A 57021-nucleotide genomic window follows, 5' to 3' on the forward strand; every position below is an offset into this window, starting at 1 on the left:
TCAGAAAGAGCTGAAGCTAGTTACCGACGAACGGGGCATATTAAAAAAGCCGCGGCGTACTTCGCAAAACTGTCCGACTGAGGTACGCCTTTATCCGCGACCACACCTGTTTCTGGCCTGTTCGCCTGCTTTGTAGGGTGCTGGATGTTCATCCCAGTGGGTTTTACTCCTGGCTTCAGCAGCCGCATTCACAACGCCATCAGGTAGACCTGAGACTGACAGGACAGATTAAACAGTTCTGGCTGGAATCGGGATGTGTCTATGGTTATCGCAAGATCCATCTGGATCTGCGGGATAGCGAGCAACAGTGCGGAGTCAATAGAGTCTGGCGACTGATGAAACGTTTCGGGATAAAGGTTCAGGTCGGATACCGGAGCCCGCGGGCACGTAAAGGCGAGGCCAGTATCGTGTCGCCTAACAGGCTATCCGGATGCTCCGGATGAGCGTTGGGTAACGGACATAACCTACATCATGGCTCACGAAGGCTGGCTGTATCTTGCCGTGGTTATTGATCTGTTCTCACGCAAAATTATCTGCTGGTCAATGCAATCCCGGATGACAAAGGACATTGTCTTGAACGCACTGCTGATGGCTGTATGGCGGCGTAACCCCCAAAAACAGGTACTGGTTCACTCGGATCAGGGCAGTCAGTACGCAAGCCATGAGCGGCAGTCGTTCCTGAAAGCACACGGACTGAAGGGCCGCATGAGCCGTCGCGGTAACTGCCACGATAACGCAGTTGCAGAAAGCTTTTTCCAGTTACTGAAACGCGAGCGGATAAAGAAAAAGATCTACGGAACGCGGGAAGAAGCCCGCAGCGATATTTTTGATTACATCGAAATGTTTTATAACAGTAGGCGTCGGCATGGTTCTAGCGATCAGATGTCACCGACAGAATATGAAAACCAGTATTATCAACGGCTCGGAAGTGTCTAGATTATCTGTGGCGATTCACTACTTCAAATTTAATTATAACAACGAGAATTATACTAATCTAGTTAATTACTATCTTTCGTAACTAGATGAATGTAAAAATTTAATTGAGCACTATGTCATCTATTAGGTATAGTGGATTGTTATCTCCATCAAAGAGATCATCCATATGGATTTGAGTGTCCAAGGCTGGCCATATAAGGCTTACGGGAGTCATTTGGTATTGTTTACGTTCTAACCTATTTGCTTCTAGTAGTTTCGGAAACCATTTAAGTGGAGCCCCTACGATCCTTCCATCTGCTAGTTCAACCCAAACCATAGAACGTTCAAAAGATACATTAACCGGGAATTCTAACGTATACTGCGGTTCAGGTAATAGTGTCATTTTTATACGGTCTGACTGCTTAACTGAAGCAGTAAAAGCTGAATTACTTCTGTTACGTTCGACATTAGCACTTTCAAGCATATGCTGCATTACGGTAAGTTGCGGACTGAGGCAATACTCTTTCGTCGCACTGATAATGTTACGCTGGAAAGATCGCCAGTTAATTTCTTCACTAATCGGTTCTGTAATCATCTGGCGCTCTTCTCCTGTAGCGTTTCCTACCTGCTCAGAAAGTGCTTTAAGAGAGCCCATCGCAACGTCAGAATCAGCGTAAAGAGTTAGTATCTCGCCACAAGTTAACTTTCCCAACAACACCGCTCGTTCATATTCTTCTGCCAATCCCATGATTGTGCTATCAGAAACATGATTGTTCCTGATCCAACTAACAATATTTTGTAGCGCAGCGACACGCTGAATAATGGCCATAGCCTGGCGGTTACAGTTAGTTAAGCGTTGAACCCGAGTAGTTAGAACATCGTCAACATTTACGATAGCGGACTCATCAATGATCTCCCTCAGTAGTTTTGAACGCTGGCTAAGAGTTGCTTCAATTCCTGAGTAAATCTTGAAAGTTTCGTTATGTCCTTTAATGACATATTCAATAAGCTGTACGTATCGGTTACGGGTGACAACCACTTGATGAAGTGAGGTAAGGCGACTTTCCCAGTACCTTGTATAGGCAGTTTCGATACCGCTAGGGAAAACATCCAGCGGTGGTATTGCATCGCCTATTTTCCCGTGCTGGGCGGCAACCATCGTCTGAAGTTTGTCTGTCGAAAGAGAATATAGATGCCAATTCATCAAATAAATCGAACTCTTATGAAATACCGGTTAACTAATACTGCTACCAACCTTCAAGTTTTTCCAGTATCGATTCAGTCGGCATGTCCTCCCGTTCAAAAAAACACTATCCAGCGGGCTAAACAGATTGCTTCATATGCTGCATGCATATGTGAAAAGCATTGTTAAATGCTACTAATGAAGGAAATACTTGATCACTGTATAACGCCAGCGTTTTGGTTGGCGCAATACCGACCCCGACTCTTAGTCCGGTGATTTTATACACCCTATCCCGCATCTGATGTCCGAACGTCTCAAGCGGCATACAGCCAGCAATACCCGTCAGATTAACAAACGCCTCGTCAATGGAATAAATGTCAATCGCGGGGGCCATCTCTTCCAGCGTCGCCATCACGCGCTCACTCAGATCGGCATAAAGCGCGTAATTAGAACTAAAAACAGCCACTTGCTGACGGTGAAGATCGTCTTTGATCTTAAAGTATGGCGCACCCATTTTGATGCCCAGTCTTTTGGCCTCTTCTGACCGAGAGATTATGCAGCCATCGTTATTCGAGACCACGACCACCGGCTTGCCCAGAAGATCTGGGCGGAATACCGTTTCGCAGCTGGTGTAGAAGCTGTTGACATCAATTAGCGCGAACATATTTGTGCGATTTCAACGTGTGAGTCACTACGCCGAAGATTTGCAGCTCTTCTTCGGCGTCAAAAATGATGGGAGAAAAGCGCGGATTACGTGGCACAAGCTGCAAAATGGGGCGAACGCGTAGCTCTTTCACCGTAAATTCCCCGGCGACGGCGGCCACAACGATGTCGCCGTGCTCAGGCGTTAAAGCGCGATCTACCACCAGCAAGTCACCGTCAGTAATCCCTGCCCCGATCATGGACTCCCCGCTGACCCGGATAAAATACGTGGCGCTGGGGTGCTTAATCACCAGTTTATTGAGATCGATGCGATCTTCTACGTAGTCCTGAGCCGGACTGGGAAAGCCACACGACGCGCGCTCCAGGAAGAGAGGTAACTCAATGAGAGTGTTGAGGTCGCACGAAAAAAGATGACTCATAATTGCTTACCTGCAGATAGCTGTATATAAATACAGTATTATGAGTTTTAGGTAGGGATCAAGGCACTTTTGGGACGATCATCCAAACACGTTGAAGTTTGTGGGAATTTAGTTTGCAGGGTGAGCACAAACACGCGCCCGGATGGCGTATCTCTGTTGCTTAACAATGAATCCCCGCCGTTTTGGTAGGCGCGCTTTTGTAAGGTTCGCTCCTCGCTGATAGCAGACCTACCGCCTTTATTGTGACGGCAAAATGCGACATAGACATTTCTGGTACAAGACATTAAATCAACGGCGCGAGTCCGCTTGTTCGAATAGGTTTGATGAACTATATGGCGATAAAAAGGCCCCATAAGGGGCTTTATGAAACGCTTCAACACAATGAAATAAAAGGATTTATTTCAGGTCATGTCCACATGTTGACCACATTGAGACATATAGCCCCGCAAATGCGGGGCTTTTAAAGTTATCATGAAATATTTGGATTTTTTACAATCATATTAGCCAACTCTCTGTTTTTAATGATTAAATCATTTATCAATTTTACACTGAAATTCTCAATTGTTAGCTGTTGTCTTGCGTCCAAATAATCTTCTAAATAGTCTATTACCTCACCTTCGCTTTTCGAAAACGAAATATTTTTCAAGTTCATAGTTTGAGTTAATGATTCCTCATTTGAACCATATATAATCGTTCTGTTAATATCATAATCCAATGCAACAGAGTCTACAAGAATTAGCTCAGGTGATTTAAAATAATATGCTAAAATAGATTTAAAAAGTGTTTCTTTTGCTTTTTCGCTGAAATCATAATCCCCATAACCGTCTTCTGCACATTTTTCCATAATGCTTTGAGTGTCGATTGGGAATACGTTAACAACAGCTCTAACTATATATTCATAAAGATGAGATACTGGATCTCGCTTTACGAATCTGAATATATGTTTTGAAGGTGTAGCCTCTTTATTTATTGGATTCAATTTAAACCAAGAAAGAACATTCGTGAGTTCATCTCTTTTAGTTTTATCAATTTTTTTTAAAATTTTGAAAATATCGTTAAAATCAACGTTATCAATCCCATCATATTGTAATGCAGTCATGAAAAATGAAGCAAGATCATAATGGTTTTTGAATTCGTAATTATCAGTTTCCGTTCTTTTGATGCCAGCAAGTTGTAATCTTTCTAATGCCAAATTACCACTTAATACCAACCCATTTATCTCATCGAGGATCATAAGTTCTTCATGAGAAAGATTCCCTTGCAAGGGCTTATAGACTAGGTCATGTTCAACCTCTGACCACGCGTGCATGAGCACGGAAGCAACTTGTATTTCTACAGGGTAATAATTAGAGTAACGACCACCATTTTTAATTTTTACACGAAAATGTTTGGCGGCATATCCAGAAAAAATCTTCTCATAGGTGTTGTTTTTTCGCACCCTCTTTTTTTTCTCAGGAAAAGTCTTTGGTTCTCCCTCCATATCAAATTCAGCAGATATAATCTCTTCAACCTTAATCATATCACCAGGAAAGTAAATCGCCACTCTTACTCCAGCAAGATCTACTATATCCTTATATATTTCCTCTACACTTGAATATGAAAACTCGGAGTTTCTATCAATTATTTTATCACGTAATCGCTTGGGTGATTTTGCCCTCGATGAAACAATTGCGCGTACACCAAAAGAATGAAGCTTCCCTCTAATATTATTTTCTACTAGTTTGGATAGATTTAAATAAAAATCAAACTCCTTATTATATCTTTCCATAAAAGAATTTATCACATCACCCATAAGTCCTTCCCTAATAATATGAAATCAGCACGCAATTTTCGATTGAAAGAGTAAACATACTTTATTTTATACTTCTTTATAAGCTTGATTTCAATGTTCTTATGGTTCACATGTTGGATTTAAAAAAACAAAGCAGTATCAGTGAGCATCAACAGACTTAAGGCAAATCATCACTAACGGTTAAATTTTTTACCACTACTAATCTCATACTTACTTACCTCGGTACACCCAGTGGATCTGTTGCTGGCCTGACGTTGTAGGATGTGGTGGCGCTGGCACGACCTCGCCAGGCGAAACGATAAAACGCTCGACCGTCTCAGTGGTTACAAACGTACACCTGCAGTTGATATTTGTGCACTGATGATAACCGCCCCGTCAGGAAAGGCGACGTGGAGCGCATCAGGTGAGGCAGACGGCGCAGGATGGTCATCAGAGAAAATGGAGGGCAGCACAAAGGCGGTGTCGAGCTCACCGCCGATAGCCAGTAAAAGCACCTGCTCACCAACAGAGGGAGCCCACCACACCCGCGAGCGACCGGCGCACGAGGTCAGCCAGTTCAGCCAGGTGGTTTGCATACCGCCGGCCTAGACGCGACAGAGCCCCGCATCGTGATCGACGTCGGAGATATAGCCAAGACGTAGTATGTTGCGTACTTGCCGGAGAATTTCATTGAGTTGTGTATTCATAATTGCATAATGAATTGAACCCCATGGAAGTTAAACTTGGTCTTGTTGGGGAAGAAACCATACAACACACCACAAAAAAAGAGGAAAGGATGGCAAGGAATTTTTTTGATGACGAGACAATGAAAGAATCCTTTCAGGTATATATAAATAAGCTCGCCACTCTAAAGCTGGAGACCAACTTTGAAAAGCAAAGACACAAAGCACTTTCAAAACTGCTTAAAAGTTTTATTTCTCAGTGTACCGAATGGGATGCCAGAACAGAGCACTCAATTGAAAACAAAAGCAAACAGCTTGGATACCGCATAAGCGCTTGTGAAATGACAAACTACGAAATAGACGAGACGATTGCTCTTTGTTTTGAGTTTGTTCTCGAAGCCGAAATGTTTGACAGTTATCTTAATGACTACATGACAGCTGAGGTTAAAGACTTCTGCATAGATTACATAGACGAATTACATCCTTCAGCGAAGAAATCCATACAAAGAAGTTTATTGGTAATGCCAAGTAGAATAGTAAGGCGGTTATCAGTAGCTCAAGATGTTAAAACATGCCGTGATTTTATAGAAAACGTCAGCAAATCGGAACGAATGATATATAAATGGGAAAAAGATATAGAAGAAAAGGAAAAAAGAGTTCAGAAATTGAATGATGCCATTTTACGGCAAGAGGCAGACTTCAACTTCGTTGGGTTATACGATGGGTTCTTTAGGCTGGGAGAAGTTAAAAGAATCGAAATGCTCTGGGCAAAAAAAATATTAATTGGCATTAGCATACTGATGCCAATACCTTTGATGATAGAAATGGTATATATGTTATTTTCAAAAGACACTCCTACAGTCACTTCTCAATTATACAAGCTAATCCCTGTAGCCTCAATTACGTTTATATTTATCTATTATTTTAAAGTTGCCATAAGCAACTTTAATTCAATCAAGGCACAGTTAGTGCAAATTGAACTAAGAAAAAGCCTGTGTTGCTTCATACAAAGCTACGCAGAATACGCTAAAGAAATCAAAGATGAAAATAATTACCTTTTAAGAAAATTCGAGGACATTATATTTTCAAACATAATGGTATCCGAAGAAAAAATGCCATCCACCTTTGATGGAATAAATCAAATAGCATCACTTATAAATAGTTTCAAACAAACAACAACGGATAAAAACAGCAATAACTAACCATAAACCTTGTCCGCATTAAAGTGCGGACAAGGTTTATGCATTTGTGTTTTATTAATCTACTGACGTTCTAAAATTATAAGAGGTCTTTATAATATTTAATAGTTAAAGATTCTTCCATATCTTTATCCTGTTCATTGAATCCAAGCAACTGACGCTCCGGGTATCGCACATGCTGAGCACGCGCGTTAGGCATGTCTTTTAGGCCATACTGATGGACACGCGCGATGCGTTGTACTTTGCTAGAAAATTCCACCAAAGCACTGTTTTTACTGCCACTGGCTTTCATGTAGCGACTTGTGCGCTGTTTCTGAAACATTGCACGCTTGATACGCCCTTTTTTTGCCCTGGGCGGCTGACGCTTCCTCATCTGAAACGGCGTGCCATCGGGTGCTTTTTGCTGTTTGATGCGTTGCTTTGCGATTTACGCAGTTCCTTCGCTATCTCAGCGGCAAGCTTGCGCCGTCCCGCCGGGGACAGCGCCCCAATCAGCCCGGCCAGCTTATCGTCAAAAGGCTTAAATTCACTCATCCCACTTGCTCACCAGTTCGCCATTGATATACAGCTCGATCGGTCGCACCAACGGCTCGGGTAATGGCGGCTCAGGCGCATAGCTGACGTGTAGCGCGCCATTTTTCTCCCTGACGAGGGTTCGCTCGGTGAGCTGCAGGCTGATACTGATATCGACGTTGTTACCGTCGTTTAAATCCATCTGGAAGCGATAGTCCTTTTCCCGCCCCTCATCCGTGGTGCAGATAGCCGGCTGGTTCTCACGCAGCCACCGGCACGAAAATCAAATCAGGATCGCCGACAAAGTCGCACACGATCACATTGAGGGTGTAAATCTTTTCGTGTGACAACGATGCCGCCAGACGCGCATCGATATTCCCCTCGTCGGCAAAGATGCGCATCATTCCGGGGTTGGTTTTTAACTGCGGAACGGCGTCAGTGAGTGCTTTGCGCAGGCTTTTCATTTTCTGCATCGATTTTGTCCTGACAGTCTTTGATGGTCTCGACCTTGAGCGCGCAGGCCGTGAGCGCGAGCTCAAGCCTGCGGATAAGGAGCCTCACATGACTTTAAATATACGCGTTGCGCAGATTTAGAATCGATATTGCAGACCGGCTGTAACAGTGTAGTTACTGTTGGAAATACCGGCAGCATCTCCGCCAATCGATGCTGATTCGCCCGTGTTGGTATCAATAATTTGAGTACCGCCTTTGCCTTCTTCATAACGGCTATAGGTAAATTCAGCAAAAACTTTTGCGTGCGGCGTGACGTAATATCCGGCATCAACTGAGGTGCCGTAATAGCGTGAATTTGACGTTTTCTCGCGGAAAGTCAGATCGCGCATATAGTGCTCGTCGTTATCATGGGCACGTACCCAATCACTGAATTTAAACAGAGCGTTAAATTCAAAGTCATTAATACGATACTGGCCGACCAGACCAATATATGGCATAGAGAAACGCTGGCTATATCCGATACCACGTTCGCCTGCCGGGAATTCGCCGGTATTGGCACCATTATCGTAATTGTAAGTACCGCCTTTAGCCGTCCAGCTGAAACGTGTTTCCTGATAACCTGCCGTTAAACCTGCTTTATAATTCTCGTCCTGGAAAACCCAGCCTTTAACATTAAGATCGTATTCGTTGGCATAATTAACGTGCGTATCCGGATGGGATGAGTGGTCTGTCCAAGAGGATTGCGTGTCGTCCTGCCAGTCATAATCGTCCATATGACCAGAGCCCGATGCCAGAGATGTCCAGCCGCGAGCATTCAGTGTCAGAAAAGAGAATGCATCCCAGGAGATGTCGCCTTTCAGAATAGCGACATTTTTTAGTTTCCAGTCCAGTTGGCTGACTTTACGCCCTGTAACTTCGTCGTAAACCATCTCATGGGATTTCCCGCTCAACATCCCACCCGAGGCTGAAACCGTTAAACTCTCTGGGGAAAAATTCGGCGTAAATTGCGCCGATCCTGCATAAACCGTTCCTGAAAACACTGCCATCATCATCACTGCAACACTACTTTTTTTCATTTTTATATCCCTAAATCAAACTTTATCAATGAGTTGCGAAAAGATTTTAAAAGTCACACAAATAACTATCAACTGCCAATATTGGTAATTTTTTGAAAACTTACGTAAGGATCAAACTGCTGGCTGGGTTCATTTTTATACGGACGAAGTGCGGCACAGGGGTTGCTTGAGGGCAGGAACTGATATTGGCGCTCTACTCTGGCAAAGGTGGTGAGCAATACTTTTTATGAAAAAACGATTTGTGGAAGTCCTGAAAAGAAAAATAGTGCATGCTTTGCGCGATACGCTTCAAAGACAGGGCCCCTCATCCACATGGAATTATTACGTGATTGACTTCATCAGTTTTAACGACCGCTATAAACAGCTCAGTTCTTTATTACCCCCCGCTAAAGAGGTAGCTGAATATCAGATAGCCGGATTAAACATTCGCCTCTACGAACCGACAGGCTCAGTGGAAGAGGTTCTTCTCGTTTATCACGGTGGTGGAGTCAATTCTGATGCGGGTTACGATATCCTTGCCCGCCAAATCGGTCATCGCGGATCGGTTTGTACCTGCCTTATTGATATCCGTGGGCACGGGCGTTCATCAGGTTATAAGGGGCAAGTTTCTCATCCTCAGCAGATCTGGCTGGATGTCGACACGGTTATTGAACATATCCACGCAAAATTCCCCGCGGCCAGAATTCATCTGTTTGGTCATTCAAGCGGCGGAGGAATGCTGATTAATTATTTCACGCGTTATACCCCAATTCAAAAAAGTGACAGCTTGATTTTACTTGCGCCTGAGTTTGGGCCTTTTTCGCCGACAAAAATGCGCAGAAGCGTATCCGTTCCGTTTGCGTCGGTGGAACAGTGGCCATTTATATTGAATGCGCTCAGTGCGGGATTATTGTGCGGTAATTGCTTTGCCGTTACGCTTAATTTCCCCGATGAGGTGCTATTAATAAAACCTGAATTTGTTAAGCGATACAGCGTAAACATGGCGAATGCTCTGACGCCGCGTCAACCTGCGAGACAAGTTGCAGCATTGCCCCTTCCGGTAACAGTTCTTCTTGCAGAAAACGATGAATTATTTGATGCCAGGATCATGGCAGAATTTATTGAAGGCTGTGGCAACCCGAATTTACGTAGTCTGATTATTGAGCGCAGCCATCACCTGGACTGCATTTTTAATGTCAGTGAAGAAATACACCACCATTTGAAGCGGGTTGTTAAACCCGCCTGTGTGCATCCCGATTCTGGGCATTAATTTCAGGGTTATGGCAACGCCAGTTGAACTTGTATCTCATCAAACAGGGCAATTAAATGATCGGCGACCACCCTTACTCGCCGAGAGTTGGCTAAGTCGGAATGCATCACCAGCCATAGGGTTTGATCGACGCCGATCTGCGGATTCACACATTGCAGGCCGTTTTTCCGTGCCATAAAGTGCGGCAATACTCCAAGGCCTATTCCAGCTGACACAGCCGCTAACTGGGCCACCAGAGTGTTCGCTTCCATTCGGCACGCCCTGCCCCGAAGCATCCGCGTGACCCAGCGCGCAGCGGGCAGATGCTGATGAGATTCTGGCCACCCGACATACTGAGCGTGACTGAACGCTACGTCAGCGGGCCCTTCAGCGCACGTTTTTATATAGGCGGCAGCGCCGTATAAGCCGAACCCCACATTTCCGAGACGTTTCAGCGTCAGGTTTCCGCTATCAGGTTTGATCATCCGTATCGCTAAATCTGCGTCCCGTCGATGTAGATTGACGGATTGCACGCCGCTGAGTACTTCTACCCGCAGGTCGGGATGCTTATCCATCAACGCGTTGAGCGAAGGCAAAATATAATGCGCGGCCAGATTGTCCGACGTCGCCAGCCGGACATGCCCGGCAACGTGACCCTGTAGTCTCGCCATCTCACCAAATGCCAGTCCTGCATATTCAAGTGCCTCAGCGTGTTCCAGCAGAGCCTCGCCATCATCTGTTAACCGATAGCCGCTCTGATGTCGGCTGAAAAGGGGAACAGACAGCGACTTTTCAAGCCGGTCCAGCCTTCTTGACAGGGTGGCAATGCCCATATTCATGGCTTCTGCCGCGCCGCTCAGCGTACCCGCGCGGGCGATAGCCAAAAAAATACGCGTATCGTCCCAGTTAAAATCTGTTTTCATCTTTTTCCGTTTATGGAAAACGGCTCTCCATTTTCAGGGCTGTTTTGTCACTTATCTCACGATGATACTGCACGTCATGCAACGAGATGACAACGAGGAACGAACCAGAAACCCGACGGCATCGGGTAAATCAATCCTTTTCATTCAATTTTTTCAAGGATATACATCAAATGAACGACAGTGTCTTACAGGTAAACACGGTACCCATGCGTGCCTGGCTCGCAGTAACAGCGCTTGGGATCAGCGCATTTACGATTGTGACCAGCGAACTCGCTCCCGTTGGCATGCTCAGCGCGTTGGCGAAAGACTTACATCAGACGGAAGCGGGAGCGGGTCTTGCAGTTACCGCCTACGGCTGGGTGGCTGCGCTTGCCGCTTTGCTGGCCGGCGCGATCCCCACCCGGTTTTCCCGCAAGGCGCTGCTGATTGGGCTCATGTTGATTTTGGCACTCTCTTGCCTGGCGGCGACGCAGTCACACACCATGCAGATCTTCATGACGGCAAGAATGTCGGGTGCCGTGGCACACGGCGCTTTCTGGGCATTAATTGGTACCGTGGCCATACAGCTGGTTCCGGTCGATAGGTTGGGGTTGGCTACTGCAGTCATTTTTTCCGGTGTTTCAGCGGCCAGCGTGCTGGGTGTACCGCTATCGAGTTTGATTGCCGACATGGCCGGATGGCGACAGGCATTTACCGCGATAACCGTTCTGTCATTGGCAACCGCCGTGGCGTTACTTTGGACGCTGCCCACGCTGACGGCACCGCAACCGCTAGAGCTGAGGACATACGTCGGGATATTTAAAAATCCTCGCCTGCTTTCACTCTTCGGTGCCACGGCCTGCATTATTTCCGCCCACTTCGCCGCATTCACGTATCTCGAGCCGCTGCTGACTCAAACCCATGGGGTACCCGCGGCAACCATTTCAGTCCTGCTTCTTATTTCAGGACTCGCCGGTCTACTGGGAAATATCATTGCCGGTAAGCTTATCGATCGACATATCAAAATACTGGTGATGACGGCACTGCTGCTCAGCGCGGCCGCGCTGGGAATGCTGGGCGTGAAGAGCGGGTCATCGCTTCCGATTTGGTTCACCGGTGCGCTGCTTGCCATCTGGGGAGCAGGAATGGCCATCGTATTCGTTGGCTTACAAACCTGGTTGCTGCGTAGTGCGGGAAATGTGGCGCAGCCCGCTTCAGCCGTCTACGTCGCCATTTTCAATGCCGCGATCGGGACGGGCGCACTTGTCGGCGGCATGGTATCGACAAAAGTCGGTCTTCAGACAATGGCGTTACTGGCGGCGGTCGTCATGGTCTGCAGTTTGGCGCTGATTTGGATGCTGAAAAGCCCGGCGAGACTGAGGTAATGCAGAAGTGGCGCAGCCCATTTTAAAATCGGATAGTGCTGTGTCCGCTCCTCGCTCATGAGGGACAACCCTACTCAACTCGCTCACCTTGCAGGATCTTTTGAGTAGGGACCTGGCTCGGGACAGCAAGCAGAGCGGCGATTTGCAGCAGAGGATCGGTAGCCCTGTTCAGGGTGAGTAACTAAAGGGATAAGGAAAGTTGTTGCCACCTTGATAGAGCCTGGCAATCTGCACAGTAAAGACGATTTTTTCCAATCCCCTGTTGTTGCCAACACCTATCAGCCCTGCATTCTATGACATTAAAATCCCAGCAGAAATGACGCTTACACCCCTGATTATATTTTTGAAACAAAACAATAACACAATGTTATTATTCATAATGTAGGCTAATGTCAGTTTTCATCTAACTGAGCCGATTCATTATGCACTTTTTTGCCATCTTCCTTTCTTCACTGCTTATGTGCAGTACAGTTTTTGCCGGTTCAGTGACTTCCGTGTCGCTCGGGGAACTGTCATCCGCACTGAATGAACGCATGCTGTTGATGCCAGATGTGGCTGGCTATAAAGCGCTGCATCATCTGCCCGTTGAAGACCTGCCTCGAGAGAAAATCGTCATAGACGCTATGACAAAAAATGCACACGACGCCGGACTGGCTTCCGACACCGTTGTCCCTTTTGTCAACGCGCTGATGAATGCCGGGAAGGCAGTTCAGTACCGCTGTCTAGCCGACTGGCTGGCCACGCCGCAGGCCAGTGCTCCCGTTACCGACCTTGCAAATACCCGACAAAAGATACAGCAGACTGACACCCGGATAATGACGGCCATCAGCAAACGTCTGATGGTCGGCTCCTTTTCCGAAGCCGAGATGGCGTGGCTGGAATCGCAGATGACGCCCCCTGGACTTAGTGCTGCGGATAAAAAAAATATCCTTGTAGCCCTGTCGCACATTCAGCGAGCACGTTAACGGTAAATGGCGGTCAGCTGGCCGCCACACTAGCCGAGTGCTTCACCAATTAACTAAGAGCCTAAGCAGATACTGATGACAGCTTTACGGCATTCACGGCCGACGCGATTATTTTTTTAAGAGAACAGGCCCTGTCAAAACCGAAACTGGCGGCGGGTAATGGGTTATTTGGCGTTATTTCTCACGACCCGTCTTATATTGAAAAACGCCTGATGAAGAATGTCTGTGTCCATCTAACCAGGATAATAAAATTCAATTCTTATCCCACTCGGTTCATAGCACATCATATGCATTGATGGCCCTTCTTTGATAAGGGTTGGCTCAAATTCGATTTCAATCTGATTCGCCTTCAATACATCAAGAAGCTGATACAGCGCTTCTTTACTTTTAACCCGTAAAGCTAAGTGATGGAGCCCGATATTCATTTTACGATCAAATTTAACGGGCTCTTCTGTTTGTGTTTTCCAGAGCGTTATCGTAAGTGCGTCATCTTTCACAAAGATGGCTGGATAATCTTCGCGCCGTTTAACTTCTTCCCAGCCTAATAACTCAGTAAAGAACTTAGCGCTTTCTTCAAGATTCGAGACGGCTAAACCAATATGTTGCACACCGGCAGTCACTGACATGGTGAGTGTTCTCCTTTAGGGAATTGCTTTAGCCAACGTTTCATCGCTAGCGATATACGCGCTGGCTGGAGTTCATTTTTATATTCAGCGCAGACCGCCACTGTGTCCGCGCGGGGAGTTAATCTGACGGACGGATATGACGGTCCAGAAAGTTGCGAACGTCAAGACCAATCTCTTTTGCATGCGTTTCGAGTGCGAAGTGGCCAGTATCGTAGAAGTTAATGACGGCATCAGGAATATCGCGTTTCCAGGCTTCAGCACCCGCTGCCATGAAGAAAGGATCGTGTTTTCCCCAGACGGCTAACAGCGGGGGCTGATTATCACGAAAATAGTGCTGGAATTGGGGGTACATCATGACATTTGAGGCGTAGTCCAGTAACAGGTCGAGTTGGATTTCTGCATTGCCAGGGCGCAAAACCTGCATCCCTTCTAGCGAATAGCCATCAGGTGAAACAAGGCTCTGATCGCTAACCCCTTCCAGATACTGCCATTTTATGGAAGCCGGCGTTGGAAATTCACTTAAGGCACTCCGGTTCTCTGGCGTGGGATCGCGCCAGTATGTCTGAATAGGCGCCCAGGCTTTTCCCAGTCCCTCTTCATAGGCGTTGCCATTCTGGGAAATGATGGCGGTCACACGCTGCGGATGTGCTAATGCCAGTCGCCACCCGACCGGCGCGCCGTAGTCATGAACCATCAGCGCATAGGTATCGAGATTAAGTTCTTCAGTGAACTGATTAATTGTCTCGGCAAGCTGGTCAAAGGTATAAGCATATTCGCCCCTCTCTGGTGCTTCGGTATAACCAAAGCCCGGCAAATCTGGCGCAATCAAATGATAACGTTCGGCCAACTGGGCAATCAGGTCGCGAAACATAAATGAGGAACCCGCAAAGCCATGAAGCATCAGAAGCGTAGGGGATTTAGGGTCACCTGCTTCTCGGTAGAAAACCTTAACATCGCCTGCCTGTTTGTATCGGTAATGAGTTCTTATCGCGTGTAAGGCGGATGCGTTATCTGCAGCAGAAAGCCCGATTGTGGAAGATGCCATGACAAACCCTTTGTAACCTTTAAAGTGTGAATTTGAAGGTTACAGGTAAATTTGGTAACCTGTCAAAATCATTTTATGAGTTACGGACGAATATGGATTTCAAACAGCTCTCTTCCCCGCCTCTCTTTCTGGCCGATAACCTCGCTCTGGATTTCATCAACAGCGAATATGGGACAGGTGACGATCGACATGATTGCTTTGAGGACGATCTCAGCGTCATTGACTGGCTGATAACGGCTGGCCTGGTATCCAAGGGGACGGAGGCACCGGCTGGATTATTAACAGAAGCTCGCCAGCTGCGTGACGCCTCAAGGGCTATCGTGCACGCCGCGATGAACTCTGTTGCGGTTGATTTGGATATCGTTAACCGGATTCTTGAGAAAGGGAATCCTCTGACGAGACTGCAATGGGATGAAGATACGCAGCGCTATCACGTCGATTCTCATGCTGTCAGCCATAGCCCCGAAAGCCTTCTCTGGCCCATTGCTGATGCACTGGTGAAACTGGTCACAGGCGATAAATTTGAATTCGTGCGCCAGTGTGAAGCACATAACTGTATTTTACTTTTCCACGACTTGAGTAAATCGCATCGCCGCCGCTGGTGCAGTATGGCGACGTGTGGCAATCGCATGAAAGTGGCGGCCTTCAGAAACAGGAAGAATGCATAGCGATTATGACTTCGACGGAAAGGAGCGGGTTTAATACGTGGGTCTGCGGCGAGACACATCGCCATCGTCAGATGGTGCAACGCGGCCGGTCACCATCCGTACCAGCGTCAGTAACGGTCCCACCAGAAAGCCGACGCCAAAAAGGATTGCGCGTGCGCTGTTCATCCCTCTTCACATTCAGCGCGCGCCGGAAACTCTTTTTTACGTCACAGGTTAAGCCTGCACTGCTTCAAAAAAATTACCGTATTTGTTATCATGTTGCTCACTGTTTATTCACCTCTGCGGTGCCAAAAAGAACAAAATTCACCGCAACCCAGGACACTATAATGTTAGATTACCGCTTCCCGACAGCTTTGCAGATGGTTCTCAGCGTAGCGATGGCGGAGCAATCGGATGAACGTTCAACGAGTACGATTCTGGCCTACGGGCTGGAAGCCAATCCGAGCTTTATCCGCAAATTAATGGTTCCGCTCACGCGTGACGGCATTATCGTCTCAACGCTTGGCCGCAACGGTTCCATTCATCTTGGCCGCCCGGCTGATAAGATCACCCTGCGCGATATCTATATTTCCGTCACGGAAGATAAAAAGCTGTGGGCGTCGCGTCCAGACGTACCGGCTCGCTGCGTGGTCAGCGCCAACGCGTGCTGGTACTTCAAATCTATCGCCGATGAAGCGGAGCAAGCTTCGTTAGAGGTTTTAGCTCGTCATACCGTGGCAAGCGCGCTGGAAGAAGTTAAAAAAGCCGACACCAGCGGCTGCGATCCGGTACCTGAAATTTGTACCCAGGTTAAAAAAGCGCACTAATCATTTCTTAATTGCGAAAAAAAACCGCCTTCACAGTAAAGGCGGTTTTTTGTTATCTGCAATACCCTACGCAGGCAAAACGTCCCTTTCAGCCTTGCCCCGCGTCACGAATTTACGCAGCGTCACGTAGAACACTGGCGTCAGGAACAGACCAAACAGCGTAACGCCTAGCATACCGGAAAACACAGTGATACCGGTGACGCCGCGTACTTCGGCACCCGCGCCGTGGCCGAGGATCAGTGGGATTGTCCCGGCAATAAAGGCGATGGAGGTCATCACAATCGGGCGTAAACGCAGGCGGCACGCTTCGAGAGCGGCTTCCATGATCCCTTTCCCCTGGATTTCCAGCTCGCGGGCAAACTCGACGATAAGAATCGCGTTTTTACAGGCCAGCCCCATCAGAACGACCAGACCCACCTGTACAAACACGTTGTTATCACCGCCGGTCAGCCAGACGCCAAACAGCGCGGACAGCATCGTCATTGGGACGATAAGTATTACCGCCAGCGGCAGCGTCCAGCTTTCATACAGCGCAGCCAGCACCAGGAACGCCAGCAGTACGGCGACCGGGAAGACAATCAGCGCCGTATTCCCCTGCGTGGCCTGCTGGAAGCTCAGATCCGTCCATTCAATATTCATCCCATTTGGCAGGATCTGCTTAGACATACCTTCCAGCTGCGTCATCGCCTGCGTGGACGAGAGCACGCGAGGATCGGCATCGCCAATCAGATCCGCCGCCGGATAACCATTATAGCGAATCACCGGATCCGGCCCGTAGGTGGTGCTGATATTCACCATGCTGCCGATCGGCACCATTTCGCCCTGATTATTACGGGTACGCAAGTTACCAATATCTTCGACGCTGTCACGGTACGGCCCGTCGGCCTGCGCCATCACGCGCCAGGTACGTCCAAATTGGTTAAAGTCATTGACGTACGACGATCCCAGGTAGGTTTGCAGCGTACCGAAAAGGTCGGTCAGCGACACGCCCTGCGCTTTCGCCTTATCGCGATCGACCTGCACGTCCAGCTGTGGCACGTTAGCCTGGTAGGTCGAGATCGGGAAATGCATTCCAGGGGTCTGCATAATCGAACCGGACATCGTATTCACCGCGTTTTGCAGCGCACCGTAGCCCAGACCGGCGCGATCCTGGATGTACAGCGAATAGCCAGAACCCTGACCCAGCCCTAAAATCGGCGGCGGTAAAATGGAGAACCCAAAGCCCTGCTGGATTTGTGCGATTTTCGCGTTGATCTCCGCGTTAATTTCCGCAGCAGTGTGTTTACGCTGGTCGAACGGCTTCAGACCAAAAAAGACCGTCCCGGTATTCGGTGTGTTGGTGAACTGCAGCGCATTCAGCCCCGGAAACGCGACCGCATAATCCACGCCCTCGGTATTCATACCGATTTCGCTCATTTTGCGGATCACCGCATCGGTGCGTGCCAGCGAGGAGCCTTCCGGCATTTTCACGCCACCAATTAAATACAGCTTATCCTGCGTCGGAATAAATCCGCCGGGTACGGCTTTAAACATGACGCCAGCGGCACAGAGCAGCAGCAGATAAACCGCAAATACCGCGCCACGGCGTCCGAGCGTTTTACCCACCAGCCCCTGATAACCGTTCGAGCTGCGGTGGAAAAAGCGGTTAAATGGCCGGAAGATCCAGCCGAACAGACGGTCAATCAGCCTGGTGGGATAATCTTTCGGTGCACCGTGCGGCTTCAACAACAGGGCAGCCAGCGCCGGGGAGAGCGTCAGTGAGTTAATGGCAGAAATCACCGTTGAAATGGCGATTGTCACCGCAAACTGTTTATAGAACTGGCCGGTCACCCCGGAGAGGAATGCCATGGGGACGAACACAGCACACAGCACCAGCGCGATAGCGATAATCGGACCGGACACTTCGCGCATCGCCTGATGCGCCGCCGCAAGCGGAGCAAGCCCCTCTTCGATATTTCGCTCTACGTTTTCCACCACCACGATGGCATCATCCACCACGATGCCGATAGCCAATACCAGCCCGAATAAGCTCAGGGTATTAAGCGAAAAACCGAGCAGGTAGAGAATGCCAAACGTGCCCACGATCGATACCGGCACCGCGATCAGCGGAATAATTGACGCGCGCCAGGTTTGCAGGAACAGAATCACGACCAGTACAACCAGCGCTACCGCTTCCAGCAGCGTTTGTACAACCGCGCGAATGGAATCGCGAACAAAAACCGTAGGATCGTAAGGGGCCGCCCATTTCATATCTTCCGGGAAACGCGTGGACAGTTCGTCCATCTTGGCGCGCACCGCGTTAGACAAATCGATAGCGTTCGCCCCCGGCGACTGGAAGATACCAATCCCGACCGCGTCTTTGTTGTTCAGCTGAGAGCGCAGCGCATAGCTGCCAGACCCCATTTCTATTCGCGCCACGTCGCGCAGGCGCACCAGCGAACCGTCTTGCGCCGTTTTCAGAATAATGTTGCCAAACTCTTCTTCCGTGTGCAGACGCCCCTGGGCGTTAATGGAGATCAGGAAGTCGCTCTCTTTCGGCAGCGGCTCGGCGCCTAGCTGCCCGGCGGAAACCTGAACGTTTTGCTCCTGCATCGCCGTGACCACGTCCGATGCGGTTAATCCGCGTGCCGCCACCTTATTGGGGTCGAGCCAGATGCGCATAGCATATTCGCCCGAGCCAAAAATCTGAATTTGGCCAACGCCGGGCAAGCGCGCCAGCTCATCCTTCACTTTCAAGGTTGCATAGTTACGCATATACAGTGAATCGTATTTACCGCCGGGCGAGAACAGATGCACCACCAGCGTGAGCGTCGGCGACTGTTTCTGAGTGGTAATCCCTAAACGCCGCACATCTTCCGGCAGACGCGCTTCGGCCTGTGATACGCGGTTTTGCACCTGTACCTGCGCCTGATCCGGATCGGTACCCGGGCGGAAAGTGACGGTGGTCACCAGCACGCCATCGGAGCCTGCGACGGACTTCATGTACATCATGTTTTCAACGCCGTTGATCGCCTCTTCCAGCGGCGTTGCGACGGTTTCTGCGATCACTTTCGGGTTGGCACCCGGGTACTCCGCGCGCACCTGCACGCTTGGCGGTACAACGTCAGGATATTCGCTCACCGGCAACAGCGGGATGGCGATTAATCCGGTGATAAAAATCAGAATCGACAGCACCGCGGCGAAAATGGGCCTGTCGATAAAAAAGCGGGAAAAGTCCATGTGTTGGATTCTCAGGTAAGGGATCAGTTGAGCGCAGTGCTGGCGGTCATGGCAACGGTTTTCGCGTTAACCGGCATACCCGGCATAAACACTTTTTGTAAACCGTCGACGATCACTTTATCGCCAGGGTTCAGCCCTCGCTGCACGATGCGTAAACCGGCTGCCAGACGCCCCGGCGTAATATCGCGACGCTGTGCTTTACCCTCTTTATCAACGATATAAACATATTTGCGGTCCTGATCGGTCAGCACCGCTTTATCGTCGATAAGCGTGGCATTGAATTCCGCGCTGCCCGGCAGGCGCACGCGGGCAAAGAGTCCCGGCGTGAACTGACGCTGCGCGTTATCCAGCAAGGCGCGCATGCGGATTGTGCCGGTACTTGGCGTGAGCTGATTATCAAGGAAATCCACTTTGCCCTGATGGGGATAGCCATCCTCGCCGGTCAGGCCAATCTCAACCGGTAGCGCCATGTGATTGCTGGACGCTCCCTGCCCGCTGCGGGCGAGATTTTGATAGTGGAGATAGGTCGACTCATCCACGTCAAAGTAGACGTAAACCGTCTTCTGCGAAACCAGGGTGGTGAGCACGCTAGCGCTGTCGCCCGTGGTGACCAAATTCCCGCTGGTGATCAATGCGCGGCTGGCGCGACCGTCGATAGGCGCGATCACTTTCGTGAAGTCCAGGTTGAGCTGAGCTGCGTCAACTGCCGCCTGCGCTGCGCGAATGTCCGCCTGCGCCTGCGTAGCGGCCGAACGGCGCTGCTCCCACTCTTCCCGTGAGACCAGATGGGTATTGATCAGCTTATCGGTACGGTTAGCCTCACTTTGCGCCAGGCTGGCCTGCGTTTTGGCTCGTGCTAGCGATGCCTGCGCCTGCTCCAGCGCGGCGCGATAGGTGCGGTCATCAATCGTGAACAGCACCTCGCCTTTTTTCACTTCCTGGCCGTCGGTATAATTCACTTTATCAATGTAGCCGGAGACGCGCGGACGTAGCTGAACGCTTTCCACCGCTTCAATCCGCCCGTTAAAGCTATCCCACTGGCTAATAGATTTCACAACCACGTCAGCGGCACTGACGGCGGGCGCAGGTGGCGCGGCGTTTTGCGCGACGCTGTTATCGCATCCGACGAGCAGCACGGAGAGCAATATCGCGCCCAGTGCATTCAGATGAAAGTTACCCCAGGTTTTTTGCAGGCTCATTATTTTTATTCCGGTAATTGTAGCCGCCGGGCAAGACGCAGCGGGAGACGCCGCGCTACTTCCTTTGTCCGGGCTGGCTTAAGGCCATTTGTGTCGTTCATCGCCACAAAACTGTAACAGTTGCGAATACACTATTCGCGGCGATTGTAGGAAGGCGCTTAATTAAGTGCAAGAATAATTGTTGCACTTTATGTGCTATTTGCGTCGATGCTAAATGACCCGTTTCAGTCAAGGACTTAAATGCAACAATAAAACTTGCAATTAATACAAAAACGCGCCACCTTTTAATGCAACAAATAAAGATACTTTTAGACAGGCTGCGTGGGGGTAACCAGATGAACACTGGCGCATTTATGCATGATTTACTCGACTGGATCGATAACAACCTGGATAGCCGTCTGGACATTGAGTCCGTCGCCAGGCGATCCGGCTATTCAAAGTGGCACCTCCAGCGGCTGTTCAAAGACCATACGGGTTATCCCCTCGCCGGGTATATCCGCGCGCAAAAGCTGCAAAAATCGGTTGAACGCTTAACCCACAGCGATGAACCGATTCTGAACGTGGCGATCGCGCTGGGCTTTGACTCCCAGCAGTCCTTCAATCGCAGCTTTAAGCGTCTGTACGGTCAGGCACCTGGCGCATGGAGGCGTAGCATAGGTGACCCACAAACACAGCAGCTAAGCCTGCAATCAAGGTAGTGCGTCTTGCGGGATGGCTCCCTCAGGAATCATTAGCCGCAATGGGCGGAAATGCCCTTTCGTATGCTGGCAATAAAGTTGTCACGGATGACATCCTCCTTGCCTGGGTCCCAGGCGATGCCCACCTTCCAGCTTATTGACTCCCCCGTTAACGGAATCATCACCAGTTCCGGCGGCGCGATATGCGTCACGCTGGTGGGCAGAATGGCAACACCGATACCCGCAATCACCATCGCGACAATAGTTTGTATATCGTCAGTCAGTTGAGTCGATGAGATGAATAGACCGTTGTCGTGCAGAAAACGGTCAATCTGTGCATTTAAACCCCGTCCTCGCTCAGCATGAAGCCGCAGCAGAGGGCGTTTCGTTAGCCACTCAGCGGCAGGCATTGTCGGCGACGCTGCGGGTGCAACCAGAACCAGCCGATCGGTAAATAACGGCAGGTATTTAAGCGCCACGGGGGGAGGAACCCTGACAAAACCGACCTGCAGCTCATCATTTTGCAATAGCTCGTACTGCTGAAAGGAAGGCAGATCCGTCAAGGACATTTCGACTCCCGGGTAATCTCGACGAAAGTCTGCGATACAGCGCGGGGCCAGATAAAAACTTGAGAGACCGAACCCAACGGCGATATAGCCCTCCACCCCTTCTACTACCCGCTCAGCATGCTGCATAAATACCTGGGTTTGCCTGACCACTTTTTCAGCCTCAGGCAGCAAACGCCTGCCGCCGGCCGTCAGTATTGCGCCATGACGACCTCGTGAAAAAAGAGACATATTCACCTGGGATTCGAGGAGATTAATCTGTTTGGTCAATGCCGGTTGCGAGATAAACAGCGCTCGCGCCGCATCGGCGTAATTTCCTTTTTCAGCCAGCATCAAAAAGGCTTTGAGCAACCGAGTGTTCATTTTTTTCATTCCAGATGGTTATCTAAATCAGAAATGATTTGATTATACAGTTATTGATAATCGTTATGTAATTCAGCTTCGATAACCACTGGAGAAGCATCATGAACGAACCAGAATTCCTAAAGGCGGCAACCGTACAGTTTCAGCACCAGGCCAATAACAAAAAATACAATCTGCTGATAATCGAGAAATTTATTGAACAGGCGGCGCTTGAGCAGGTGAACATTCTCGTTTTCCCTGAAATGTGTATCACTGGCTATTGGCATGTCCCCAAGCTCACCGCAGCGGAGGTGTCTGCTCTGGCAGAGCCGATTGCTGAGAGCCCTTCCCTGACGTTAATTCGCTCTCTGGCGATAAAACATCAAATGCTTATTGGCGTGGGTCTTATTGAAAGAGCCGACGATGGCCGCCTCTACAATGCGTATGTTGCCTGTATGCCTGATGGCACAATGCATACGCATCGAAAACTCCATGCTTTTGAACATCCGGCTATCAGCAGCGGGGACCGCTTTACCGTTTTCGATACGCCCTGGGGAGTGAAGGTCGGTATCCTGATTTGCTGGGACAATAATCTGGTCGAAAATGTGCGCGCGACGGCGCTGCTGGGTGCAGATATTCTTCTCGCGCCGCATCAAACAGGCGGCACCGATTCCCGCAGTCCTCACGCGATGAAGCCTATTCCGCTGGCGCTCTGGGAAGAGCGAGAAACACGCAAGGAAGAAATTACGGCCGCATTCAAAGGGGCAAGCGGTCGCGAATGGCTGATGAGATGGCTGCCAGCCCGTGCGCATGACAACGGATTATTTCTTCTCTTCAGCAACGGCGTCGGTGCAGATGATGACGAAGTGCGCACAGGCAATGCGATGATCCTCGATCCTTACGGACGCATCATTAATGAAACCTGGGCGGCTGACGACGTTATGGTGAGCGCCGAACTGGATTTAAGCCTGCTTGCAATGAGCACCGGACGGCGCTGGATCCACGGTCGCCGTCCTGATTTATACCAGATACTGACGCAGCCGCAGGGCTATGAACGTGATGCAATCAGTGCACGATTTTCGAATGTGCCCCCTGCTCCCTAGAAATGTGAGCACTTTTTAGCTGCAACAAAGAACCGGAACTGCTATACTGTATATAATTACAGTGCGAGGTATACATAATGGCTGTTGAAACAAAATTTGTTGTCGTAAGAAAAGGTGAAGAGAAAATGACATTTGCCAGTAAGAAAGAGGCTGACGCTTACGACAAGCTGCTCGATATGGCAGATGCGTTCACCGACTGGCTGTTGCAAAGCGGAATACAGATGGAAGAAACGCAGGCTGAAAATCTTGGCCTGTATCTCGCCGAGCAAAAAGAGACCGTGCAGCATATTCTGCGTACCAGCAAGCTTCCCGATCTCAATGCTCCAACGGCTACCGATAAAACTGAATCCGATGCGGCTGATGCTAAAAAAATAAGGGCTGTGAAAGCAGCTTAATTGTCAGAAAAATCATCACCGATCCTGTCGCCGTAAGCAGACATCTGCTTGCGGCTTTTTTCGCTGTCTGTTGGGATCCTCAACTGGTTGATTCCATTGTTTCATACTCAGAATATGCAAAAAGGAGATAGTGTGCGGGAAGGAATGAAGGAAAAAATCATCAGAGTATGTGATGCTAAAATTGCCTCAAAGGGCGGCAATGTTGGGCTCTCATTTTATGCTTTTTTTGCTAATAAAAATGACGATCCTGAACTGCTTATGGAAGTTGCGCACTGGTGGATTATGGAAATGAAACTGGACCATTTTGAAAAGGCGGAAAAGATCAGAAACCTCGTCTCAGCCATGTAACGCTATAAAGCGAGATGGCCGGTATCCTGTTCAATAAGGGTGACGTCAAATTCAAGGTGGGCAAGATGCCATGCGATGGATACGCCAGTCATTCCAGCCCCCACGATGACGATTCTTTATTTTCAGGCCATTGTGCCCTTCTCCTGTGTGCGAAACATGTTCATACCTGATGCCAAAGTCCTCTCTTGCAGGTAGCAATATTCATTGCTACTACGCTTCAGGACAGCAGCATCTGCTCAAAACAGACATCCTGTTTATGGCAATGTCCGCTCAGTGCCAGAAACGGACATTGATGGCCTTGAGCGGTGCTAATCAATAACAAGCCAGTCAGTCCTACCCATCATTTTTCAGAGTAGGAAATGCGGTATCCACTGCCTTCCCTGAGAATGCTGGCAAACCCAACCTGACTTAAGTGCATGCCAGCAATGATCAGTTTTTCTCTGACAGCTTTTTCCATTATTTTCTTTCTTGTTTCCTCAGCCTGAGCGGGATCGGTGTCGAATGAAATAGAAACAGCCGGTTGCGCTGACTGAATATGAGGATAATGGACAATGTCTCCCCATATTAAGAAGCAGTTATCATCCGCATCGATGCGAAAACCGGTATGCCCAGGCGTATGACCCGGCAGCCATACCGGCATAATACCTTCTGCTATTTTGTCGCCGTTAAAAAAACGCACCTTACGGGCATAAGCGTCTAAGGTTTGGCGGACCAGCCAAAAATTACGTTGTCCGCGCTCATTTGCGATGCTGAGTTTTTTATCATCCTGCCAGTGTCTCGCTTCGAGAGGATGAAGAAAAATTTCAGCATGTTTGAAAACCGGCTGTTTCTCAGAATCCAGCAGGCCTCCAATATGATCCGGATGGCAGTGCGTCAATAAAACAGTATCGACGTCGTCAGGGCTTACACCCGCAGCAGCAAGGTTTGCGTTGAGTTGTCCTGCCATGTTGTTCAACGGGCCTGTGCCAGCGTCAACCAAAATGATCCGACCCAGACCGCGGATAAGATAACAGTTTATATGGATATCGCCGGGCTCACTGACTCCGGCACGGCATTGAATAACGTCCGCATCAGCTTTTTCAATGCCTGACAGCAAATCCAGACTCGCCGTCATATTGCCGTCACTCAGCGCAGTTATTTGAAAATCGCCAATCTGGCAGAACGGAAAGGGATGGCTCATCATTTCCTCGAGGTTAGTTGCGGGCGAACAGGTGTTCTGCTGGGGAGCCAAAACAGCGAATACGGGTCGTCAGACCAGAGGCCTGGTGAGTGACAAATTCCAGTTCACCCATAAAGTTTTCCATGACTTCATGGGTTCGCAATGTTGTCAGACGATAAAAGAGCTCGGCATAGACCGGGTGCCCGCATCCCGGCTTAACATCGACAAAAACGATATGAACGTTTTTGGGCTCTGCATCAAGGATGTCACAGCAGAGGGCGCTGCATTTATAGGTAAAATCACCAAGATTTTTAAACTTGTCAGAGTGATTTTCAGAAATATAAAAAGTCAGATTAGGCATGATGTTATGGCTTCCCTTTATCAGGGCTCTGCAACTGAGGTGTCAGAGGTTCGTAGATATACACTCCAGACACCTCTGTAAACAGCGGGACCATCTCAACAGGCAAGACATATGCAACGCGATAGCCAGGGGATTTATCCAGCCCCACTGCATGCATTTCCAGACCCTGATATCCCTGTTCTGTCTCTAAAAAGTCTATTGGCTTTGCGCTCAATAGCAGAATGTTATCGAAAGAGATGGGTGTAGCAAGGCCCTGGCCTTCATAGAGGTTACGATGCCAGTCCGTAATGTAGACCTGCCAATGAGAGAAATTACCGCCCCCTTTTAAACGATAATCCTCACTGCTGAGAATCTCCGCATCATTAATCGTATGAATGGCCAGGTAAACAGGACAGCCGGATGTTAAGGCGCGAAAGCGTTGAGAAGTCGTGAAGCCAGCAACAGATATCAATGCGGGCAGTTTTTGCTGGCTGTAAAAGGCATTCCATTCTGCCTCGCTTTCAGGATCGTTATACGAGCATTCCACGGTATAGAACATAAGCCCATCTCTATATGAGTCATAAACGCAAGCAAACAGATTTGCTCAATGATTTTATGTCATGCTACAGACTGTATGCGCCACTTAAAAACGATAATATGTCACTGGTTAGTGATATTAAATCAATGAGAGTACATTGCAGGCATTGAGCAAGGAACAGGTTTTATGCGCAGAAAAATACCCAGTAGTGCGTCCCTGCAGGCTTTTGATGCCGCCGCAAGGCACGGCAATTTTGCCCGTGCCGCAGAGGAGTTATCCTTAACGGAAGGGGCAATTAGCCGTCAGATTGCGCGTCTTGAAACGTTGCTGAACTGTAAATTGTTTGACCGTATGGGAAGCCGGGTAAAGCTTAACCCTGTCGGCGCGCGCTATGCACATCACGTGCGTGAAACGCTCGATCGGCTCGAAAGAGATACGCAGTACATAATGGGAATGCCTGAGGGCAGTAAAAGTCTGGATATTGCCGTCCTGCCGACCTTCTCCTGCCGTTGGCTCATTCCCCGCCTGAGCGGGTTTAACACTTTGTTCCCGGACATAACGTTAAATATTGCGGCGAGAACGGATCCGTTCATATTGCCAGGCAGTGGCTTTGACGCGGTCATTCATTTTGAACATTCCGCATGGGCAGGCATGCGTATGCAGTTTCTGTTTCAGGAAAATCTGCTTCCTGTTTGCAATCCCGCACTGTTAACTAATATTGATGTCAATAGACAGTTAAACGAACTTCCGCGCATTCACCGTCGACAGAATCCTGATGCATGGCATCACTATGCCCGGGAAAGTGGAATACACCTCGATAATCCGGCTCAGGGTGTGCGGTACGATCTTCATGAAATGGCCATCGCTGCCGTCATCGCGGGACACGGCGTAGCATTGGTTCCGCGTATGTATGTCGAGAACGAATTAAGTTGCGGTATGCTTGTTTCGCCATGGCCCGCCTCAGACTGCCTGAGTAAAAAATTCTGTTTAGTAAAACCGACGGAAACGGGAATCAATGAGGCCGCACTCGAAAGTTTTGAAAGCTGGTTGCTTGCTAAAATGAATACGCTCGCCAGCCTTAATGCCGAACGATGACGTTACGTCCGCTTCACGCCCTGAGACATTCGACAAGCTTTTTATGGCTTCAGTAAGGGCGAGTGTCGCGCTTCGAGAGCCAGCAAATATTTCGCTTCGTCATAACAGGTTCTGGCCTTCCAGCAGCGGTAAATGATCCTTATCCATTTGAACGTCAGCGCCCGGATCGCAGACTGATGAGATTTGCCCTTCTCTCTGAGGCCCTGATAATACAGTTTGGCCCAGTATGATGAATTAACCGTCTTGGCAGCCCATTCAACAAAGGTCTGCCTGACGAACTTGGCACATTGCCATCGCCAGTGAACCCAGGATTTCTGGCCGCTTCGTTCGGTCACCGGTGCTATACCTGCGTAGTTTTGAATTTCTTCAGCGCTGTTAAACCGGTCACGGTTATCACCAAGTGCAGCAAGCATCCGTGGGCCCATACACGGCCCCATGCCCGGAAGCGATTTAAACAGCCCCGCATCTGGCAATGTGTCAAACAGCGTTTCGATTCGTTCGTCATAGGTTTTGATGATTTCACTCACGACTTTAATTTGTGTCGCCAGTGCTGTTGCCATCAAAGCATTAGCCTCTATAACACTCGGGTCTGTAGTCAATGGGATCGCATTATCAATACTCGCAACACGTTGCTCGGTAAGGGCCATAGCGCGACCACCTTTGGCATTCAGAAAGTTGCGGATCGTGTCGCGTCTGGCTCGTTTCAGTTGTTGCAGACTGGGCCACCGGATAATCAGCTCACACAACAGTAAGCTACCTCGATGTGAGAACCACTCCAGTGGCTGTGGATAATACTGTTTAAGCGTGTTGATTATCCGGTTCACAAACCGTCGTTTATCTTCAACCAACTGACGACGTTGCTCAACCAGTTGCTGAAGTAAGCGAATATCCGCATTGTCGGGTTCAATAGCTTTTATCTTCTGGGGGTAACGCAGCATTAACTCTAATGCCAGCTCGGCATCCTGCGGATCATCTTTAGCGCCGCTGGGCGAGAAGGCTTGCCGGTAACGAGCCAGGGACAAAGCGTGGACGGGGAAAACGGTGATAAAGGGATATTTTTGAAGAGCATATACCACGGGGCCCTTCTTCAGTTCGAGAGCTATTGCGATTCTACCTTTTACTTTCTGGTGTAACTCAGTAAGCCAGGCATCAAGCGCTTCTGCTGTATGTTCAATCACATCGAATGCGCGTTCACCGTTTTTAAACTGAACACAGACATCGTGTTTTTTATCAGCCCAGTCCAGACCAACGTGCGCAGCAAATTGATTAGTCACAGTCATCACCAACTCCTTTTTATCGGGGATTGGTATGCATTCCACGCTCTTCGAAAGAAATATAGCCAGCAGTTTATCTGCATGCCCTGAGTATTCGTTAGCGGACGTGGAGCACCTACTGGCTCGAAAGAAAAGCGGCGATCATCACATGATTCTCGCTCAATATTCGTAACCAGTAAGCGCATACCCTGAATCACTTCAAAGTGTAATTCTCAGGGGGCGAATGACTATATTTCGCTCAAAGCCGCCTATCGCCCATGCTCTATTTGTCGTAGAGTTGATTGTTATAATTTTGATACATAACGTGAAGTTTGCGACCGACTGCGTATGCGAGGTTTTTATAAACCCAATGTAAGCATCCCAGCTTTAGTTCCACGCACTTTTTGAGATTTCCGGTTTTTCAGCCATTAGTCGGTACTCTTCCGGCGTCAGGTTATTCAGGGATTCATGCGGCCGCTCACTGTTGTATTCCATCAGCCAGCGCTCTGTAATTTCCCGTGCTTCATTCAGTGTTCTGAATAGGTAAAAATCCAGGATTTCTGTCCGGTATGTCCGGTTGAACCGTTCGATAAACGCATTTTGTGTAGGCTTACCCGGCTTGATAAATTCGAGCTGCACGTCATGTTCTTCAGCCCATTGTGCCAGCGCCAGCGAGACCAGTTCCGGCCCGTTGTCCATCCGCATCTCCAGCGGGTAGCCGCGATTTACCACGATCCTGTCCAGCACACGGACGACTCGCTGAGCCGGGATATTCAGGTCGATTTCTATCGCCAGCGCTTCACGGTTAAAATCATCCACCACATTGAAGGTCCGGAAGCGTCTGCCGCAGACCAGCGCATCGTGCATAAAATCGATGGACCAGCTCTGGTTTAACGCTTGCGGTGTCGCCAGTGGTGCTGGATTACGCACTGGCAGCCGCTGCTTTCCCTTGTGACGAAAATTCAGTTTCAGCAGGCAGTAAATCCGGTGAACGCGTTTATTGTTCCAGGTATTACCCTGCCTGCGCAGCAGTTGGAACAGCTTCTTAAAACCGTAGCGCGGATAGCGTTCTGCCAGCTTAGTCAGCGCATGGATCACCGGTTTATCACGCCAGGTATCAGGCTAAAAATATACCGTCCCGCTCAGCGATAACGTCCTGCAGGCCTGGCGTAAACTCATGGCAAATTGCACCGTCAGATAGCTGACGAGTTCACGCTTTATTGCTGGTTTTAAAGCTTTTTATCGATGACGTCTTTCAGTGCCCGGCACTCAAGGCTGAGATCAGCAAACATCTGTTTGAGGCGTCGGTTTTCATCCTTTTGATATCAGACGCTTCCATAACGCCATATTTTGCTTTCCAGTTGTAGTACGAGGCTTCAGAGATACCGGCTTCACGGCAGACATCCTTGATGGTACGTCCGGTTTAAACAGACTTCAGAACGGCGATGATCTGATGCTCAGAGAATCGGGCTTTACGCATGGCGATCTCCTCAGGGGACATAATCAGTATGTCGAAAGATCTCTAAAAGTGAATGGTTCGTTTTGCCGGGATGCTTACACCAGCCTTAAAATCCTGCCTAGTAAAGATGTTTTAAGATGGTTGGTTTATCACAGATACTGGAATGTTATAATATAAAACAGCTAGTTACTTTTGAGTAGAGGGGTGAAGCGTCATGAGGTTTTTTATTTTCTTGTTCTCTTTTGCAATTATTTCAGGGTGCTCTTCACCGGGGAAGCCTTCATTTTATTACCCATGGACCCAGTACGAGACCGGGGTTAACATAAAAATGTTAAACGAACCTCGGTATGTATATGGAACACAAGGGGTGTTAAGGATGGATGATGACGGTGAGTATGCGCTTATTGTTTTCTACAACGGAGGAAGTGTTGCTGGCCACTTTGGATATGTAACTAAAGAGAATATAGATAGCTGGATTGGAATATTTAATGGTTTTTTATCCTGGAATCCTAAAAACGATACTGACAAAGAAATATTTCACATTAAAGATGATGTTATGCTGTTTCATAAGGAATATACAATAGAATATATCTTTAAAGATAAGAACAAGATATTTTTAGTTAATAATGATGCTCTTGATGGTCTGTTTGTTGATTATTCGAGGCTGGCGATCGATGAAAGCAATGTAAGAAAACTATATGATCTTTATATAAAAATAAAGCCTAAGTTAAAATAATATCATCTTAAAGGCCGCTAGTGCGGCCTGATGGTTACCTAGTGCTTACAAGGACTGTCTTGTGCCAAAAGCGGATGTTGCAAAGCCACGCTAGTTAGGTTTACATATTGTATTCCCAATGGATATGGATTCTACACATGAAAATACGATTGTTACTGCTTATATTTATCATCAGTTCCCAGTCGTGGGCAAGTCAGCCCTCCCCAAAGGAGCAAGCTAAACAAATGGCTGAAGCAGCATGCCTGTACCAATATAATGTCATCTACTCTCGCTTTGCTTTGGGTTTTTCTGAGGAAAAAGCAATTCAAGCATCGTCTAAAATACTAACTAATTATCTGGAGAGTCATAAAACAAACGCAGGCGATTTTTTTCTCTCATCGATTCATAGAAGTACAATTGCACAATTACGGGAATTAGAAGTAAATAAAGAGGCAGTGCAGCAACTAAGATCTCCCCCGCCAAGTTTTAAGGATGATTTTTTATCGTCTTGCAATGAAATGAAAACCGAGCAGTTGGAAACTATGCATGTTTTTGGTTAAATTCAGCAGATATGCAGATATGGTTTTTGAGAACCATCACATTTGTTACTTATGTTCCTCGCTCATAGCGTACCGGGCAGCCGTTTGGACTGTCCGCTCAGTGCCAGAAGCGGAAGTAGTTAATAACAGTCTGTGTTGCTAAAAGGGGAGCAGGTTAACATTCGCAATTCGACCTCAGCCGCAGACCCGAAACGGCAATTGCGGCGTTTCGGCGGCCTTGAGTCTGGCGGCGGCATGGGCATTAAATCTGGTGGGACACTTTCGATTAAAGCATCTCAAGTTAGTGTCGATAAGGGATAGGACAACAATTTGAACATCAAATGTCCGTATCAAAAGATGCATTTTTTTATGTCCGTGTTAGACTGACGAAAAGAAATAGGAGGTGCGAAATGACTACATTACGCCGTATGCCAGCCCTCAGCCCGGAAGAAATCCGCAAAATTTCTGAAAAAGCCGTGGCGAATGTCGCTGCGCAGAAAATCGTTACGACTAACTCCAAAATGCCATCGGTACACAGTCCTGATGGTGGCGCGCTGTTACGCAAAGTGAATGCGCGAGCTTATCGCCGCACGAAAGATGCGGCTTCGTTAAATGCAGCGGCATCAGGCTTAGTTGAACGCGCTCGCGCGTTGGCTGGCTCTGTATTATCACAGAGCAGCGGGCGTCAATATATGCAGGATTCATTTAATCAGGTACGCAAAACCAAAAAAGCGTAACTCCGGTTTATCGACAATAGCCCCTAACGAGGGGCTTTTTTTTGTTTTTGGTGAACTATGGCTCAGCAATCTAAAAAGTGGGTTTTTACCGAACTGGTAAAAGACCCCAATAACATCGAACAACTGATTTCATATGCAATCTATAAAGGGTTCAAGGACGAAATTGCCCGGAATGCCCGCGCTGCTGAAAAAACAGAACCAGAAATAGAAACGGAGCTGATGGCATATCACGATCAATGCCTCCAGTCGCCGAGACAGTTAGAGGTTTTCCGAAAGAGCGCTAAGGATACGCTGGATGGGTATATAGCCCGCGTAAATGGCGAATTGGAATCACGTTTGAATACAATATTTGCACAGCAAGAGGCGGACTACCAAAAACAGATCAAAGCTCTGGAAAAGGACAAAAAGGCGGCTGAAAAAACGGCGTTGAAGCAGCTGCTGGCGGGGGCAGAGAAATATAGCAAACAGGTCACAAAGCCGGTGGGCGCTGTTGAACATATCCAGAAATATTGTAAGGCGTTCCTGAAATTCATGTTTTCGGGCGTCCCAAAACTTTTTGCGACAGCATTCTCGGTGTCATTAATGTTTGCTGTATATGGCTGGGCTAGCGGTGATGGCACATCTGCTGTCCGCACAGGCTTGCAGAAGTGGATAGATATGACGTTTCCGGCAAAAGAAGGGAAAAACCCGCCCAGCGAGGCAACCAATAATGCCCCGCGAATTGGTGCGGGGCCAACTGATTAACGGCGGCGGCTCGATTCGGGACAATCTCGAACTTCCGTTCCTCGCTCTCAGCGGACCTTTAGATCAGGTAACTCGTCCGTTGTGTGCCAAAAGCAGACGTTGATAGCGTTGAGATATGTTAATTTATGAGGAGCCGGTCAACAAACAAAAGGAGAAGAAGATGCAAATCAAGTTTGGGATGTTGTTACTCGCGGTGCTTGTGCCATTGACATCGACTGCAGCAAAAGGGAGTTTGGTTTTTTCGGTCGGTAATGAGAAAACTTCTTTTGACTCTGGATGTGTAAAGTCAATTAATTATGTAGAGAAGGATGAGACAGGTGCAGAGAATTTAATCTTTAGATTTTCCGATGAATGTGGCAAAAGGTTATCGGACATGACCCGACAGAATATCGGAAAGCATATGACCCTCGCCTACGATGATAATAAAATTACTTCCGCTATGATTGCCTCGCGCCTGAGTACCAGTTTCAGAATATCCACAAAAGACATACCAAGAACACTGTTGATGCAAATACTTAATGATTATGATGGTATTCGTGATTAACCAGAAAAAAAGCGGTAAATAATAATTTATTTGGCAATGTAAAAGTCATTCATAAATACAATGTCAGCTTTTCGCTCACCGCGGACCTTCAGCTCAGTTAGTTGGTCCGCTCCGTGCCAGGAGCGGACATTGATAATATTTCAATGGCGTTAAAAATTAGGAAGCAGGCCAATCTCTCGGGAGAGGTTGTGTTGGCTTTGCAATTTTTAATAGATTCAGAAATATTCCGTTTCGTGATTAGAAATCCATATCAAGATTGAGCCACGATAGTCGTCTTTAGTGGAGGCTATCAGCGAGCATTTATCTGCATTGCCATCAGCGGTGTAAGCACAGCTTTGCTTCACTCGGACAGTTAAGTCCCCTGTTTTTGATACTATCTCTGAGTCAGCAAATTGCGCACTTCCGGATGGATAAAAGATACGCGTGTCCTTCTGATCTTTATAATTTCTTATACGTACAGGGAATTGGCTATTGTGATATTCATATCGCTTTACAACTTCGCCCGTGTTTTTGTCCGCGATTATTTCAAGTAATCCGCGCACATTATAGCTGAGTACATAATTGCCTTTTTCATTCTCAAGCTCAGTGATTTCGCAGCGTTCATTGATTTTTCCGGTAATACGCTGACCTTTAAAAGAGGTCAGTACGCCATCTTTGTTTACCAAATGGAACTCATGGTCATTTGCCTTATCAACCATATTAATATTAGTAAAGCACCCGTTACGATCGTATCTAACTTCTGTCATCGCCTGAAGTTTACCGTTAACATCTCGGATCCACTGGATGCTATGTTTTACGTTCCCGGTAGTTGCATCATGCTCGAACAAAAGAGCAGCATTTAAGACCGCCGGTTTGAATTGAGTAAATGCAGCGACATTAAATGATATTGCCAAAAGTAATAGACTTAAAAGCAACCTTGCTTTCATTATTTATTCCTTTATTAGAAGGATCGCACTCTAAGGTGGTGGGGTAACTCAAGTTATCAAATTCTTTGCGAATAGGCACGAATAATCGAGATGCTTCCATGTCACAAGTTAAGCGACCGCTTTTCGCTCATTGCGGAAGGTGTTCAACTCAGTTGCCCATCCTGTTCAAGGAGTAGACGTCTAATGGTTCTAAAATATTCTGATTGTAGAGAGAGATTGTATCGACCACTTCACCATGATAATCACTCCTTTTTTACGACATGATCAGAGAGCTAATCTCTTCAGATTTCAAGGGTTTTGAAAAATACCAGCCTTGCGCATAGCAGTCAGGGATATTGTCCAAAAGAAAACGATACTGTGTTTCCGTTTCAACTCCTTCAAAAACAACTAGTTTCGGCATTTTATTTAACATTCCGATTAGGCCTGACAGGACAGGGTTAACTGAAGATTCAGTACCAATACAATCAATCAAGGATTTATCGATTTTAATTTCTTCAACATCAAGTAATGAAAGCCAGTTAAGATTTGAGTAGCCGGTTCCGAAATCGTCTAGGGCGAACCGGATACCAGAGTCTTTGTAAGAGAGTATTGCCTTTTTTATCTCCTCGATACTGGCATTTTGTCTTTCAGTAATCTCAAGCATAATTAGGTTGCCCGGGATCTTTTCCCGCTCAAGGGTGGTGAAAAGTTTGGCCCGAAAGGTGTCATCACAGATATCCGAACAGTTAACATTGATGCTCAGAATAATATTGTAGCGATGCAATATAGGTGCAAACTCAGCGAGAGCATGTTCTACAACATAAAGACTTATTTTATTGATCAACCCATTTTTTTCGGCGAGCGGAATAAAAATATCTGGCCCTATACTTCCCATGTGACTATCATTCCAGCGTATCAGAGCTTCTACCCCTGTAACACGATGTGTTTCAACATTATAAATAGGCTGATAAACGAAATTGAAATCCTTGTTGAGGATGGCACTTTCAAATCGAGAAAGTAAAGACTGATTTTTCCCTGTGATACTTATATAGAGTGCAGAATTTAAAAAACCTATAATAATCGATATGGAAATAAGAAAGGCTAAGATGTAAGGGTTGTTATTGAAGAGAATGGGGAACTCTGTGCCAGTAATAACGCAAATATCTTCAAGCATGCTACAAGAGCGAGTGGTCATGTAATTAAATAGATATGTTTTGCGATGTTCAATCGCCTCCAATAAATCTGTCTTATTCCCGATGTTAAAAAAATGATTTTTATGATTAAAATCACCTACAATAGCGCTAAAATTCATTTGTTCTGCTTCTTTCCAGAAGCGCTGAAAAGCAAAAGGGGAAACGGTAATGGCAAAGTTTTTTGTATAAAGTACATCTGCGATAATATTTTCTTCAATCTGCGCATCAAAAACCCAGACATAACTTCCGCGGTGCACTTTATTTCTGTATAAATTCAAGGAAAGAGGAGTGCTAAGCGTCCCCCAGAGCGCAGAGCAGACAACGTGCTGATCGCTGACATAGGCAATATCTTTGATGAGGGGATATGGCCAGAGACGTTTTCTTAGTTGATGGAGATACTGTTCACTGCAGGGGGGATAGACTGAGAATTCATCACGTAAACCATCAATCAGCTGAACCTGCTTAATCAAACTGTCACTTCTTGAAAGGATTGAATCAGCATAATTTTCAATTTTTTCATGAAGATAATAGTAATATATGCCTGAGCCTAGTCCGTAACACAGGACAATAGTTAACATCACCGATACAAGATACACCCCGGGGCGGTTAATTGCTAAATACAGAATTCTTAGTTTCATTCTGACAGTATCACCTTGTTATTATCTTTGTCTGAATGCCGCCGATACTACATGTTTAATATACATTTATCCCATCCGTAGAATGCTCATCGTGCGCCACTTTTAGCAAGTATCGGCTAAAAGCATAAATACTTTAGTACATAAAAGCAGATACTTTAATAAACTATTTAGTTTTTATTAAAAATGTGTCCCTCCTCAAAATAGGTAGGTTTTTTTGAATCGACGAATAATTTTATCCATTATCACCTTCGAATCAGGTATATCATGTAATGTGACAGGACAATCTTGAAAAATGATGGAGAGAAAATAATGAAAAAAATACGTATACGTTTTAAGCTATCGCTTTGACATTCCTGCCCGAACTCCCAGTAGTTAATTTGTTCCTCCAGTATTTTAAGGTGTTCGTCAACGCTGTCATGCTTTCCAAAGTGGATGTTTTTGTTGGCAGATTTTGCTAGTTCCCATTTTTGTCCTTGGCCTGTCCCCGTTGAGTAACGCATTGTTATGTTTGTAATGCGTACTCTGGAGCCTGAATAATTTTGTACTTCCGCTTTTCGCTCATAGCGGACCATCAGCACATAGCTGTCTGCTATGTGCCAGTAGCGAGATCAGAACGATCGCCCCGCGTTGTCGGATGAGAAATGACAATAAATTCTACGGGTAATTGGCTGTCGTTACTGGCTTGATGTTTTGCCCCCGGTGGGATTTCAAGCCCCTGCCGGGCCTTGATATCATGTCTGACACCTTCCAATTCCATCGATAGGTTTCCCTCAAGAACGTAAAAAAACTGTCTGGCAATGGAGTGAAAATGGCGCTTTTCGTGTGTATCTGGAGGCATTTTTTCATGAATAATTAGCATGTCCGGCCGGTTAACCAGATACCAACCGTCGCAATTATTACCCCAGATATAATGCTCAGCATTGTCTTTTGAAATCATCGTTTTCCCCAGTGTAATAGTTTCTTTTAGATATAAGCAGACTAACGCGATAAAGGCAGGGAGCACTACCACCATATTTTGAGTTGACCAAACTGGTTGTAATACCTCATCTGGAGAGGAATGAGGCAAGCAAAAACTGATAAAATTACTTAAACAGCCCGAAACAACAATATCGTCCTTTCCTCCAACCAAGCGAACCATCTGAACGACACGCCCGGTTCGCTCCGTGTCACAAACGGACGTCATCAACATAATAGTGAGTAAAAATACGGGGAGCAGGCCAAACTCTTCAACATCCTCTCCTCGCTCTATTCAGTCTGATGGCACGGTTATGGCCAATTTAGCGTTTCAAACTAACTGATGCAGGCGTTTAACAGGTGATGTCGGTAACTACTTTGCGGTTTTCATGATTAAAAAATCAATCAGGGCTTTGACTCGCTTTGCCTTGCCTGTGCTTTTTAAGTAGTAGAGATAAACCGGTGGATAGGTCTTCCAGTAAGACATCATGACCGGGATAAACTGCGCTTTATCGGGCTGCAATTCATACACCGGCTCAAACAATCTGCCAATGCCAAGACCGCTGCGTATTCCATCAGCCATGACATCAATATCATTGCTGATTATCTGCCCTGCCATCTCAACGGTTAATTGCTCACCTTTATCTTCCAGCATCAGCGGGAGTATGCGGTTATTGGTGATAAAGCGATAACCAATAAGTTGATGCTGATGCAAGTCCGTCGGCAGTTTTGGCGTACCGTGTTCTGCGAGATAGGCCGCAGAAGCATACAAACCCTCACGAAACGGTTTCATCAACTGGCGGGCCACAACGCTCTCTTCGAGGATATCGCCAAAGCGAATACCCAAATCAAAACGTTCATCAATCATGTTCACCGTTCCGTCATAAACGGATATCTCAAGCTGTATTCCCGGATAGCTCTGGCAAAACTCCGCCATACAAGGCTTCAGAATAAGCAGGTAAGCAAAGCGTGACAGCGTAATTCTGACCAGCCCGGAGGGTTCCTGATTCAGATCTTTAATGCTTTCCACCGCATTTTCCAGTGACTGAACAGCCCGCGACGTCTGCTGCAACAGCTGCTCTCCGGCATCGGTCAGCTCAATGCGCCGGGTGGTGCGCACAAAAAGCGGGTGGCCAATATGTTGCTCAAGCAGTTTTAGCGCTTTGCTCACGGAAGGTGGTGTTATCTCAAGTTTTCTTGCCGCTGCAGTAATGCTCCCTTCATGGGCGATGCTCTGGAAAATACGGATTTGGTTGTAAATGGCATTGTTCATAGCACCATCCGGAAAAGGAAATTAAGTAAATTATTAGCTATTGGCTAAGAGTGTATGAGCTATTACTGCTCTAAAAAACAGTATTAGGGTTGTTTATACTCATTCCCCGTTAAACAAGCCACTGTTCAGGAACCCAAAATGCAAAATGTACTGATTATTTCAGGTCATCCGAATCTTAATGAGTCCATTGGCAATACCACTATTCTGAGTGAAGTAGCAAAAGCGCTGCCCGACGCCGAGATTCGCTTTCTTGATGCTCTTTATCCCGACTACCAAATCAACGTGGCACAGGAGCAGGAAGCCTTGCTCAAAGCCGATGTGATTGTCTGGCAGTTTCCTTTTTCCTGGTATTCAGTGCCGGGGTTAATGAAGTTATGGATTGACCAGGTATTTGTTCACGGTTTTGCCCATGGCTCAACCGCAAAACTGGGTGGCAAAAAACTGATTATTTCCTTTACCGCCGGAGCACCAGAGGCTTTGTATTCCACGGGAGGTTTGTTCGGTCACGACATTCAGCACTACATGACACAGTTTGAAACCACAGCCTCGTTGTGCAATCTGGATTTACAGGACCCAATTTATACCTTTGGGATGAGCTACGCAGGACGAGATGAGGCCAAAATTCGGGAACAGACAGCGATGGCGAAAGATCACGCCGTGCGATTGATTACCACGATTAAAGAAACTGCGCCTGCTTTAAAAATGGCTGTCTGAAAGAGAGGACAAAAAATGTATCTCATCAATATAGCGGTCAATGAAGACATTTCTCCCGATCAGCATGAAGCGCTTTTCATGCGCCATGTCAGCTGGTTTCAGCAGTATTTTGACGCCGGTAAGTTTGTTCTCATCGGCCCCTATTCGGATCGCGAAAGAGCCGGGGTCATTATTGCTCAGACCGTAAGCCGAGAAGAACTGGAAACAATTCTGCGGGAAGACGCCTATTACCCAAATCTCGCTGAATATGAGATTCGAGAATTTACCCCGAAAATGGTGGGAAGCTGGCAATAAAAGCCGCGGCAATTTCCATTCAAAAACGTGGTAAGGAGATAATTATGCAGTATGTCAATCTGGGGCGAAGCGGTCTCAAAGTTTCACGACTGTGTCTGGGATGCATGAGTTACGGTGAGCCAGAACGCCTTCCTCAGCCGTGGTCGCTTGATGAAAATGCAACACGGCCGTTGATTCGGCAGGCGCTTGAGGCCGGAATCAATTTTTTTGATACGGCTAATATTTATTCAGGTGGAAGCTCAGAAGAAATTGTCGGTCGGGCGCTACGCAACATGGCGTATCGAGACGAAATCGTTGTCGCTACCAAGGCGTTTTTCCCTTGGCGTAACGCGCCAAACACCGGTTTTCTGTCGCGTAAATCGCTGTTTCAGTCCATCGATGACAGCCTGACCCGACTGGGTATGGAGTATGTGGATCTGTATCAGATTCACCGTTTTGATCACGGCACACCTGTTGAAGAGACTATGGAAGCACTTCATGATTTGGTGAAATGCGGGAAAGTTCGCTATATCGGTGCCTCCTCAATGGAAGCCTGGCGTTTTGCCAAAATGCAGCATGTCGCCGAGCGTCATGGCTGGACGCGCTTTGTCTCGCTGCAACCGCAATATAATTTATTGTATCGCGAAGAAGAGCGGGAAATGCTGCCGCTGTGTGAGGATCAGGGCGTGGGTGTTATTCCCTGGAGTCCGATGGCGCGCGGCAGGCTGACACGCGACTGGAATGAAACCACCCCGCGAACGCAGAACGATGCCTTTGCGCTGAAAATGTATCAAAATGCCGCGCAGCAGGACCAGAAAGTGGTTGAGGTTGTGGCGCAGATTGCCGCCGGGCGAGGCGTTCCTCGCGCGCATGTTGCGCTGGCATGGCTGCTGTCTAAATCTGTGATTACCGCACCTATCATCGGTGCCACAAAAGCAGAACACCTTTCAACCGCAGTGGAAGCACTTAATCTGACTTTATCGACAGAGGAAATTGCAGCGCTGGAGGCACCGTACGTCCCTCATGTCGTGGATGGCATCGTACCGCCGCTGCCTGAAAAAGCACCACAGCTCTCACCCTTGCGAATCAAATAGCAAATCGATTGTGATGATGGCGCGGTTAACGCGCCTTATCAGGAGGAGTGGCACAAAATTTAATGCAGCCGAAAGAGAGGTTATTTATGCAAGCCGGAGTTTCTTTATCACTTTTTTTGGCGCTGAGCTGTTCTGCTATTGCGCAGGCGCAGAAAGTATCTGTACCGCCCGTGTTCAATATTTTTGAACTCGTCATCAAGCCAGATAAAAATAGCGCATACGACAGCCTGGCTGAAAAGAATATTACCGCGTCAGTAACCGGTGAACCGGGAACCCTGGCGATGTATTCAGCCAACAAGAAAACGAACCCGTCAGTTGCTTACGTGTTTGAAATTTATGCTGATAATGAGGCTTACAACCAGCACCTGAATTCAACGAGCTATAAAGAATTTTTGCGTCATTCAGAGGATATTCTGGAGACAAGTCAAAAGCGTAAATTAGATGTGGTGCCGCAATTTTTGGCTGATAAAAATATTGTGCAAAGCGATCTCACGATAAACAATTTTGTCATCGTTGATGTCAAATCAGAGTTTTCGGCGGCTTTTCGCCATGTTGTTTTACCCGAAATGGCACAGTCTATTAAGCTGGAAGAAGGGGTTCTGGCCATGTACGCCGTTATAGATAAAGCGAACCCTCACCGCTGGTATTTCTATGAAATATACGCCAGCGAAGCGGCTTATCAAGCCCATCGTCTGACTCCCCATTTTAAAGAGTACATTCAAAAGTCAGCCGAAATGACGACGTATAAAGAAGCCATTGCGATTAAACCAAGCAAACTTATGAATAAAGGCGGCCTTAAATATGAAATTGAGAGTGCCCCAGAAAATAAGGCTGTTAAAAATTAATTCAGGTCAGACGCTCAGCGGGTTCAACTATCAGATGAAATATCGCCTACGCGTTAAGGATTGTCATTCCACAGACTCCGCTATGCAAGGTGACCGGTATTCCACCTGATCCCCCGGCAAACATCCTGCCCAACTAAATAATCATGTCTGAAATAACCTAACCATGTCGATATTGAGAGGGCGTGAATTCCCGGTGTCGTCATCACGCCCTCTTTGCGGTTACTGCTATGCCATGGGTTTTACCTCTTCAGGCGTCGGTTGATTGGGTCGAATTTTGAACCATATCGCGTACATCGCGGGCAGGAACACCAGCGTAATGATGGTGCCGCCAAACGTACCGCCAATCAGGGTATAAGCCAGCGTGCCCCAGAACACCGAGTGCGTCAGTGGGATAAACGCCAGAATAGCGGCCATCGCGGTGAGCAGCACAGGCCGTGCGCGCTGAACCGTCGCCTCCACGACCGCGTGGAACGGGTCCATCCCTTCTTGCTCGTTGTGATGGATCTGCCCAATCAAAATCAGGGTGTTACGCATCATAATCCCCGACAGCGCGATCAGTCCCACCAGCGCATTGATACCAAACGGCTGGTTGAAGAGCAGCAGCGTGGGCACCACCCCAATCAGCCCCAGTGGCGCGGTGAGGAAGACCATCACCATCGCCGACATCGACCGCACCTGCAGGATAATAATCAACAGCGTCATGGCAATCATGATAGGGAACAGCGGGGCCATGGCCTGGGTGGCTTTCCCGGATTCTTCAATCGACCCCGCCTGCTCGATACGGTATCCGGCTGGAAGCGTATCGATAACTGGTTTTAATGCCTTCATGATGGCTGTCGAGACATCCGGCGGCTGCAGATTTTCAGCAATGTCTCCCCGCACAGTAATCGTCGGAGTGCGATCGCGACGACGCAGAACAGGGTCTTCCATTCGCACCTCAACCTCCCCTATCTGAGACAGCGGAATACGCTGGCCGGTAGATCCTACCAGGGTAAACCCGGCGATCTTTTCGGGATCGAGTCGAATATTCCCCGCCGCACGTCCCATGACCTGCACCGAGCGGATATCTTCACGCACCGAAGTTATCGGAACACCAGACAGCAGGAACTGAAGTTGCTGCGCGACTGCATTCGATGTCAGCCCCACCGCCTGAAGACGATCCTGATTGAGCGTGAAATGCAGCGCCGGTACCCGCGGCCCCCAGTCCGTATTGACGGTCCGCATCATTGGGCTGGACAGCATCACTTTTTCAACCTTGTCTGCAATGTTGCGCAGTTGAGCTGCATCCGGCCCCATGACACGGTAAGCCACTGGGTAAGGTGAATACGGACCAAACACCAGCTGAGTCACGCGCACTCGCGCCTCGGGAGCCAGATCGTCTGCAACGGCTTCACGAAGACGGAACTTCAGCGCCTCACGTGCTTCCGGGTTGTCGGTCAGCACAACGATTTTCGCAAACGACGGGTCGGGCAGTTCCGGGGCCATCGCCAGAAAGAAACGAGGCGAGCCTTGCCCGATATAAGACGTCACGATTTTTGTCTCTTTCTGCTTTCTCAGCCAGGCTTCAACCTTCGCGGTTGCCGCACTGGTTTGCTCGATGGACGTTCCATAAGGCATTTGCACTTCGACAAGCACCTCAGGGCGATCGGAAGTCGGGAAAAATTGTTTTTTCACCAGCCCCATCCCGAGTATCGCGACCGTAAAGACCGCAATCACCGTGCCCGCTACTAGCCACTTACGGGCGATAACGCGCGTGAGCACCTGGCGAAAGCGGTTGTAATGACGGGTGTTGTAGATAGCCGCGTGTCCACCCTCGACCTTTTTGATATTGGGCAGCATTTTCACGCCGAGATAAGGCGTGAACACCACCGCCACGACCCAGGAAGCAATCAGGGCGATACCCACTATCCAGAACATGTTGCTGGTGTATTCACCTGCGGTGGATTGGGCAAAACCGTTCGGCATAAAACCGACGGCGGTGACCAGCGTACCGGCCAGCATCGGAGCCGCCGTGTGACTCCAGGCATAGGCCGAGGCTTTGATGCGGTCATAGCCCTCTTCCATCTTCACCACCATCATTTCGATAGCGATGATGGCGTCATCCACCAGCAACCCCAGCGCCAGGATCAACGAGCCCAGGGTTATGCGGTCAAAGTTTTTACCGGAGGCCTCCATGACCACGAAGACAATCGCCAGCGTTAGCGGCACGGCGGCCGCAACCACGACACCCACTCGCCATCCCATACTGACGAAGCACACCACCATCACCACCAGCAGCGCGACAAAGAACTTGATCATGAATTCATCAACGGAGGAGCTGATGTTGACGGACTGATCGGTGACCTTCGCAAACGTCATACCTAGCGGCATGCTTTCATTGATTTTGGCCGTTTCCGCATCCAGAGCCTTGCCCAAATCCAGACCGTTCCAGCCGTCGCGCATAACGATGCCCAGCAGCAGCGCCGGTTCACCCTGATTACGAATCAGGAAGGTCGCCGGATCTTCGTAGCCCCGTTCAACGGTCGCCACGTCAGAAAGCTGTAGCGTTCTGCCCTGTACGACGATGGGCGTTTCACGGATTTTCTCCAGTTTGTCAAAGGCACCATCGAGGCGGATAAAGACCTGCGGGCCATGAGTGTCAATCGACCCGGCGGGTGTGAGTACGTTCTGGCTGTTAAGGGCGGAGAAAATATCCTGAGGCGAAATGCCAAGCGTGGCCAGACGGTCATGCGAGAACGAGACGAAAATACGTTCCGTCTGTTCACCGATGATATTGACCTTTTTGACCCCCGGCACATGCAAAATTCGCTGGCGTAATGATTCCGCATCGCGAACCAGCAACCGCTGCGGCTCCCCTTTCGCCTTCAGCGCAAAGAGCGCAAAAGTCACGTCGGAGAACTCATCATTGACCATCGGTCCGATCACGCCAGCAGGAAGGTTTTTGGTTTCATCACCGAGCTTCTTGCGCGCCTGGTAAAATTCTTCCTGCACCTGCGAAGGCGGGGTGCTGTCCTTCAGTGACAGCATGCTAAACGCCAGTCCGGGGCGCGTGTAGGTCTCGCTGCGGTCATACCACTTGAGTTCCTGCATGCGTTTTTCAAGCGGTTCGGCCACCTGATCCTGCATTTCCTGTGCGGTGGCGCCAGGCCAGGCAGAGATAATCGTCATCTGCTTAACGGTAAAGGGAGGATCTTCTGCCCGCCCTAATTCGAAAAACGACAGAATACCGGCCACGGTGATCAGGATAATAAGAAACAGTGTGATTGAGCGCTCACGAACGGCCAGCGCGGAAAGATTAAATCGCCCCCCGCTCATGGCTGACTCCCGGCGGTGCTGGATTCGCTCCGTGCAGCCATGCGAACGGCCTCGCCGTCATGCAGTAGATGTGCGCCAAGAGCGACCACCTGCTCACCCGGTTTGAGGCTACCGGTAATCCTGGCAGCATCGTCACCTAATCCCAGCACCTGAACGGATTGCCATGACACTTTGGCGGGTTTGCCTGAAATGCGCCAGACACCCGGCCCTTTTCCTGGATCATAGAGGGCGGCTAAAGGTACCTGCATCACTGGGGCGGCGGCGCGATCGTCTGCAATGTGCAGCGTAACGGTCGATCCGAGCGGTGCACTTGCCAGCGTTCCTTCAAGGACATATCTCGCTTCAAAAGTGCGCGTCACCGGATCGGCGGCGTCGGAAAGCAGACGCAGTTTTGCAGGAGAGGAGCGTTTTCCCATACCGTACAGGGTGGCCTCGGCCTCGCTTCCGCGAGCCGGACGTAATGTCTCGGGTAGCTGCAAGATGGCCTCGCGCTGCCCTGCTCTTGCCAGACGAACCACAGCCTGACCCGCACTGACAACCTGACCCGGTTCCGCCAGCGTCTCCATCACCACGCCGTCGGCGTCGGCCAGCAGCACGGCGTAGCCCGTTGCATTTTGCGCCACATTCGCCTGTGCCTGAGCCGCACTCAGTTCAGCTTTGGCCGTATTGGCGGCGGCCTTAATCTGATCGTAGGCCGATGCCGACACCGCCCCTGCTGAGACCAGCCCGCGGTAACGCGCCTCGTCATCAATCGCTTGTTTTGCACGGGCGCGTGCAGCCGCTACTGCCTGCTGTTGCGCCTGCGCCTGCAGGCCCAGGTCGACAGGATCCAGACGCATCAGCGGCTGGCCGCGTTTAACGGTCTGGCCGGTATCGACCATACGTTCAATGATTTTGCCTTGCACCCTGAAACCGAGGTCGCTTTGAATCCGGGCGACCACGACACCGGTGAAGGCGCGGGAGGAATCGACAGCGCTCACGACGGTTGCAGACCTCACCAGAGGAGGCTGCGTACGGGGATCGTCGGTGCTGGAAGCGTCACCGCAGGCCACCAGGGCAAGCGGCAACAGACAAACAGCAAAAGTGGCGGGTTTGAGCCGGAGCATGGGGTACCTTAATTATTTAACAGGACAGTACCCGCATACTCATTCAAGTGACCAATTAAGTCAATAGTCACAACTACGGTGATAAACTTCTCAGTATCAGTGACGACAGCAGGACGGCGGCGGCAGGTGCGGAATCAAGATTGTATTGCAGCTGTAACGGGCAAATGTAGGGGCGCATGACCAGATAAATAGCCTCGGCAGCCTCATCAAGCGGCGTTTTTCGCTCAAACTCCCCGGCCTGACGCCCCTCCTGGATGATCTCCTGTATCAGTTGACGAAGGCGCGCCTGATGCGCCACGGCAGAGGGCCAGTTATCCCGGGAAGCAACGGCGGCAATGTCATACAGCATGCGATCGTGAAAAAACAGATCCGTTCCGGCTTCAGTCAACGTTCTCAACAAACGCCGCAGCTTTTCAGAGGCCGTCGGCACATCCGCGAGCGCGTTGTTAACGATTTCAGCTATTTGTGACAATCTGTTCGCACAAATCACTTCGCCAATCGCCTGCTTGGAATCGAAAAATTTATAAATATACGCTTTGGAAAAGCCTATCGCTTTTGCCAAATCTGACACGGTTGTTTTTTCGTAGCCAAAATGCCCGAAATGAGCGGTAGCCGCCTCCACAACCTGGTCACGGACACTGTGGTCAGAGGGGCCCCGCGTAAGAAGATCATTTGTCTGTTTAGTCATTTTTTCAGCTTAGCTCAATGAGCCACGATTGACAACGAGTGACCATTTGGTAATGTGGTCACAACTTAACATTGCCTCAAGAGACATTAATGTTACCCCTACGTACTCTTACACTCATGGTGAGCGCCGGTTTACTGGCGGGCTGTGCCGTCGGACCGGATTATCAGCGCCCGGATGCGCCGCTTGCGGAACGCTATCAGGCGGAGTCTGCCGTCCAGCAGAGAACCGCTTCCAGACCCGCCCGTTTTGCCGTGTGGTGGGACGGCTTCGGCGATCCCCTGTTAAGTCAGTTCGTTATGGACGCTCTGGCACAGAATCTCGATCTCGCCCAGGCAACCGCGCGCATGGCCCAGAGCCGTGCCGGACTGGGTAACGCCACCGCCGCCCTGCTGCCATCGGGTAACATCAGCGGGCAAGCAGCACGTGCGCATCAGTCGGTAGAGACCCCACTGGGTCAAGTTCTTAGCTCGACGCCGGATTATAGTCGCTACGGCAATAGCTATGAAACCGATCTGAACGCAACCTGGGAAATTGATGTTTTCGGCGGGCTGCGACGCGGTCGCCAGGCGGCGCTGGCTGACTATCAGGCCTCTGAAGCGGGCGTCGTCGCCACTCGCCTGGCCGTCGCCGCTCAGACTGCCGATATCTATATTACCCTGCGCGGATTACAGGCCCGACTGGCAATCGCTGAGAAACAGGTCAGGACGCAACAAGCGCTGCTGGAAAAAGTCCAGCTCCTTCACCGCAAAGGGCTGGCTCCCGAATATCAGGTTCGCCAGACTGAAGGGGAACTGGCGCAAGTTCAGGCTACCGTCCCGGCGCTGCGAACGGGGCTTGATGCCGCCATGAATGCATTAGACGTTATGCTCGGCACGCCTCCCGGCACACATCGTGCTCAGTTAGACTCGCCGGGGTTCATTCCGCAAGCGCCGCAAATAACCTCAACAGGCACACCTGCCGATCTGTTGCGTCGCAGGCCCGATATCATCGTGGCGGAGCGCCATCTCACCGCCTCAAGTGCACGCATTGGCGTCGCCGTCAGCGAGTATTATCCGACGTTTTCACTCAGTGCGTTGCTCGGCAGCGCAACGGCCATATCAAGCAACAACCTCTTCTCCGGCAGTGCCAGCCAGTCTGCGGGTGTGCTGGGATTGCGCTGGCGGCTTTTCGATTTCGGGCGGATCAACGCCGAGATTGATCAGGCAAAAGGCCAGGAAGCTGAAGCACTCGCCGCCTATCGCCTGTCGGTATTACACGCAACCGAAGACGTCGAAAATGCCTTCTCCGCTCTGGTCAACAGTGAATCACAAGCCACCACCCTGACCAACGGTGAATCCGCCCTTGCCAGTGCCCGCCAGTCGTCTTTTGTCGCCTTCCAGCAAGGAACAGCAAGTCTGATTGACGTCCTGCGCAACGATGAAACCCTTTTGCAGGCTTCCGACGCCAGAGCGCAAGCCCAGACAGACTCTGCACGCGCCGCTGTCGCGACATTCAGAGCGCTCGGAGGAGGCTGGCAGCCGCCAGAAGCTGACAAAAAGACGCTGTAAGGCGCAATGCACCTCAATATGCCGCAGTACACGAGAGCAACGCCTTAGACCTTTGAAAACATGACAAAATGGGACTGATACCCGGGGGACGGATGCAAAGGATAGGTATTCTAAATGTGGATGCGTTCACTGAAAAGCTGGTGCGGGGACTGTTTCGTGTCGTTCCAGAGTCGCAGGTGTTTCTTTTCTGCGCAAATAACGAACGGGCGCAAAAACTAGCAATCGATCTGCCCTGCTGGACGCCGGACAGTTATCAAAATGTCGTCGATGAAGTTGATGTCATTCTTATCGGCGGGGATTCTGATTCCCTGCATGACATTGCGCCTCAGGTACAGTTGCGCGGCACGCAAACCCTGATTTCTCTTGTGCCTGGCACCTCCATTCAGCGTTTGCGTGATTTATTCGGGCATACGGATTGCGTCAGGCTTAGCCTAACGTTCGCCGCTGAAATGAATACCTCGACGGTCATCCTAACGGCTGCCGACAATCCTATTCAGCAGCTGTTTGCGCGAGTAGGCGAGTTAATGGTGTTTACTGACGAATCAGAATTTGAGTTGGCTACGGTAAGTATGGGTATGAACAGCGGGTACTATTATCTCGCCGAAGGCTTGCAGCGCTGGTTTGTACAGAAAGGCCTGACAGAAGATATTGCGCGCCGACTGGTGCTCAATGGATTAAAAGACGTCGTGCAGTATGCAGAATATAAAGAGTCTGCGCGACTGGATGAGCTAGGTAAAGAGATGGCACTCTCCGGGCATTTTACACGGGAAGGGCTTGAAATTCTTACCCAGATGCAGGCGCTTAAACCCTGGATTGTCGCTTCTGAGAGGGCTTTATCGGCGATACAAGAACACTCAAAAAAGACGCTACCCTGAAAAATCAAGCCAACGGATCTGTTGGCTTTTCGCATCTATCCCTACTGGGCTGAGAAAGCCGCACGACACACGCTCCAGAAAGAAAGGTCTCTTCATGATGGCGTTGAAGTCATCGCAAAAGATGACTGATCATTGCTTACCTGCCATTAACTGTATATAAATACAGTGATATGATTTTACCGAACAGATCGTGCCGATGACGATTCGATAAAATCAATCCGTTGAAGTCACACTGATTTTAAATGAGCAACGTCCCGCCGGATCGACCGGGACCCGTTAAGGAACTAACATGCTAAAAGTGATTGCCGAAGATTTTATGCAGGCGGAGGCCGTAGAGATCGTGCTTCCGCTTTATCGCGAACTGGTTGAAGCGACGAGGCTGGAGCCGCTGTGCATCGCATATGACTTATATGTAGATGAGAACGATGCCGGGCATTTTATTTTCGTAGAAGAGTGGCCTGACCGCGCGGCGCTGGATGCCCATTGCGCGAGTGAACACTTCAGACGCCTTGTGCCCCTGATAAATCAGTACGAGCGCAAAAAAGCGACCTTTATTTTCATGAACAGCGTTGCGTAAACCGTCTGCGGCATGATCAATCCTGATGCAACGGTGCGCAGCTATCTGGCTGCGTCACCGGTGCAAAATCAGGCGGGGAATTTGACGTTAAAATCCGTGATGAATTGTTCACCGGCCTCAGCGATCGTTTTAGACAGATACTGGTAATAGCGCTCAACCCCGTAGGCTTCAATTTGCTGGATTTGCTGGCGAACAGGCGCGCAGAAAAGCGCGGAGTTCCCTGCCCCCACTCTTTTACTGTTTGGCGGCAGCTCGGAAGAGATGGCTTTAAACCAGGTGCGTGCGGCGTTCTTGAGCGTGGCAGGCACTTTAGCGACGTCATCAATGCCGGTTAAAACTTGCACGGTCGGGAAGATATCAGCATCAACAGCGTTTTTCAGGCGCGCAAAAAACTGACTGAACAGCTCGTACGATCCCAAATCCACGATTTTCGGTTTGGTGCTATTGCGGGTTTTGTTGCCCGGCTTGCCGGTCGTTGAAAGCGTTTTACTCCGCGAATTAACGTCATCCAGTTGCAGGTTAAACAGGATGTTGCAGTGCTCCCGACGTTTTTTCACATCTGGGAACATATCGATAAAGGTGGAGATAAATTGCGGTGTTGCCAGGTCGTGGAGTTCATGATTAACCAGCCACTGCGAACGAGCGAACGCTCCCGGAGTGATAAACCAGTCTGGCTGTTCCGTGTAGATTTTAGACTTTCCTTTATTGTCGAACTCAACAAACTCAGCCCCACCCTCAAAGGCGAAACGGCAGTTTTTAAGGCTGATAATCGTCTGGTTCATGATCAGTGCATCTTTGATAAAGCGCGCGACAACGGCGCTCATGACGAAGGCAGTCTGCTTTTCATCACGAATAACATATTTCAGGTCTTCAACTGACTTCACGCCAGGTTCAAGCTCGGTAAATTCTAAGAAAATGTGATGCATGTAATTCACTTCCCGCAAGTTGCAACCGGGTAATGATAACACAAGAAACTAAATGGATAGTCACCGCCAACACTTTGGTATCACTACTGTGAAAGTGTTTATGCACTTCTGAAAGAAAAAATGAACAACCTTAGATATGCAATCCCCTTCCAAAAAGAAAAAGCATTAACATGTTCTGGGATTCTGTAAGTGTCGCTACGTTGTAGTCACTTTTTTCGCATAGCAGAACACTTCATCAGTGTGACTTGTATTCTCATCTTCACCATTCTCTAAAATTCCGACTAATAGCTATGTTAAATTACGGTCAGCAACAACTCACGAAACATGCAGCCAATCTCAACCCACGCATGTTGGAATGCTTAAAACCCAAAACAGAAAATCAAACTAAATAATCACTTATTAAACACTTAAATTTCACTAAAAAAAACATCAAATGCATACATTAAAATCACTTATAAAAATTAAAGCCATCACTTAAAAACTGACAAATATCAAACTAAATGAACATTTCGTGCTTATTTTCGCGTTAGTTTCATCACTCTTTTTTGCATAAATGTTACGGATAAAACATAAATAGAACAGGGCGGCCAGGATTCATCCGCGCTTTAAATTTGCAATAAAATGCATAAATACTCACCTACCTGCATAAATCGCTTTATTTCATAATTATTTTTGCACCGTTTTAAAAAACGTAATTCATTGTTGATACGAAAGATTCGCTATCGTTAGTGAAACGTCGGTTCAAACCGTTTGTGAAATCGTTTACACGCTATGCAAAACAAAATGAGTACTGCGGTTCATTTTTATGCTTTTCCGTATTCAACCCCCTCTCCTTTCACACGAAGCATTGCTTCAGAATAGTGCGCTTTTTTAACCTATTAGATACGAATTTCCAACGTTTTAGCCAAAGTTGACTTGATTTCATTGCCCTCGCATATTTCACAGCACGAATTAACAAGACAACCTTTGGAGAGTATTTCTATGCCATCCCGTGATTATCCGGACAAAAGATTCCCGCGGGGAACTGCAAAGGATGCAGACCTGAAAATGTTAAGCGCAAGGATTGAATCGAGTCTCGTCGAATACGTGAGAGAGACCGCGTTTGAGACGCGGCAAAGCAAGCAGGAAATTATTGCAGAAGCCTTAGCGCTTCATAGAAAAAGCCGCCAGACAGAGCCAGCGGCTGAATAAAAACGTTAACCCATCCGCGACCAAACGAACCGGGTTAGCACCTTTACACGTTAATGATACAGGTTTTCACATGAAAAAGACGATACTTTCTGGGGTTATTCTTGCCACCTTAGCCGGAACCTCCGCCCTCTCGGCGCCGTTTATGCCGATGATGAATCCTGAGCCAGCGGGAAGTTTTGTGCCATCAAGCCAAAGTCCTCAGGGTGTCACGGGCACGTTCAATTTTTATGAGGGAACGGATGATTCCCAGTTTCGCGTAGGCTTTACGCAAAATTATCTCTACGATCTCAACGCTATTGTTTCTAACGTGGAGACAAACCAGGCGGACATTAATACCAAAGTGGATCAGACCGACTACGACCAGAACAAACAGACCATTGATGCCCAGTTGGTCAATCTGACGCAGACCAACGATCTGCAGGACACCTCGATTACGTCCAATAAAACGGCTATCGATCAAAACGCTACCGATATCAAAATCAACACGACCGCGCTGGCAGGTAAAGTGAATCAGAACGTTTATTCTGCCGATCAGACTCGTCAGGATAATGAAATTGCGAGTAAAGCCAGCGCGAGCGATCTGCACACAGATGAGCAAAAAATCACGAGCAACAGAACTGCTATCCAGAAAAACGCCACTCAGGAACAAACGGATTTTCGGGTGCTCCAGTCAGGGATCGCGCACGCGGAAGACACTGGCGCATATGCTCAATCACGCGCTGATGCTGCTTATGCGAACACTGAAAAAAACCGTAAAGCACTGGACGCAACGAACAAACGGGTTGCAGCTAACACCACAAAACTGCAAAACCATGAAAGTCGAATTCAGGATCTGGAAGCCGATCGCGGCTATGGGAACAAATTCAACGATCTCAAAAATACCGTGGATAACAACCGTAAACATGCTTCCGCAGGCATCGCTGGTGTCGCCGCAATGGCGAATATTCCGCAGGTCTCTCAGGGTTCAACTTTCTCGATGGGCGCGGGTGCCGGCACCTATGACGGCGAACAAGGTCTGGCAGTCGGGGCATCAGCACGTATTGGTCAGCAGGTCGTCACTAAATTGACCGTCTCTGCGACCACGGAGAATGATTTTGTGGCTGGCATGGGTGCCGCTTATGAGTGGTAACGCCGACTTATCTTTCCGCTGCTTCCCCTCGTTAAAGCGGATTTAGTGCAAGCTAAAGATGTGCGTAAATCTATATGACACTGCTCGTCGCTATCGCGACGAGAAAAATAAGAGAGACTACACATGAAAAAAACACTCATCGCACTCATGAGCCTGGCAGCCATTCTCGCCGCACCGGCACATGCCATTGACGCAAAATACCGCGCAAAGCTGGAACGCTCAGGTTGTACCCAATTAACCGAAGCCGATGGCACCTGCGACATCAATAAAACCAAAGCCCAGAACCAGGCCGCACACCCGCAGAGTCAGATGGATGTGACGCCCTACCTCGGCACGTGGCAAATGTTCAATGCTAACGGTCAGCGTTTACCAAAACTGGTGGTACGCAAAAAGAGTTATCTGTTTGATGGCAACCCGATCGAAACCGCTAACGTCCCGTTCATTACCGATAAGGGCGAATTATATCTGGTGTTCAAAACGCGCAGCATCACTCTCAAGTCAGATGGCAACGGCGAATGGCATAGCCCAGCGGGTCAAGGATATTTGAAGCGCCAGTAAAAAATGGCTCCCGCAGGCGCTTTTTGAAACGCCTCAACACAATGAAATAAAATGATTTATTTCATAGATCTTTCTCATGCCAGCCATATTGATACCTGGAACCCCGCAAATGCGGGGTTTTTGTTTTAACTGACGCTGATAGGAAAAAACACTTTTCATAATCAACGAGCATGCTTTCCGCGTATGTAATGAGTGAAAACCAGACCTAAGCCAATTTATAAATGGCCGAATCCGATGCTTATCTGGCTCAACTCCGCCTGATTTTCATCACCTGCGTAGTCACCTCCAAAATTCGGGGGTAGAACAGCCTTGCGTCAAAGCGTTAGTCTGAAGGCCGTCGGAAATGGCGTAAGACGATAACGTTGCTATACCAATGCACTCATTTTGAGGAGAGTTTATGTCCACAACGCGTGGAAACTCGCGGCTGTCCTATCGTTCAGAGGGGAAAGGTCCATTAGTCATCATGCTTCATGGCCTGTTAATGGATGGACAGTGCTGGGTAGATAACGGCTTTGTCTCAGCTTTTAGCCCTTTTTTTAGAGTCGTTTGCCCGGATTTAATTGGGCACGGTGCCAGCGACAGAGTCGATAGACAGGACTTTTACACAAGAGAAAATCAGGTTTTAACCATTGTGAAACTCATGGATGAAATGGGCTATGACAAAGCACATGTGATGGGTTACTCAGCGGGTGCCTGGTTAGCGATGGGGTTGCTTGATTCATATCCTGAAAGGCTGACTTCCGTAGTGTTGGGTGGATGGGACTGCTTAAACGGAATTCCGGAAACGCCTTTCGGCAAACTCAGTTTCGACATGTTTATGGAATACGCTCGAGAGACTGCACCTGAACTTACCCAATCGCTGTCACCTGGGGATGAGAGAAGTGCAGAATGCTTTTTCAACGAACTCAGTAAACAATTCAAAGATGATGGCAAGCTATTGGCTCGCAGCACGCCAAAACTATTCTGGGCAGGTGCCAATGATCCCTATTACACCTCTATGTCTGAACTGGCACAGCAGCATGCGATACGCTTTGTTGCAGGTAAAGGAGACCATTTGGGTGAAGTAAACCATCCGGATAGGGAGACAGCGACTCACATACTTAATTTTGTAAAGGCTAGATGCCTTTCTGGTATCAATGGTTAAGTGCGATCTTTACGGCGTCCGCTCATGTCTGTGAGCTCAACAGGCCGAAGCAACGCCATCCCTAATCAAGAACCGGCGCGTCATTATGACTGCCTCGATATAAGGTTCCCCCTGATACGTACATTCACTTGTTCCTATGGATTATCAATACTCAGGCATTCCAGAAATCGGTCCTTCAACCTTAAGCTATTTCCACAATGAATTCGTTTGATAAAAAAGTTAGCGCTTTTCACTTTAGCCCCTTTCGCTATTTGTTTTTTGCGCGCCTTCTTACCGTTTTAGGGAACGGTATTGCCCCGATTGCACTGGCCTTCGCGGTACTCGACATCGGTGGGACCCTCTCTGATTTAGGTATCGTCGTCGCATCGCGCTCCATTTTTAACGTCGCATTCTTATTGATTGGTGGCGTTTTAGCAGACAGATACTCTCGAAATCGAGTGCTGGTCTCCTCATCACTGATTGCAGCCGTGTCGCAAGCTGTCGTTGCATGGTCTGTACTCGATGGTTCAGCAACGGTGATGAGTATGGCCTTTTTTGGAGCCTTGAATGGAGCAGCATCCGGCATCGCATTACCGGCTTCATCTACGCTGGTCCCCCAGACTGTCCCGGCTCAGAATTTGCGTGCAGCAAATGCATTAATTCAGCTCGGTATTAATGGCGGTACGATTATTGGCGCTTCGCTGGGTGGGATCCTTATCAGTGCTGTTGGACCGGGATGGGGATTGGCAGTTGATGCAATGGGTTTCGCCGCCTCTGCGCCGCTCTATTTTTTGATTCGCACTTCGTTGACTCAAGCATGCCCGTCAACAACCCACATTCTGCAGGACTTAAAAGAAGGCTGGAAAGAGTTCGCAAGCAGAGCATGGGTATGGGTGACGGTTGTCCAGTTCACCATTATCAATGCCGCATTCAGTGGCGTGGTCATGGTTCTCGGTCCTGTCATTGCTGATGCTTCTTTTGGGCGCGCGCATTGGGGAGGCATTATTGCTGCACAGAGTGTTGGCCTGGTTACGGGGTCGTACCTCTCGCTGAAATGGCGGCCACGCAGAGATCTCTTTATCAGTGTCATGCTGGTTTCACTTTGCTCAGCCCCTATGCTAATGCTTAGCCAGCCCGCTTCTGAAATTGGGCTCGTAGCCGCGTTTTTTGTTGCTGGGGTGACGCTAGGCTTGTTCGATGTGTCCTGGGCTCATGCACTCCAAATTCATATTCCCCGGGAAAAGCTGGCTCGCGTTTACGCCTACGACGCTATCGGTTCGTTTATCGCCATTCCTTTCGGTGAACTTGTCGCAGGCCCACTGGCGACACATTATGGTACGAATAATGTGCTTCTGGTTTCAGCGATCGCCGTGATCATTGCCGCATTAGGAGCCTGTCTGGTGCCACAAATACGACAGCTCGATAACGCCTCTCAGGCAACGTCGCAAAAGGCTACGGGCTCTTCGTTGTGAATCTCGGTCCCAAATAGAGCGTGCCGTGCTAGCACGTTCTTTCACCCTCCGCCCAGCGCTTGATATCGCTTATATTTGGCGACCTGATCCCCGTACTCAAGATATTCTTGGTGGTGTACAGGCTAACCTTCGCTTTGTCATCATGGCTTTCAATTTCAATTAGCGTGTTGTTTATCAACAGCCCATCCGCCAGGAGCTTTTGATTGATTTCACCTTCCTTGCGCTCACCGTCAAACTCGCTGAATACGATGACCGGATTTCCCAGCAGTGCTTCATATTCCAGGCACTGCCTTGCCATATCCCTTAACGTTCGATAGGTATCGGATGGCCCTGTCAGGCTTGTGAAACTGCCATCATAAGAGGAATGGCTGCTCTTTAATTCGCTGACGGTTATGGCGCACCCGCTGAGTGCTATCGAACACAACAAGGTCGCCAGGGCCACGTATTTCACTTTCAACTCCATTGTGATGATAAATTTTCTCCGTTGGTTAGGGATGACAGTGGTGTTGTCTTTCACACGGACTTTGGCGTAGGGAAATCAACAGTGACCATCAGCCCGCCCTCTTCAGACGTGCTCAGGGATACGCTGCTGTTGTGTTGCTGCGCAACCGCTTTGACGATTGCCAGCCCCAGCCCACTTCCGCTCTGTATCTGATTGGGATCGCGAAAGAATCTATCGAACACGCGCTCCCTCATCTCAGGCAGAATGCCGGGCCCTGCATCTGAGACACGCAGCTGCATGAATCTCTCGAGTGATCGAACGACGACCTCAACCCGCCCGCCCTCAGGGCTATACTTCACGGCATTTTCAATGACGTTATCAATCAGTGACATCAGACGCTCCCTGACACCGGTAATCCATATTTCATTTTCAGCGTAAAATTCAAGTTCAATTCTGCGCTCAGCGGCCAGCGGAGCTAACTCCGCCATTCGCTCCTGAATGAGCGTCGTCAGCGGTACAGGCTCCATGGCTGTGTCAATGCGCGCTTCACTGTGCATGAGCAGCAGCAACTGATTGACGAGTCGAGCTGCGCGGCTATTGCTACGAATGATCCCTGCCAGCAACTCCTGTTGACTCTCGCTACTTATATAGGACTGCAACGCCTCAACATTGATGCGCATTGCAGCCAGCGGGGTACGCAGTTCGTGAGCG

At 48.7% G+C, this 57021-nt stretch carries 53 protein-coding genes and 8 pseudogenes (2 of these 61 running past the window's edge); 28 read left to right on the plus strand and 33 right to left on the minus strand.

All coding sequences use genetic code 11. From position 1 onward, the window contains the following. Nucleotides 1-936 (plus strand): annotated as a pseudogene (locus AC07RN_RS00265) (IS3 family transposase) (it extends 197 nt beyond the left edge of the window). Between the two features lie 100 nt (nt 937-1036). Here the strand turns inward: AC07RN_RS00265 and AC07RN_RS00270 are convergent. The 6 genes and pseudogenes from AC07RN_RS00270 to AC07RN_RS00295 form a co-directional block, all read right to left on the minus strand. Further along, a complete protein-coding gene (locus AC07RN_RS00270; protein WP_478335273.1) occupies nt 1037-2119 on the minus strand; it encodes a DUF2442 domain-containing protein in 1083 nt (360 codons plus the stop codon). A 205-nt stretch (nt 2120-2324) separates the two neighbouring features. After that, nucleotides 2325-2762 (minus strand): annotated as a pseudogene (locus AC07RN_RS00275) (Y-family DNA polymerase); the annotation flags it as partial. Continuing rightward, nucleotides 2746-3180 (minus strand): translesion error-prone DNA polymerase V autoproteolytic subunit, encoded by a 435-nt coding sequence (gene umuD, locus AC07RN_RS00280; protein ID WP_478335274.1) that lies wholly within the window; start codon nt 3178-3180, stop codon nt 2746-2748. The gene umuD and the pseudogene AC07RN_RS00275, both read right to left, overlap by 17 nt. Nucleotides 3181-3649: 469 nt before the next feature. After that, on the minus strand, nt 3650-4972 hold the full coding sequence (locus AC07RN_RS00285; RefSeq protein WP_478335275.1) for a GTP pyrophosphokinase: 1323 nt from the start codon (nt 4970-4972) through the stop codon (nt 3650-3652). A gap of 210 nt (nt 4973-5182) precedes the next feature. Continuing rightward, a pseudogene (locus AC07RN_RS00290) lies at nt 5183-5338 on the minus strand (ogr/Delta-like zinc finger family protein); the annotation flags it as partial. After that, nucleotides 5335-5547, minus strand: a pseudogene (locus AC07RN_RS00295) (phage baseplate assembly protein V); the annotation flags it as partial. The pseudogenes AC07RN_RS00290 and AC07RN_RS00295, both read right to left, overlap by 4 nt. A 134-nt stretch (nt 5548-5681) precedes the next feature. On the opposite strand from AC07RN_RS00295, the gene AC07RN_RS00300 reads away from it, so the two are divergent. After that, nucleotides 5682-6836 (plus strand): hypothetical protein, encoded by a 1155-nt coding sequence (locus AC07RN_RS00300; RefSeq protein ID WP_478335276.1) that lies wholly within the window; start codon nt 5682-5684, stop codon nt 6834-6836. Between the two features lie 76 nt (nt 6837-6912). Here the strand turns inward: AC07RN_RS00300 and AC07RN_RS00305 are convergent. The 4 genes and pseudogenes from AC07RN_RS00305 to AC07RN_RS00320 all read right to left on the minus strand — a co-directional run bounded on the left by AC07RN_RS00305 (nt 6913) and on the right by AC07RN_RS00320 (nt 8875). Beyond that, nucleotides 6913-7367: pseudogene (locus AC07RN_RS00305) on the minus strand (phage virion morphogenesis protein). Further along, nucleotides 7360-7819, minus strand: a pseudogene (locus tag AC07RN_RS00310) (phage tail protein). Before AC07RN_RS00310 ends, AC07RN_RS00305 begins: the two co-directional pseudogenes overlap by 8 nt. Then, a pseudogene (gene lysC / locus AC07RN_RS00315) lies at nt 7782-7895 on the minus strand (Rz1-like lysis system protein LysC); the annotation flags it as partial. The pseudogenes lysC and AC07RN_RS00310, both read right to left, overlap by 38 nt. A gap of 41 nt (nt 7896-7936) precedes the next feature. Then, a complete protein-coding gene (locus tag AC07RN_RS00320) occupies nt 7937-8875 on the minus strand; it encodes an omptin family outer membrane protease (RefSeq protein ID WP_478335277.1) in 939 nt (312 codons plus the stop codon). 226 nt (nt 8876-9101) lie between these two features. On the opposite strand from AC07RN_RS00320, the gene AC07RN_RS00325 reads away from it, so the two are divergent. Next, nucleotides 9102-10124, plus strand: a complete 1023-nt coding sequence (locus tag AC07RN_RS00325; RefSeq protein ID WP_478335278.1) for an alpha/beta hydrolase — start codon at nt 9102-9104, stop codon at nt 10122-10124. An 8-nt stretch (nt 10125-10132) separates the two neighbouring features. On the opposite strand, the gene AC07RN_RS00330 is transcribed toward AC07RN_RS00325, so the two are convergent. Further along, entirely contained in the window at nt 10133-11026 is an 894-nt protein-coding gene (locus AC07RN_RS00330; protein ID WP_478335279.1) for a LysR family transcriptional regulator, read from the minus strand. A gap of 170 nt (nt 11027-11196) precedes the next feature. Between AC07RN_RS00330 and AC07RN_RS00335 the strand changes: the two genes are divergently transcribed. Next, the gene (locus tag AC07RN_RS00335) at nt 11197-12390 is read left to right on the plus strand and encodes an MFS transporter (RefSeq protein ID WP_478335280.1); all 1194 of its coding nucleotides are present in this window, start codon (nt 11197-11199) and stop codon (nt 12388-12390) included. Nucleotides 12391-12809: 419 nt separating this feature from the next. Continuing rightward, nucleotides 12810-13355 carry a chorismate mutase gene (locus tag AC07RN_RS00340; RefSeq protein WP_478335779.1) on the plus strand — a complete coding sequence of 182 codons (546 nt, stop codon included), beginning with the start codon at nt 12810-12812 and terminating at the stop codon, nt 13353-13355. A gap of 233 nt (nt 13356-13588) precedes the next feature. Here the strand turns inward: AC07RN_RS00340 and AC07RN_RS00345 are convergent, their stop codons facing one another. Beyond that, nucleotides 13589-13981 carry a VOC family protein gene (locus tag AC07RN_RS00345; protein ID WP_478335281.1) on the minus strand — a complete coding sequence of 131 codons (393 nt, stop codon included), beginning with the start codon at nt 13979-13981 and terminating at the stop codon, nt 13589-13591. Between the two features lie 118 nt (nt 13982-14099). Next, the gene (locus tag AC07RN_RS00350) at nt 14100-15026 is read right to left on the minus strand and encodes an alpha/beta fold hydrolase (protein WP_478335282.1); all 927 of its coding nucleotides are present in this window, start codon (nt 15024-15026) and stop codon (nt 14100-14102) included. Nucleotides 15027-15118: 92 nt separating this feature from the next. On the opposite strand from AC07RN_RS00350, the gene AC07RN_RS00355 reads away from it, so the two are divergent. Further along, entirely contained in the window at nt 15119-15694 is a 576-nt protein-coding gene (locus AC07RN_RS00355; protein ID WP_478335283.1) for a CGNR zinc finger domain-containing protein, read from the plus strand. Nucleotides 15695-15724: 30 nt separating this feature from the next. Here the strand turns inward: AC07RN_RS00355 and AC07RN_RS00360 are convergent, their stop codons facing one another. Then, nucleotides 15725-15859, minus strand: coding sequence for a hypothetical protein (locus AC07RN_RS00360; protein ID WP_268825263.1), 135 nt, complete (start codon nt 15857-15859; stop codon nt 15725-15727). A 161-nt stretch (nt 15860-16020) separates the two neighbouring features. Between AC07RN_RS00360 and oqxR the strand changes: the two genes are divergently transcribed. Then, nucleotides 16021-16500 (plus strand): efflux pump transcriptional repressor OqxR, encoded by a 480-nt coding sequence (oqxR, locus tag AC07RN_RS00365; RefSeq protein ID WP_478335284.1) that lies wholly within the window; start codon nt 16021-16023, stop codon nt 16498-16500. A gap of 66 nt (nt 16501-16566) precedes the next feature. Here oqxR and oqxB read toward each other — a convergent pair whose 3' ends face one another. Both oqxB and oqxA read right to left on the minus strand, forming a co-directional pair. After that, the gene (oqxB, locus tag AC07RN_RS00370; protein WP_478335285.1) at nt 16567-19719 is read right to left on the minus strand and encodes a multidrug efflux RND transporter permease subunit OqxB; all 3153 of its coding nucleotides are present in this window, start codon (nt 19717-19719) and stop codon (nt 16567-16569) included. Between the two features lie 23 nt (nt 19720-19742). Beyond that, on the minus strand, nt 19743-20918 hold the full coding sequence (gene oqxA, locus AC07RN_RS00375; protein WP_012017283.1) for a multidrug efflux RND transporter periplasmic adaptor subunit OqxA: 1176 nt from the start codon (nt 20916-20918) through the stop codon (nt 19743-19745). A 335-nt stretch (nt 20919-21253) separates the two neighbouring features. Here oqxA and AC07RN_RS00380 point away from each other — a divergent pair, with 335 nt between their 5' ends. Further along, complete coding sequence (locus tag AC07RN_RS00380) at nt 21254-21616, plus strand: helix-turn-helix domain-containing protein (protein WP_478335286.1); 363 nt, start codon at nt 21254-21256, stop codon at nt 21614-21616. A 32-nt stretch (nt 21617-21648) separates the two neighbouring features. On the opposite strand, the gene AC07RN_RS00385 is transcribed toward AC07RN_RS00380, so the two are convergent. Next, nucleotides 21649-22524, minus strand: coding sequence for a LysR family transcriptional regulator (locus tag AC07RN_RS00385; RefSeq protein WP_478335287.1), 876 nt, complete (start codon nt 22522-22524; stop codon nt 21649-21651). Nucleotides 22525-22625: 101 nt separating this feature from the next. On the opposite strand from AC07RN_RS00385, the gene AC07RN_RS00390 reads away from it, so the two are divergent. The 3 genes from AC07RN_RS00390 (at nt 22626) to AC07RN_RS00400 (ending at nt 24349) form a co-directional block, all read left to right on the plus strand. Next, nucleotides 22626-23606, plus strand: a complete 981-nt coding sequence (locus tag AC07RN_RS00390) for a nitrilase family protein (protein WP_478335288.1) — start codon at nt 22626-22628, stop codon at nt 23604-23606. Nucleotides 23607-23683: 77 nt separating this feature from the next. Then, nucleotides 23684-24001: a YebG family protein gene (locus AC07RN_RS00395; RefSeq protein WP_478335289.1), complete on the plus strand. Its 318-nt coding sequence runs from the start codon at nt 23684-23686 to the stop codon at nt 23999-24001. A 132-nt stretch (nt 24002-24133) separates the two neighbouring features. Further along, complete coding sequence (locus AC07RN_RS00400) at nt 24134-24349, plus strand: DUF6500 family protein (protein WP_041689393.1); 216 nt, start codon at nt 24134-24136, stop codon at nt 24347-24349. A 2-nt stretch (nt 24350-24351) separates the two neighbouring features. Here the strand turns inward: AC07RN_RS00400 and AC07RN_RS00405 are convergent, their stop codons facing one another. The 4 genes from AC07RN_RS00405 to AC07RN_RS00420 all read right to left on the minus strand — a co-directional run bounded on the left by AC07RN_RS00405 (nt 24352) and on the right by AC07RN_RS00420 (nt 26407). Beyond that, entirely contained in the window at nt 24352-24453 is a 102-nt protein-coding gene (locus AC07RN_RS00405; protein ID WP_478335290.1) for an FAD-dependent oxidoreductase, read from the minus strand. Nucleotides 24454-24689: 236 nt separating this feature from the next. Further along, a complete protein-coding gene (locus tag AC07RN_RS00410) occupies nt 24690-25529 on the minus strand; it encodes an MBL fold metallo-hydrolase (RefSeq protein WP_478335780.1) in 840 nt (279 codons plus the stop codon). Between the two features lie 13 nt (nt 25530-25542). Continuing rightward, nucleotides 25543-25869, minus strand: coding sequence for a hypothetical protein (locus AC07RN_RS00415; protein WP_478335291.1), 327 nt, complete (start codon nt 25867-25869; stop codon nt 25543-25545). 4 nt (nt 25870-25873) lie between these two features. Further along, nucleotides 25874-26407 carry a sugar ABC transporter gene (locus AC07RN_RS00420; RefSeq protein WP_449554319.1) on the minus strand — a complete coding sequence of 178 codons (534 nt, stop codon included), beginning with the start codon at nt 26405-26407 and terminating at the stop codon, nt 25874-25876. Between the two features lie 165 nt (nt 26408-26572). On the opposite strand from AC07RN_RS00420, the gene AC07RN_RS00425 reads away from it, so the two are divergent. Next, entirely contained in the window at nt 26573-27481 is a 909-nt protein-coding gene (locus AC07RN_RS00425; protein WP_478335292.1) for a LysR substrate-binding domain-containing protein, read from the plus strand. 41 nt (nt 27482-27522) lie between these two features. Here the strand turns inward: AC07RN_RS00425 and AC07RN_RS00430 are convergent, their stop codons facing one another. Together AC07RN_RS00430 and AC07RN_RS00435 are read right to left on the minus strand one after the other, a co-directional pair. Continuing rightward, nucleotides 27523-28761, minus strand: a complete 1239-nt coding sequence (locus AC07RN_RS00430) for an IS110-like element ISEsa2 family transposase (protein ID WP_478335293.1) — start codon at nt 28759-28761, stop codon at nt 27523-27525. Nucleotides 28762-29121: 360 nt separating this feature from the next. Then, a pseudogene (locus AC07RN_RS00435) lies at nt 29122-30214 on the minus strand (IS3 family transposase). Between the two features lie 355 nt (nt 30215-30569). Here AC07RN_RS00435 and AC07RN_RS00440 point away from each other — a divergent pair. The 5 genes from AC07RN_RS00440 (at nt 30570) to AC07RN_RS00460 (ending at nt 33472) form a co-directional block, all read left to right on the plus strand. Next, the gene (locus AC07RN_RS00440; protein ID WP_204772708.1) at nt 30570-30929 is read left to right on the plus strand and encodes a hypothetical protein; all 360 of its coding nucleotides are present in this window, start codon (nt 30570-30572) and stop codon (nt 30927-30929) included. Between the two features lie 137 nt (nt 30930-31066). Then, nucleotides 31067-31468 carry a hypothetical protein gene (locus AC07RN_RS00445; protein WP_034496762.1) on the plus strand — a complete coding sequence of 134 codons (402 nt, stop codon included), beginning with the start codon at nt 31067-31069 and terminating at the stop codon, nt 31466-31468. 389 nt (nt 31469-31857) lie between these two features. Further along, a complete protein-coding gene (locus AC07RN_RS00450) occupies nt 31858-32184 on the plus strand; it encodes a hypothetical protein (protein WP_478335294.1) in 327 nt (108 codons plus the stop codon). A gap of 57 nt (nt 32185-32241) precedes the next feature. Further along, nucleotides 32242-32928, plus strand: coding sequence for a hypothetical protein (locus AC07RN_RS00455; protein ID WP_478335295.1), 687 nt, complete (start codon nt 32242-32244; stop codon nt 32926-32928). Nucleotides 32929-33088: 160 nt separating this feature from the next. Further along, nucleotides 33089-33472, plus strand: coding sequence for a SecDF P1 head subdomain-containing protein (locus tag AC07RN_RS00460; RefSeq protein WP_478335296.1), 384 nt, complete (start codon nt 33089-33091; stop codon nt 33470-33472). A 215-nt stretch (nt 33473-33687) separates the two neighbouring features. Here the strand turns inward: AC07RN_RS00460 and AC07RN_RS00465 are convergent, their stop codons facing one another. From AC07RN_RS00465 to AC07RN_RS00480, 4 genes are all read right to left on the minus strand, one after another. Then, a complete protein-coding gene (locus AC07RN_RS00465) occupies nt 33688-34398 on the minus strand; it encodes a YnfC family lipoprotein (protein ID WP_235135819.1) in 711 nt (236 codons plus the stop codon). A 253-nt stretch (nt 34399-34651) separates the two neighbouring features. Next, nucleotides 34652-36208: an EAL domain-containing protein gene (locus tag AC07RN_RS00470; protein WP_235135810.1), complete on the minus strand. Its 1557-nt coding sequence runs from the start codon at nt 36206-36208 to the stop codon at nt 34652-34654. Between the two features lie 589 nt (nt 36209-36797). Next, nucleotides 36798-37145: a cupin domain-containing protein gene (locus AC07RN_RS00475; protein ID WP_478335781.1), complete on the minus strand. Its 348-nt coding sequence runs from the start codon at nt 37143-37145 to the stop codon at nt 36798-36800. A gap of 390 nt (nt 37146-37535) precedes the next feature. Then, the gene (locus AC07RN_RS00480; RefSeq protein ID WP_012017271.1) at nt 37536-38435 is read right to left on the minus strand and encodes a LysR family transcriptional regulator; all 900 of its coding nucleotides are present in this window, start codon (nt 38433-38435) and stop codon (nt 37536-37538) included. Between the two features lie 138 nt (nt 38436-38573). Between AC07RN_RS00480 and AC07RN_RS00485 the strand changes: the two genes are divergently transcribed. From AC07RN_RS00485 to AC07RN_RS00500, 4 genes are all read left to right on the plus strand, one after another. Beyond that, a complete protein-coding gene (locus AC07RN_RS00485; protein ID WP_478335297.1) occupies nt 38574-39149 on the plus strand; it encodes an NAD(P)H-dependent oxidoreductase in 576 nt (191 codons plus the stop codon). A gap of 15 nt (nt 39150-39164) precedes the next feature. Then, nucleotides 39165-39443 (plus strand): YciI family protein, encoded by a 279-nt coding sequence (locus AC07RN_RS00490; protein ID WP_478335298.1) that lies wholly within the window; start codon nt 39165-39167, stop codon nt 39441-39443. Between the two features lie 44 nt (nt 39444-39487). Then, a complete protein-coding gene (locus AC07RN_RS00495) occupies nt 39488-40516 on the plus strand; it encodes an aldo/keto reductase (protein WP_478335299.1) in 1029 nt (342 codons plus the stop codon). Between the two features lie 86 nt (nt 40517-40602). After that, nucleotides 40603-41361 (plus strand): putative quinol monooxygenase, encoded by a 759-nt coding sequence (locus AC07RN_RS00500; RefSeq protein ID WP_478335782.1) that lies wholly within the window; start codon nt 40603-40605, stop codon nt 41359-41361. A 225-nt stretch (nt 41362-41586) separates the two neighbouring features. Here the strand turns inward: AC07RN_RS00500 and AC07RN_RS00505 are convergent, their stop codons facing one another. The 3 genes from AC07RN_RS00505 to AC07RN_RS00515 form a co-directional block, all read right to left on the minus strand. Further along, a complete protein-coding gene (locus AC07RN_RS00505; protein WP_478335300.1) occupies nt 41587-44676 on the minus strand; it encodes an efflux RND transporter permease subunit in 3090 nt (1029 codons plus the stop codon). After that, entirely contained in the window at nt 44673-45782 is a 1110-nt protein-coding gene (locus tag AC07RN_RS00510) for an efflux RND transporter periplasmic adaptor subunit (protein WP_478335301.1), read from the minus strand. Before AC07RN_RS00510 ends, AC07RN_RS00505 begins: the two co-directional genes overlap by 4 nt. 73 nt (nt 45783-45855) lie before the next feature. Continuing rightward, a complete protein-coding gene (locus AC07RN_RS00515; protein ID WP_235135481.1) occupies nt 45856-46470 on the minus strand; it encodes a TetR/AcrR family transcriptional regulator in 615 nt (204 codons plus the stop codon). An 89-nt stretch (nt 46471-46559) separates the two neighbouring features. Here AC07RN_RS00515 and AC07RN_RS00520 point away from each other — a divergent pair, with 89 nt between their 5' ends. The 3 genes from AC07RN_RS00520 (at nt 46560) to AC07RN_RS00530 (ending at nt 49469) form a co-directional block, all read left to right on the plus strand. After that, nucleotides 46560-48017, plus strand: coding sequence for an efflux transporter outer membrane subunit (locus AC07RN_RS00520; protein ID WP_478335302.1), 1458 nt, complete (start codon nt 46560-46562; stop codon nt 48015-48017). Between the two features lie 92 nt (nt 48018-48109). After that, on the plus strand, nt 48110-48892 hold the full coding sequence (locus tag AC07RN_RS00525) for a pyrroline-5-carboxylate reductase (protein ID WP_478335303.1): 783 nt from the start codon (nt 48110-48112) through the stop codon (nt 48890-48892). Between the two features lie 289 nt (nt 48893-49181). Further along, the gene (locus AC07RN_RS00530; protein ID WP_478335304.1) at nt 49182-49469 is read left to right on the plus strand and encodes a putative quinol monooxygenase; all 288 of its coding nucleotides are present in this window, start codon (nt 49182-49184) and stop codon (nt 49467-49469) included. A gap of 68 nt (nt 49470-49537) precedes the next feature. On the opposite strand, the gene AC07RN_RS00535 is transcribed toward AC07RN_RS00530, so the two are convergent. Continuing rightward, nucleotides 49538-50395, minus strand: a complete 858-nt coding sequence (locus AC07RN_RS00535) for a hypothetical protein (protein ID WP_478335305.1) — start codon at nt 50393-50395, stop codon at nt 49538-49540. 1261 nt (nt 50396-51656) lie between these two features. On the opposite strand from AC07RN_RS00535, the gene AC07RN_RS00540 reads away from it, so the two are divergent. The 4 genes from AC07RN_RS00540 to AC07RN_RS00555 all read left to right on the plus strand — a co-directional run bounded on the left by AC07RN_RS00540 (nt 51657) and on the right by AC07RN_RS00555 (nt 55868). Continuing rightward, a complete protein-coding gene (locus tag AC07RN_RS00540; RefSeq protein ID WP_478335306.1) occupies nt 51657-52715 on the plus strand; it encodes a YadA C-terminal domain-containing protein in 1059 nt (352 codons plus the stop codon). 123 nt (nt 52716-52838) lie between these two features. Then, the gene (locus AC07RN_RS00545; protein ID WP_012017258.1) at nt 52839-53273 is read left to right on the plus strand and encodes a hypothetical protein; all 435 of its coding nucleotides are present in this window, start codon (nt 52839-52841) and stop codon (nt 53271-53273) included. A 397-nt stretch (nt 53274-53670) separates the two neighbouring features. Then, a complete protein-coding gene (locus AC07RN_RS00550) occupies nt 53671-54417 on the plus strand; it encodes an alpha/beta fold hydrolase (RefSeq protein ID WP_478335307.1) in 747 nt (248 codons plus the stop codon). A 197-nt stretch (nt 54418-54614) separates the two neighbouring features. Next, the gene (locus AC07RN_RS00555; protein ID WP_478335308.1) at nt 54615-55868 is read left to right on the plus strand and encodes an MFS transporter; all 1254 of its coding nucleotides are present in this window, start codon (nt 54615-54617) and stop codon (nt 55866-55868) included. Between the two features lie 28 nt (nt 55869-55896). Here AC07RN_RS00555 and AC07RN_RS00560 read toward each other — a convergent pair whose 3' ends face one another. After that, nucleotides 55897-56331 carry a hypothetical protein gene (locus AC07RN_RS00560; protein ID WP_478335783.1) on the minus strand — a complete coding sequence of 145 codons (435 nt, stop codon included), beginning with the start codon at nt 56329-56331 and terminating at the stop codon, nt 55897-55899. Between the two features lie 50 nt (nt 56332-56381). Next, nucleotides 56382-57021, minus strand: the end of a protein-coding gene (locus AC07RN_RS00565) for a sensor histidine kinase (RefSeq protein ID WP_478335309.1). It continues 749 nt past the right edge of the window; 640 of the gene's 1389 nt are visible here — the last part of the coding sequence; its start codon lies off the right edge, out of view; its stop codon occupies nt 56382-56384.

The organism is Lelliottia sp. GFLA7 (assembly GCF_056490165.1).

Bases quoted from the DNA above. Each gene is read 5' to 3' on its own strand.
- AC07RN_RS00270 (WP_478335273.1), bottom strand. From the start codon at position 2,119: ATGAATTGGCATCTATATTCTCTTTCGACAGACAAACTTCAGACGATG.
- umuD (WP_478335274.1), bottom strand. From the start codon at position 3,180: ATGAGTCATCTTTTTTCGTGCGACCTCAACACTCTCATTGAGTTACCT.
- AC07RN_RS00285 (WP_478335275.1), bottom strand. From the start codon at position 4,972: ATGGGTGATGTGATAAATTCTTTTATGGAAAGATATAATAAGGAGTTT.
- AC07RN_RS00300 (WP_478335276.1), top strand. From the start codon at position 5,682: ATGGAAGTTAAACTTGGTCTTGTTGGGGAAGAAACCATACAACACACC.
- AC07RN_RS00320 (WP_478335277.1), bottom strand. From the start codon at position 8,875: ATGAAAAAAAGTAGTGTTGCAGTGATGATGATGGCAGTGTTTTCAGGA.
- AC07RN_RS00325 (WP_478335278.1), top strand. From the start codon at position 9,102: ATGAAAAAACGATTTGTGGAAGTCCTGAAAAGAAAAATAGTGCATGCT.
- AC07RN_RS00330 (WP_478335279.1), bottom strand. From the start codon at position 11,026: ATGAAAACAGATTTTAACTGGGACGATACGCGTATTTTTTTGGCTATC.
- AC07RN_RS00335 (WP_478335280.1), top strand. From the start codon at position 11,197: ATGAACGACAGTGTCTTACAGGTAAACACGGTACCCATGCGTGCCTGG.
- AC07RN_RS00345 (WP_478335281.1), bottom strand. From the start codon at position 13,981: ATGTCAGTGACTGCCGGTGTGCAACATATTGGTTTAGCCGTCTCGAAT.
- AC07RN_RS00350 (WP_478335282.1), bottom strand. From the start codon at position 15,026: ATGGCATCTTCCACAATCGGGCTTTCTGCTGCAGATAACGCATCCGCC.
- AC07RN_RS00355 (WP_478335283.1), top strand. From the start codon at position 15,119: ATGGATTTCAAACAGCTCTCTTCCCCGCCTCTCTTTCTGGCCGATAAC.
- AC07RN_RS00360 (WP_268825263.1), bottom strand. From the start codon at position 15,859: ATGAACAGCGCACGCGCAATCCTTTTTGGCGTCGGCTTTCTGGTGGGA.
- oqxR (WP_478335284.1), top strand. From the start codon at position 16,021: ATGTTAGATTACCGCTTCCCGACAGCTTTGCAGATGGTTCTCAGCGTA.
- oqxB (WP_478335285.1), bottom strand. From the start codon at position 19,719: ATGGACTTTTCCCGCTTTTTTATCGACAGGCCCATTTTCGCCGCGGTG.
- oqxA (WP_012017283.1), bottom strand. From the start codon at position 20,918: ATGAGCCTGCAAAAAACCTGGGGTAACTTTCATCTGAATGCACTGGGC.
- AC07RN_RS00380 (WP_478335286.1), top strand. From the start codon at position 21,254: ATGAACACTGGCGCATTTATGCATGATTTACTCGACTGGATCGATAAC.
- AC07RN_RS00385 (WP_478335287.1), bottom strand. From the start codon at position 22,524: ATGAACACTCGGTTGCTCAAAGCCTTTTTGATGCTGGCTGAAAAAGGA.
- AC07RN_RS00390 (WP_478335288.1), top strand. From the start codon at position 22,626: ATGAACGAACCAGAATTCCTAAAGGCGGCAACCGTACAGTTTCAGCAC.
- AC07RN_RS00395 (WP_478335289.1), top strand. From the start codon at position 23,684: ATGGCTGTTGAAACAAAATTTGTTGTCGTAAGAAAAGGTGAAGAGAAA.
- AC07RN_RS00410 (WP_478335780.1), bottom strand. From the start codon at position 25,529: ATGAGCCATCCCTTTCCGTTCTGCCAGATTGGCGATTTTCAAATAACT.
- AC07RN_RS00415 (WP_478335291.1), bottom strand. From the start codon at position 25,869: ATGCCTAATCTGACTTTTTATATTTCTGAAAATCACTCTGACAAGTTT.
- AC07RN_RS00420 (WP_449554319.1), bottom strand. From the start codon at position 26,407: ATGTTCTATACCGTGGAATGCTCGTATAACGATCCTGAAAGCGAGGCA.
- AC07RN_RS00425 (WP_478335292.1), top strand. From the start codon at position 26,573: ATGCGCAGAAAAATACCCAGTAGTGCGTCCCTGCAGGCTTTTGATGCC.
- AC07RN_RS00430 (WP_478335293.1), bottom strand. From the start codon at position 28,761: ATGACTGTGACTAATCAATTTGCTGCGCACGTTGGTCTGGACTGGGCT.
- AC07RN_RS00440 (WP_204772708.1), top strand. From the start codon at position 30,570: ATGGATGATGACGGTGAGTATGCGCTTATTGTTTTCTACAACGGAGGA.
- AC07RN_RS00445 (WP_034496762.1), top strand. From the start codon at position 31,067: ATGAAAATACGATTGTTACTGCTTATATTTATCATCAGTTCCCAGTCG.
- AC07RN_RS00450 (WP_478335294.1), top strand. From the start codon at position 31,858: ATGACTACATTACGCCGTATGCCAGCCCTCAGCCCGGAAGAAATCCGC.
- AC07RN_RS00455 (WP_478335295.1), top strand. From the start codon at position 32,242: ATGGCTCAGCAATCTAAAAAGTGGGTTTTTACCGAACTGGTAAAAGAC.
- AC07RN_RS00460 (WP_478335296.1), top strand. From the start codon at position 33,089: ATGCAAATCAAGTTTGGGATGTTGTTACTCGCGGTGCTTGTGCCATTG.
- AC07RN_RS00465 (WP_235135819.1), bottom strand. From the start codon at position 34,398: ATGAAAGCAAGGTTGCTTTTAAGTCTATTACTTTTGGCAATATCATTT.
- AC07RN_RS00470 (WP_235135810.1), bottom strand. From the start codon at position 36,208: ATGAAACTAAGAATTCTGTATTTAGCAATTAACCGCCCCGGGGTGTAT.
- AC07RN_RS00475 (WP_478335781.1), bottom strand. From the start codon at position 37,145: ATGATTTCAAAAGACAATGCTGAGCATTATATCTGGGGTAATAATTGC.
- AC07RN_RS00480 (WP_012017271.1), bottom strand. From the start codon at position 38,435: ATGAACAATGCCATTTACAACCAAATCCGTATTTTCCAGAGCATCGCC.
- AC07RN_RS00485 (WP_478335297.1), top strand. From the start codon at position 38,574: ATGCAAAATGTACTGATTATTTCAGGTCATCCGAATCTTAATGAGTCC.
- AC07RN_RS00490 (WP_478335298.1), top strand. From the start codon at position 39,165: ATGTATCTCATCAATATAGCGGTCAATGAAGACATTTCTCCCGATCAG.
- AC07RN_RS00495 (WP_478335299.1), top strand. From the start codon at position 39,488: ATGCAGTATGTCAATCTGGGGCGAAGCGGTCTCAAAGTTTCACGACTG.
- AC07RN_RS00500 (WP_478335782.1), top strand. From the start codon at position 40,603: ATGCAAGCCGGAGTTTCTTTATCACTTTTTTTGGCGCTGAGCTGTTCT.
- AC07RN_RS00505 (WP_478335300.1), bottom strand. From the start codon at position 44,676: ATGAGCGGGGGGCGATTTAATCTTTCCGCGCTGGCCGTTCGTGAGCGC.
- AC07RN_RS00510 (WP_478335301.1), bottom strand. From the start codon at position 45,782: ATGCTCCGGCTCAAACCCGCCACTTTTGCTGTTTGTCTGTTGCCGCTT.
- AC07RN_RS00515 (WP_235135481.1), bottom strand. From the start codon at position 46,470: ATGACTAAACAGACAAATGATCTTCTTACGCGGGGCCCCTCTGACCAC.
- AC07RN_RS00520 (WP_478335302.1), top strand. From the start codon at position 46,560: ATGTTACCCCTACGTACTCTTACACTCATGGTGAGCGCCGGTTTACTG.
- AC07RN_RS00525 (WP_478335303.1), top strand. From the start codon at position 48,110: ATGCAAAGGATAGGTATTCTAAATGTGGATGCGTTCACTGAAAAGCTG.
- AC07RN_RS00530 (WP_478335304.1), top strand. From the start codon at position 49,182: ATGCTAAAAGTGATTGCCGAAGATTTTATGCAGGCGGAGGCCGTAGAG.
- AC07RN_RS00535 (WP_478335305.1), bottom strand. From the start codon at position 50,395: ATGCATCACATTTTCTTAGAATTTACCGAGCTTGAACCTGGCGTGAAG.
- AC07RN_RS00540 (WP_478335306.1), top strand. From the start codon at position 51,657: ATGAAAAAGACGATACTTTCTGGGGTTATTCTTGCCACCTTAGCCGGA.
- AC07RN_RS00545 (WP_012017258.1), top strand. From the start codon at position 52,839: ATGAAAAAAACACTCATCGCACTCATGAGCCTGGCAGCCATTCTCGCC.
- AC07RN_RS00550 (WP_478335307.1), top strand. From the start codon at position 53,671: ATGTCCACAACGCGTGGAAACTCGCGGCTGTCCTATCGTTCAGAGGGG.
- AC07RN_RS00555 (WP_478335308.1), top strand. From the start codon at position 54,615: ATGAATTCGTTTGATAAAAAAGTTAGCGCTTTTCACTTTAGCCCCTTT.
- AC07RN_RS00560 (WP_478335783.1), bottom strand. From the start codon at position 56,331: ATGGAGTTGAAAGTGAAATACGTGGCCCTGGCGACCTTGTTGTGTTCG.